This is a genomic window from Modestobacter sp. DSM 44400, from assembly GCF_900107175.1.
Lineage (GTDB): Bacteria > Actinomycetota > Actinomycetes > Mycobacteriales > Geodermatophilaceae > Modestobacter.
This window is the reverse complement of the sequence record NZ_FNOZ01000034.1, coordinates 1-44,296: the sequence shown is the minus strand read 5'-3', so window position 1 is coordinate 44,296 and position 44,296 is coordinate 1. Positions and strand designations below refer to the sequence as shown.

Annotated in this window: 50 protein-coding genes, 4 tRNA genes, 2 pseudogenes and 1 riboswitch; of the genes and pseudogenes, 26 read left to right on the top strand and 30 right to left on the bottom strand. The window is 73.4% G+C overall.

Translation table 11 applies throughout. The annotated features are described in order from the left end of the window. Positions 1 to 187 (bottom strand): annotated as a pseudogene (locus BLW04_RS18075) (IS256 family transposase); the annotation flags it as partial. A gap of 58 nt (positions 188 to 245) precedes the next feature. Between BLW04_RS18075 and BLW04_RS26065 the strand changes: the two are divergent. Then, complete coding sequence (locus BLW04_RS26065) at positions 246 to 515, top strand: excisionase family DNA-binding protein (protein WP_217631099.1); 270 nt, start codon at positions 246 to 248, stop codon at positions 513 to 515. Positions 516 to 712: 197 nt separating this feature from the next. Here BLW04_RS26065 and BLW04_RS18065 read toward each other — a convergent pair. From BLW04_RS18065 to BLW04_RS26060, 6 genes are all read right to left on the bottom strand, one after another. Next, positions 713 to 785, bottom strand: a tRNA-Lys gene (locus tag BLW04_RS18065). Between the two features lie 171 nt (positions 786 to 956). Continuing rightward, entirely contained in the window at positions 957 to 1,265 is a 309-nt protein-coding gene (locus tag BLW04_RS18060) for a hypothetical protein (RefSeq protein ID WP_091544460.1), read from the bottom strand. 8 nt (positions 1,266 to 1,273) lie between these two features. Next, positions 1,274 to 1,399: a hypothetical protein gene (locus BLW04_RS29225; RefSeq protein WP_256375493.1), complete on the bottom strand. Its 126-nt coding sequence runs from the start codon at positions 1,397 to 1,399 to the stop codon at positions 1,274 to 1,276. Between the two features lie 111 nt (positions 1,400 to 1,510). Then, a complete protein-coding gene (locus BLW04_RS26890; RefSeq protein ID WP_175484127.1) occupies positions 1,511 to 1,669 on the bottom strand; it encodes a hypothetical protein in 159 nt (52 codons plus the stop codon). Between the two features lie 161 nt (positions 1,670 to 1,830). After that, on the bottom strand, positions 1,831 to 2,712 hold the full coding sequence (locus BLW04_RS18050) for a Rieske (2Fe-2S) protein (protein WP_091544455.1): 882 nt from the start codon (positions 2,710 to 2,712) through the stop codon (positions 1,831 to 1,833). 60 nt (positions 2,713 to 2,772) lie between these two features. After that, a complete protein-coding gene (locus BLW04_RS26060) occupies positions 2,773 to 2,982 on the bottom strand; it encodes a hypothetical protein (RefSeq protein WP_139306898.1) in 210 nt (69 codons plus the stop codon). A gap of 260 nt (positions 2,983 to 3,242) precedes the next feature. On the opposite strand from BLW04_RS26060, the gene BLW04_RS18045 reads away from it, so the two are divergent. Beyond that, a complete protein-coding gene (locus BLW04_RS18045; RefSeq protein WP_254781761.1) occupies positions 3,243 to 3,722 on the top strand; it encodes a GtrA family protein in 480 nt (159 codons plus the stop codon). A 31-nt stretch (positions 3,723 to 3,753) separates the two neighbouring features. Next, positions 3,754 to 4,092: a hypothetical protein gene (locus BLW04_RS18040; protein ID WP_091544447.1), complete on the top strand. Its 339-nt coding sequence runs from the start codon at positions 3,754 to 3,756 to the stop codon at positions 4,090 to 4,092. Positions 4,093 to 4,106: 14 nt separating this feature from the next. On the opposite strand, the gene BLW04_RS26885 is transcribed toward BLW04_RS18040, so the two are convergent. Beyond that, positions 4,107 to 4,259 carry an AMIN-like domain-containing (lipo)protein gene (locus BLW04_RS26885; RefSeq protein WP_175484126.1) on the bottom strand — a complete coding sequence of 51 codons (153 nt, stop codon included), beginning with the start codon at positions 4,257 to 4,259 and terminating at the stop codon, positions 4,107 to 4,109. A gap of 604 nt (positions 4,260 to 4,863) precedes the next feature. On the opposite strand from BLW04_RS26885, the gene BLW04_RS18030 reads away from it, so the two are divergent. From BLW04_RS18030 to BLW04_RS18000, 7 genes are all read left to right on the top strand, one after another. Further along, positions 4,864 to 4,936: transfer RNA gene (locus BLW04_RS18030), tRNA-Glu, on the top strand. A 38-nt stretch (positions 4,937 to 4,974) separates the two neighbouring features. Beyond that, positions 4,975 to 5,051 (top strand) — tRNA-Asp (locus tag BLW04_RS18025). A 27-nt stretch (positions 5,052 to 5,078) separates the two neighbouring features. After that, positions 5,079 to 5,152, top strand: a tRNA-Phe gene (locus tag BLW04_RS18020). A gap of 236 nt (positions 5,153 to 5,388) precedes the next feature. Next, complete coding sequence (locus tag BLW04_RS29730) at positions 5,389 to 5,613, top strand: helix-turn-helix transcriptional regulator (RefSeq protein ID WP_091544440.1); 225 nt, start codon at positions 5,389 to 5,391, stop codon at positions 5,611 to 5,613. Positions 5,614 to 6,149: 536 nt separating this feature from the next. Further along, positions 6,150 to 6,854 (top strand): (2Fe-2S)-binding protein, encoded by a 705-nt coding sequence (locus tag BLW04_RS18010; RefSeq protein WP_139306897.1) that lies wholly within the window; start codon positions 6,150 to 6,152, stop codon positions 6,852 to 6,854. A 55-nt stretch (positions 6,855 to 6,909) separates the two neighbouring features. Then, positions 6,910 to 7,026: riboswitch (cobalamin riboswitch) on the top strand. Positions 7,027 to 7,059: 33 nt separating this feature from the next. Continuing rightward, entirely contained in the window at positions 7,060 to 7,263 is a 204-nt protein-coding gene (locus tag BLW04_RS18005) for a CbtB-domain containing protein (RefSeq protein WP_091544433.1), read from the top strand. Beyond that, positions 7,254 to 8,030 (top strand): CbtA family protein, encoded by a 777-nt coding sequence (locus BLW04_RS18000; protein ID WP_091544430.1) that lies wholly within the window; start codon positions 7,254 to 7,256, stop codon positions 8,028 to 8,030. The genes BLW04_RS18005 and BLW04_RS18000 overlap by 10 nt, the downstream gene beginning before the upstream one ends. Positions 8,031 to 8,176: 146 nt before the next feature. Here the strand turns inward: BLW04_RS18000 and BLW04_RS17995 are convergent, their stop codons facing one another. The 5 genes from BLW04_RS17995 to BLW04_RS17975 are packed head-to-tail and all read right to left on the bottom strand — an operon-like array spanning position 8,177 to position 14,318. Further along, positions 8,177 to 9,508 (bottom strand): bifunctional glycosyltransferase family 2/GtrA family protein, encoded by a 1,332-nt coding sequence (locus tag BLW04_RS17995; protein WP_254781759.1) that lies wholly within the window; start codon positions 9,506 to 9,508, stop codon positions 8,177 to 8,179. Beyond that, positions 9,478 to 11,544 carry a mannosyltransferase YkcB-related protein gene (locus BLW04_RS17990; protein ID WP_091544426.1) on the bottom strand — a complete coding sequence of 689 codons (2,067 nt, stop codon included), beginning with the start codon at positions 11,542 to 11,544 and terminating at the stop codon, positions 9,478 to 9,480. The genes BLW04_RS17995 and BLW04_RS17990 overlap by 31 nt, the downstream gene beginning before the upstream one ends. Next, positions 11,525 to 12,463, bottom strand: a complete 939-nt coding sequence (locus BLW04_RS17985; protein ID WP_091544423.1) for a DMT family transporter — start codon at positions 12,461 to 12,463, stop codon at positions 11,525 to 11,527. The genes BLW04_RS17990 and BLW04_RS17985 overlap by 20 nt, the downstream gene beginning before the upstream one ends. After that, positions 12,460 to 13,185: a polysaccharide deacetylase family protein gene (locus BLW04_RS17980; protein WP_091544420.1), complete on the bottom strand. Its 726-nt coding sequence runs from the start codon at positions 13,183 to 13,185 to the stop codon at positions 12,460 to 12,462. Before BLW04_RS17980 ends, BLW04_RS17985 begins: the two co-directional genes overlap by 4 nt. Then, positions 13,182 to 14,318, bottom strand: coding sequence for an MGDG synthase family glycosyltransferase (locus BLW04_RS17975; protein ID WP_091544417.1), 1,137 nt, complete (start codon positions 14,316 to 14,318; stop codon positions 13,182 to 13,184). Before BLW04_RS17975 ends, BLW04_RS17980 begins: the two co-directional genes overlap by 4 nt. A gap of 120 nt (positions 14,319 to 14,438) precedes the next feature. On the opposite strand from BLW04_RS17975, the gene BLW04_RS17970 reads away from it, so the two are divergent. Both BLW04_RS17970 and BLW04_RS17965 read left to right on the top strand, forming a co-directional pair. Beyond that, positions 14,439 to 15,131 carry a response regulator transcription factor gene (locus tag BLW04_RS17970; protein WP_091544415.1) on the top strand — a complete coding sequence of 231 codons (693 nt, stop codon included), beginning with the start codon at positions 14,439 to 14,441 and terminating at the stop codon, positions 15,129 to 15,131. Positions 15,132 to 15,158: 27 nt separating this feature from the next. Beyond that, positions 15,159 to 16,451, top strand: coding sequence for a sensor histidine kinase (locus tag BLW04_RS17965; protein ID WP_091544410.1), 1,293 nt, complete (start codon positions 15,159 to 15,161; stop codon positions 16,449 to 16,451). Here the strand turns inward: BLW04_RS17965 and BLW04_RS17960 are convergent. After that, entirely contained in the window at positions 16,414 to 17,433 is a 1,020-nt protein-coding gene (locus BLW04_RS17960; protein ID WP_254781757.1) for an NAD-dependent epimerase/dehydratase family protein, read from the bottom strand. The two genes, BLW04_RS17965 and BLW04_RS17960, sit on opposite strands and share 38 nt — an antisense overlap. A gap of 130 nt (positions 17,434 to 17,563) precedes the next feature. Here BLW04_RS17960 and BLW04_RS17955 point away from each other — a divergent pair, with 130 nt between their 5' ends. After that, the gene (locus BLW04_RS17955; RefSeq protein WP_254781755.1) at positions 17,564 to 18,265 is read left to right on the top strand and encodes a response regulator transcription factor; all 702 of its coding nucleotides are present in this window, start codon (positions 17,564 to 17,566) and stop codon (positions 18,263 to 18,265) included. Here BLW04_RS17955 and BLW04_RS17950 read toward each other — a convergent pair. After that, positions 18,238 to 19,587, bottom strand: a complete 1,350-nt coding sequence (locus BLW04_RS17950; RefSeq protein WP_091544405.1) for a sensor histidine kinase — start codon at positions 19,585 to 19,587, stop codon at positions 18,238 to 18,240. The two genes, BLW04_RS17955 and BLW04_RS17950, sit on opposite strands and share 28 nt — an antisense overlap. A gap of 445 nt (positions 19,588 to 20,032) precedes the next feature. Between BLW04_RS17950 and BLW04_RS17945 the strand changes: the two genes are divergently transcribed. The 5 genes from BLW04_RS17945 (at position 20,033) to BLW04_RS17930 (ending at position 23,547) form a co-directional block, all read left to right on the top strand. Beyond that, positions 20,033 to 20,377 (top strand): PepSY domain-containing protein, encoded by a 345-nt coding sequence (locus tag BLW04_RS17945; protein ID WP_175484125.1) that lies wholly within the window; start codon positions 20,033 to 20,035, stop codon positions 20,375 to 20,377. A 383-nt stretch (positions 20,378 to 20,760) separates the two neighbouring features. Further along, the gene (locus BLW04_RS17940; RefSeq protein ID WP_091544398.1) at positions 20,761 to 21,072 is read left to right on the top strand and encodes an alkaline phosphatase family protein; all 312 of its coding nucleotides are present in this window, start codon (positions 20,761 to 20,763) and stop codon (positions 21,070 to 21,072) included. A gap of 120 nt (positions 21,073 to 21,192) precedes the next feature. Further along, the gene (locus BLW04_RS17935) at positions 21,193 to 21,936 is read left to right on the top strand and encodes a response regulator transcription factor (RefSeq protein ID WP_091544395.1); all 744 of its coding nucleotides are present in this window, start codon (positions 21,193 to 21,195) and stop codon (positions 21,934 to 21,936) included. Positions 21,937 to 21,946: 10 nt separating this feature from the next. Next, positions 21,947 to 22,324 (top strand): hypothetical protein, encoded by a 378-nt coding sequence (locus BLW04_RS27640; RefSeq protein ID WP_139306896.1) that lies wholly within the window; start codon positions 21,947 to 21,949, stop codon positions 22,322 to 22,324. After that, positions 22,291 to 23,547 (top strand): sensor histidine kinase, encoded by a 1,257-nt coding sequence (locus BLW04_RS17930; protein ID WP_217631098.1) that lies wholly within the window; start codon positions 22,291 to 22,293, stop codon positions 23,545 to 23,547. Before BLW04_RS27640 ends, BLW04_RS17930 begins: the two co-directional genes overlap by 34 nt. On the opposite strand, the gene BLW04_RS17925 is transcribed toward BLW04_RS17930, so the two are convergent. Continuing rightward, positions 23,511 to 24,545: a glycosyltransferase gene (locus tag BLW04_RS17925; protein WP_371327800.1), complete on the bottom strand. Its 1,035-nt coding sequence runs from the start codon at positions 24,543 to 24,545 to the stop codon at positions 23,511 to 23,513. The genes BLW04_RS17930 and BLW04_RS17925 overlap by 37 nt on opposite strands. A 445-nt stretch (positions 24,546 to 24,990) precedes the next feature. Between BLW04_RS17925 and BLW04_RS17920 the strand changes: the two genes are divergently transcribed. Next, entirely contained in the window at positions 24,991 to 26,751 is a 1,761-nt protein-coding gene (locus BLW04_RS17920) for a ScyD/ScyE family protein (RefSeq protein ID WP_094030670.1), read from the top strand. A gap of 7 nt (positions 26,752 to 26,758) precedes the next feature. Here BLW04_RS17920 and pcaC read toward each other — a convergent pair whose 3' ends face one another. Genes pcaC through pcaH form a run of 5 tightly spaced genes read right to left on the bottom strand, consistent with a single transcriptional unit; the run spans position 26,759 to position 30,707 of the window. Further along, positions 26,759 to 27,172: a 4-carboxymuconolactone decarboxylase gene (pcaC, locus tag BLW04_RS17915; protein ID WP_091544385.1), complete on the bottom strand. Its 414-nt coding sequence runs from the start codon at positions 27,170 to 27,172 to the stop codon at positions 26,759 to 26,761. Beyond that, complete coding sequence (gene pcaD / locus BLW04_RS17910) at positions 27,169 to 27,945, bottom strand: 3-oxoadipate enol-lactonase (protein WP_091544382.1); 777 nt, start codon at positions 27,943 to 27,945, stop codon at positions 27,169 to 27,171. Before pcaD ends, pcaC begins: the two co-directional genes overlap by 4 nt. Next, positions 27,942 to 29,303: a lyase family protein gene (locus BLW04_RS17905; RefSeq protein ID WP_254781753.1), complete on the bottom strand. Its 1,362-nt coding sequence runs from the start codon at positions 29,301 to 29,303 to the stop codon at positions 27,942 to 27,944. The genes pcaD and BLW04_RS17905 overlap by 4 nt, the downstream gene beginning before the upstream one ends. 37 nt (positions 29,304 to 29,340) lie before the next feature. Continuing rightward, positions 29,341 to 29,943, bottom strand: a complete 603-nt coding sequence (pcaG, locus tag BLW04_RS17900) for a protocatechuate 3,4-dioxygenase subunit alpha (protein WP_091544380.1) — start codon at positions 29,941 to 29,943, stop codon at positions 29,341 to 29,343. Further along, a complete protein-coding gene (gene pcaH / locus BLW04_RS17895) occupies positions 29,940 to 30,707 on the bottom strand; it encodes a protocatechuate 3,4-dioxygenase subunit beta (RefSeq protein WP_091544377.1) in 768 nt (255 codons plus the stop codon). The genes pcaG and pcaH overlap by 4 nt, the downstream gene beginning before the upstream one ends. A 105-nt stretch (positions 30,708 to 30,812) precedes the next feature. Between pcaH and BLW04_RS17890 the strand changes: the two genes are divergently transcribed. The 4 genes from BLW04_RS17890 to BLW04_RS17875 all read left to right on the top strand — a co-directional run bounded on the left by BLW04_RS17890 (position 30,813) and on the right by BLW04_RS17875 (position 33,817). Further along, a complete protein-coding gene (locus tag BLW04_RS17890) occupies positions 30,813 to 31,556 on the top strand; it encodes an IclR family transcriptional regulator (RefSeq protein WP_254781752.1) in 744 nt (247 codons plus the stop codon). Between the two features lie 50 nt (positions 31,557 to 31,606). Then, positions 31,607 to 32,779 carry a 4-hydroxybenzoate 3-monooxygenase gene (locus tag BLW04_RS17885; RefSeq protein ID WP_091544370.1) on the top strand — a complete coding sequence of 391 codons (1,173 nt, stop codon included), beginning with the start codon at positions 31,607 to 31,609 and terminating at the stop codon, positions 32,777 to 32,779. 276 nt (positions 32,780 to 33,055) lie between these two features. Beyond that, the gene (locus BLW04_RS17880) at positions 33,056 to 33,268 is read left to right on the top strand and encodes a hypothetical protein (protein WP_091544366.1); all 213 of its coding nucleotides are present in this window, start codon (positions 33,056 to 33,058) and stop codon (positions 33,266 to 33,268) included. 210 nt (positions 33,269 to 33,478) lie between these two features. Continuing rightward, complete coding sequence (locus tag BLW04_RS17875; RefSeq protein WP_091544363.1) at positions 33,479 to 33,817, top strand: hypothetical protein; 339 nt, start codon at positions 33,479 to 33,481, stop codon at positions 33,815 to 33,817. An 8-nt stretch (positions 33,818 to 33,825) separates the two neighbouring features. Here BLW04_RS17875 and BLW04_RS17870 read toward each other — a convergent pair whose 3' ends face one another. Both BLW04_RS17870 and BLW04_RS17865 read right to left on the bottom strand, forming a co-directional pair. Beyond that, positions 33,826 to 35,460: a GMC family oxidoreductase gene (locus BLW04_RS17870; protein ID WP_091544360.1), complete on the bottom strand. Its 1,635-nt coding sequence runs from the start codon at positions 35,458 to 35,460 to the stop codon at positions 33,826 to 33,828. A gap of 42 nt (positions 35,461 to 35,502) precedes the next feature. Then, positions 35,503 to 36,372 (bottom strand): MBL fold metallo-hydrolase, encoded by an 870-nt coding sequence (locus BLW04_RS17865; protein ID WP_091544356.1) that lies wholly within the window; start codon positions 36,370 to 36,372, stop codon positions 35,503 to 35,505. 59 nt (positions 36,373 to 36,431) lie between these two features. Here BLW04_RS17865 and BLW04_RS17860 point away from each other — a divergent pair, with 59 nt between their 5' ends. Then, positions 36,432 to 36,956 (top strand): hypothetical protein, encoded by a 525-nt coding sequence (locus tag BLW04_RS17860; RefSeq protein WP_091544353.1) that lies wholly within the window; start codon positions 36,432 to 36,434, stop codon positions 36,954 to 36,956. Positions 36,957 to 37,037: 81 nt separating this feature from the next. Here BLW04_RS17860 and BLW04_RS17855 read toward each other — a convergent pair whose 3' ends face one another. From BLW04_RS17855 to BLW04_RS17840, 4 genes are all read right to left on the bottom strand, one after another. Next, a complete protein-coding gene (locus BLW04_RS17855) occupies positions 37,038 to 38,354 on the bottom strand; it encodes a M23 family metallopeptidase (RefSeq protein ID WP_091544349.1) in 1,317 nt (438 codons plus the stop codon). Positions 38,355 to 38,475: 121 nt separating this feature from the next. Then, the gene (locus tag BLW04_RS17850; protein WP_091544345.1) at positions 38,476 to 39,285 is read right to left on the bottom strand and encodes an ATP-binding cassette domain-containing protein; all 810 of its coding nucleotides are present in this window, start codon (positions 39,283 to 39,285) and stop codon (positions 38,476 to 38,478) included. Continuing rightward, positions 39,282 to 40,166 (bottom strand): ABC transporter permease, encoded by an 885-nt coding sequence (locus BLW04_RS17845; RefSeq protein WP_256375494.1) that lies wholly within the window; start codon positions 40,164 to 40,166, stop codon positions 39,282 to 39,284. Before BLW04_RS17845 ends, BLW04_RS17850 begins: the two co-directional genes overlap by 4 nt. A 185-nt stretch (positions 40,167 to 40,351) precedes the next feature. Continuing rightward, complete coding sequence (locus tag BLW04_RS17840) at positions 40,352 to 41,317, bottom strand: sugar ABC transporter substrate-binding protein (RefSeq protein ID WP_091544341.1); 966 nt, start codon at positions 41,315 to 41,317, stop codon at positions 40,352 to 40,354. A gap of 238 nt (positions 41,318 to 41,555) precedes the next feature. Here BLW04_RS17840 and BLW04_RS17835 point away from each other — a divergent pair, with 238 nt between their 5' ends. Continuing rightward, the gene (locus BLW04_RS17835) at positions 41,556 to 42,641 is read left to right on the top strand and encodes a Glu/Leu/Phe/Val family dehydrogenase (RefSeq protein WP_175484128.1); all 1,086 of its coding nucleotides are present in this window, start codon (positions 41,556 to 41,558) and stop codon (positions 42,639 to 42,641) included. 65 nt (positions 42,642 to 42,706) lie between these two features. On the opposite strand, the gene BLW04_RS17830 is transcribed toward BLW04_RS17835, so the two are convergent. Next, positions 42,707 to 42,919: a hypothetical protein gene (locus BLW04_RS17830; RefSeq protein WP_091544335.1), complete on the bottom strand. Its 213-nt coding sequence runs from the start codon at positions 42,917 to 42,919 to the stop codon at positions 42,707 to 42,709. Positions 42,920 to 43,203: 284 nt separating this feature from the next. Continuing rightward, on the bottom strand, positions 43,204 to 43,797 hold the full coding sequence (locus BLW04_RS17825; RefSeq protein ID WP_256375471.1) for an IS5 family transposase: 594 nt from the start codon (positions 43,795 to 43,797) through the stop codon (positions 43,204 to 43,206). Between BLW04_RS17825 and BLW04_RS29220 the strand changes: the two genes are divergently transcribed. Then, positions 43,775 to 43,930 (top strand): VOC family protein, encoded by a 156-nt coding sequence (locus tag BLW04_RS29220; protein ID WP_256375470.1) that lies wholly within the window; start codon positions 43,775 to 43,777, stop codon positions 43,928 to 43,930. The two genes, BLW04_RS17825 and BLW04_RS29220, sit on opposite strands and share 23 nt — an antisense overlap. Positions 43,931 to 44,044: 114 nt before the next feature. Here BLW04_RS29220 and BLW04_RS17815 read toward each other — a convergent pair. Continuing rightward, positions 44,045 to 44,296 (bottom strand): annotated as a pseudogene (locus BLW04_RS17815) (ISAzo13 family transposase); the annotation flags it as partial.

The following is a 44,296-nucleotide window of genomic DNA, read 5'->3' as shown; positions in this document are numbered from 1 at the left end:
CCACCGCGGTCACGTCGGACTCCATCAGCGCCGCCATGACCTGCAGGCCGGTGCCCACGGCCAACGCCAGCAGGCCTTCGCGCATCGACCCGGCGATGTCGGCCATCGCCACACTCACCCGCTCGGGCACGACGAGCCCGTCGCCGACGGGCGTGTCGATCTTGTCGTTCTGGTACTTCTTGGTCACGGCGGTCCCCTGTCTGAAGCGGTGTCTTGGCGGACGCCCAACACCTACCTCACGGCCGGTGCAGGCGGGGGACCGCCACCTCAACTTCCACGAGACCCGGGACAACCTCGGCCCCCGACCGTCGCTCAACGCCGGCGACCAACTGCACGACGTTGACAGCGCCGCCGACTACCTCCGCTGCGGCCGGCGCCTCATCTACCGGCTCGTCGCCGAACGGCGGGTCAAGTTCACCTACGCCGGCCGCTCCCTGCGCTTCTGGCAGACCGACCTCGACGCCTACCTCGAGGCCCGCGCCGTCGACCCCATCCATCCGCCGCTTCCCCGCTGACCATCGAGCTGGTCCGTCGGAGGGCTGCGGCCGGCTACCTCGATGGCTCCGGCCGAGCGATCGCCTCGCGCGACGTGCGAGCGATGGAGCGCTGAGGCGCGGGACGCAAAGATGGGGGTAAAGCGCGGCGACGTCCCGCTTTCGCGGCGAGTACGCTCGCAGCGAGGGGAGAATCCGCTGGTCAGCGGCTTGCTCGGTGGGCCCCGTGGGGATCGAACCCACAACCCGCGGATTAAAAGTCCGCTGCTCTGCCAGTTGAGCTAGAGGCCCGGCGCGAGTAAGTCTCCCAGACGCAGCCCCCAGCTCAGAGGACGTGGAAGATCACGAGCAGGAGCACGGTGAGGGCGGCGGACAGCAGCAGGCTGTCAAGGCAGCCCAGGCGGTTGGAGAAGAGCAAGAACACCACCCCCTGGTGCCCGCGGCGACGGCGACCGAACCGCCTCAGCCACAGACCCGCTTGACCAGCCCCAGCAACACCGCCCGCTGCGCCTCGTTCGCCGGCAGATCGACGGCGACCGGGTCGCGGTCGCTTACCGCGACACTCAGCGGGAAGACGAACGGCTTCTTGGTCCCGGCCAGCACGTGCGATTCACAGTTGGCCAGGGCGAACGTCACCGGGAGCGCCAGCTCGTCGTCGCCCGGTCGCAGGGTGACCGGCAGGTCGCGGCCTACGGCCGGCGTGAGCAGCACGCTGCGCTCCAGGGCGACCACCTCGACGGGCTGATCGCCGGCCGTCCGGGTGAGCCGCACCGTGCCGGTCAGCGCCCGCGCCCGTCCGGGGCCTCGGCCGGCTCCGTCAGGCCGATGTCGACCATCTCCAGCACACCGGCCACCGCGCACTCCTCGGTGTGCACCTGGGCGAGGCTGCCGTCGGTCAGTGGCACCCGCAGCTCCTCGGGAGCGCCGCCGTCCCGGCTGACCGTCAGCCGGCGCCGCCGCAGGGTCGGCCTCCGCCGCGCAGTCGACCGCGCCGAACGGCGTGGGCAGGTCGATCGTCAGCCCGGCGCGAACGTGGTGTGCACGACGGTGGGGGGGAGGGCAACCAAGCCCGGAGAGTCGATCGCCACCGCTGTGACCGTGAAGGGCGCCGTCCCGGTGTCGGTCAGCCGCACCTGGACCTGGCGGCCGACCGCCTCGTCCGTGCGGAGAGGCACGGCCTCGCCCCGATGCCCGCGACGGCCGGCACCGTCCGGCCGGCCCCTGCGAACGCCGTGGATACCGGGGACGACGAGCTGCCGCCGCACCCGGCCAGCAGCAACGGCGACGAGCCCCGTCCCGCCCGCCGCCCTCCACATGGCCGCGCGACGTGGGGCGCTCAGCCCTCGATGTGGCGCCCCGCCAGCCGCGCCTGCACCCGGCCGGCGACGTACCGCACCTCGAGCTTCTCCTGCGCGCTGGCCGCCGGGCCACGCCGCGGTTGACCCTCCTCCAGCTCGAAGGCTGAGCCGTGCCACGGGCAGACCAGGCAGTCCGAGCCGCGCACCTGCTCGACCGTGCCCTCGGCCAACGGGCCACCCAGGTGCGAGCAGGAGCTCACGAACACGTCGACCCTGGCCCCCCGGCGGACGACGGCCAGCGGCACCGGAGCGCCCTGACCCTCGCCGGTGCGCAGCGTCGGCGCGTTGTCCGGCAGGTCGTCCAGCGGGCCCAGGTCGATCCAGTCGTGGGTGAGCGACCGGGCGGCGGTGGCCGAGTGGGAGGCTCCGGAGGACTGCGAGTAGGACATGTGGCCGCCGATGGCCGCCGAGCCACTCGCCAGGCCCAGCCCGCTGTAGGCCAGAACCCGCCCCAGCGTTCCGGAGCCCTTGGCCCGGGCGACCAGGGAGCCGACGTACAGGCCCAGCGCCGCGGTGTTGGCCACGGCGTGCACCGCGCCCAGCCGCCTGACACCGACGTCCTGCTCCGACCAGTCGGCCGCCCCGCTCATCGCCGTGGGGACCGCCGCGGCCACGCCAGTGCCGATCAGCAACGCCGCGGCGGGGCGGGTCGCCGGGATCGCGTCCAGGATCCCGGCCGAGAGCCACGACCCCACGGGCACCTGGGCCAGCACCGGGTGCAGCGGATGGCCCAGCCAGGTGCCGTGCAGCAGGTCCTTGACCGGCTGCGGCAGGGCGTTGACCGCCTTGCGGGCCGGCTCGATGGCCTTGTCGAAGGTCGGCTTGTCGGCGATCCGGTCCAGCACACCCAGCAGGCTCATGCGGTTGCCCCTACCCACCTTCCGGCCTCCGGAACCCGCCGCCCGACCGCGATGACGAAGTCATCCCACCCATTCCCAGTCGGCGCTCTCGGCGACCAAGCCGACCGCCGCGGCACCCACCGCGTCGGCGTCCAGCGAACCAGGCCCAGGACGCCGCCCCACACCGCGTCGGAGACCACGTCGCTCGCCGCGCCGCAGGCGGGCGGGCGGGTGCGCGCGCACCAGGGCGCCACTGCTGCGGGGGTCGTAGAGCTCAGACAGGAGGTCCATGGACCGACCCTGAACCGTTCGGCTGCGACGCTGCGAACCACTCGCTGTGAGGTCGCCGTGAGGTCCAGACCGTGCGTCCAGCATGGGGCGCGTGAGCGACGTCACCGGGGAAGTGCCGTGGCGCTGGGGAATGAACCCGGGACGTCGCGGTTGCCTGGTGCACCGACCCACTTTCTGTGCGCCATCCGACTGGAGGAAACCCGGTGACCTGCCCGTCCCTGCTCCATCGCGGCCCTCTGGCCGGCGCGACGGGTGGGCACGTGTCCGACCTGACGGTCACCGGCATCCATCGGGTCGCCGATGCGGCGGTGCGCGCCCGGGGCCACCTGCGGGGCGACGACACGCTCGGCCAGTTCGCCCGGTACGTGGTCGTCGGAGCCCTCTCCACCCTGCTCTACGGGCTGGTGTTCGTCGCCGCCGACGTGGCCGGTGACCAGGTGGCGAACCTGGCCGGCGCCATCGCCTCGACCCTGCTGGCCAACGAGCTGCACCGCCGGCTCACCTTCCATGCCGGTGGCCAGGTGTCCTGGTTCACCGCCCAGTGGGAGGGCGGCGGGCTGGCCGTCATCGGCCTGGTCGCCACCTCTCTGGCGCTGGCCGGCTTCCAGACCTTGGTCGGCGACGTGAGACCACTGGTGCAGATCGCACTGGTCACCGGCGTCACCGGGGCCATCGGTCTGGTGCGGTTCGTGGCGTTGCGCGCCTGGGTGTTCTCCACCGGCTCCGCCCGGCGCGAGTGATCGGCGGGCCTCCCGCCCCTAGGCTTCGGCCATGTCGAGCCTGCTGACCCGTCGTCCCGCCCGGCTGGCCGCCGGTGCTGTGGCCGCCGTCCTGCTGACGCTCCCGTTGGCCGCCTGCAGCTTCTCCTCGGACAACGTCTCCTGCTCAGGTACGACGTGCACCGCCACGCTGAGCGGGGACGGCGCCGAGGCCAAGATCCTGGGCACCCCACTGGCCTTCGTCGGCACCCAGGATGGCCGCGCAACGCTGTCGGTGGGCGACGCCAGCGTCTCTTGCGCGCAGGGCGAGAGCGTCTCCGCCGGCCCGCTGTCGCTCACCTGCACCACGGTCACCGAGGGCTCCGTGAAGCTCACCGCCAGCGCGGCCTGAGCCCTCCGGAGCGCTCAGGAGGTAGCGACCTCCACCACGACCCGCGTCGGGCCGTCGAGTGCGTACACCCGGAACGGGGTCTGCGCCGGGACGCCGCTGTAGGCCAGCGACTGTCCCTCGAAGGTGCCGTCGTGGAAGGCGCCGGTAACCGCGGCGGTGTCGCCCACCGGGACGCGGCCACGGGTCGCCTGGCCCCCCGGACTCGTAGGGATAGCTGCTGCCCCTCAGGACGACCCGCAGGTAGACCGGGCCGGCCAGGTCGACCGGGTCCCCGGTGCCCTCCGCGGTCGCGCTGTCGACGTACTCGACGTCCCAGCCGGACATGCCCTGGCCGGCAAGCTCGAGGACCACCCGGTCGAAGCCGTCGTGCGCGCCGACCCGGACGTCGGGCACCGTCAGCCCCGCGGCGTCCACCTGCTCCGCGGTGTCGGGCCGGACGTCGGCCGGTAACGGCGGCGACCCGCCACCGGCACCGCTCGGGGCCGCCGCGCTGCGAGGCAGCCGGCTCCTCGGTCGTCCCCGACGCGGTGGCGGAGCTGGCCGCCTCCCCGGGGGCCGTCCCGTTCCCGCAGCCGGTCAGCACGGACAGCGCGGGAGCGGGACGGCCCGGTCATCAGGAGACGGCGGCAATCGATCGTCGGCGGCGCATGCCCCAGAGGCACAGCCGGCGGGGCGCCCACCGACACGACACGTCGGGGGTCGCCCGGGAGGGGTGGTGCCCAGCGCACCCGATGGGACATGTATGGTTCTCCCTGCCTCCGGCGACCACGAGCCCCCATCGTCTAGCGGTCCAGGACGCTGCCCTTTCAAGGCGGTAGCACGGGTTCGAACCCCGTTGGGGGCACGCACGACCGTGCTGCACGCGGCACGGCACCACAGCAAGGCCCTGTAGCGCAGTTGGTTAGCGCGCCGCCCTGTCACGGCGGAGGTCGCGGGTTCGAGTCCCGTCAGGGTCGCCACCCGGTGCTGTTCCACGGCGCCGGTGGGGGCAGGTAGCTCAGTCGGTACGAGCGCTCGCCTGAAAAGCGAGAGGTCGGCGGTTCGACCCCGCCCCTGCCCACCCAGAGAGGTTCATGCTTCTCACACGGATCGGATAGCGGCTCCGATGGCGGCTCTGCCCTGCGGAAACAGTCGCAGCGAGCGTCATGCGGCGCGCCGGTTCCGGCTTCGCATACCTGCCGTGTCTCGACGCGGTCGAGTCTCGGAAGATCGACACCCAAACTCGCTGGTTCCGTCAGACCCTCGGGCGACGATCGGGTGTAACGACCCTGTCCGGAGAGCGTGAATCGACGCCCGATGCCGACCGCGAGGAGCAACTCGCGCGCTTCGGCGCCCGCGTGCGCAAGCTGCGGGAGAAGGCCCGGGCTTACGCAGGCCGACCTGGCTGAGCGAGCGGGAGTGGACCGAATCGCAATCAGCCACATAGAGCGCGGCCAGCGAGACGTCGGCGTCGTCAGAGCGGCGGCTATCGCTCAAGCCCAAGGACGTCCAGATGAAGGACGTGCTGCGGCTGCTCCCTGACGTGGTGAGGCTGCTGCTGCCCCGGAGACGCCGAGTCCCGAGCCGGTCAAGGTCACGAACAGCAAAGCGATGGTCGTGAACTGGGCGACATCCCCGATCTGCGAAACGGTCCGGGCGATCCACAGCCGTCGGTACGCGGGGCGGATGAGGAGCCCGCGCAGCCCGGGGCGGATCCTGGTCGCCTACGCATCATCGCCGTGCTGTGGTCCGGATCGATTCAGAGGTCGGCCCGGACCACAGTCGGCTCAGGCGCTGAGGGGTGCAGCGCTGCGGTGTCGGCGGGCGAGCCACGCCACGGCGGGGTGACCCGTGATCAGCCCCCCGCGGACGCGCTCGCTCCGGACCAGGTGGCCCGGCTCATCACCTGGATCGCCGCCGCCCCGCCGACGTCGTGCTCGACGAGGTCACGGTGAACCCAATGCTCGAACAGGGCTGGCCGCAGGAGCACGCGTCCACACCCGTGGACGCGTGGCGAACCACCGTCTTCTGCGGCACCGACCCGGTGCCGTGGGCTCCCACCCGCCATGCTCAGGGACGTGCACGATGACGAGGTGCCCTCCGCGCTGCGGGTCGGCGCCGCCCTGGGCCCGTTTTTCAGGTTGCATCCGGCGCCGGGCGCGGACTGGGTCAGCTGGGCCGGCCTGCTGGCCGATCCAGCCGTGTTCACCGCCCGAGCCGCGGAGGTCCAGACGGCGCTGAGCGCTGGTGTCGTTCCTGAGAAGCGGGTTGTCGCCTCGCTGGTGCACCTGGGCCTGGTCGGCCGGTTGCTGGCCCCCGCGATCGGCGCGGCCGTCGCCGGTGGAGTCCTCCCGGTCGTTTCAGCCGGCGGCGTCCACCTCCGGCTGGCCGGGTCCAACCCGCTGCCTTTGGCGCTGACCGGGGTCTCGGCTGTCGATGTCGGCTCCCCGGCTGCAGTGGCCGAGGAGCTGTCGCAGCACTGGCTCACGCCCCTGGTCCGCCCCTGGACGGCACTCGTCGCGGCAATGACCGGGCTGTCGGAGAAGGTGCTGGTCGGCAACGTCGTCTCCGCGGTCGCCGGTGCCCTGACCATCGCTGTCACCGCGAGGCCGGATCTGACCCACCGGTCGACCGCCGTCCTGGACGCACTGCTGGCCACCGGCCCCCTCGCCGGCACCGGCGAACGGCGGTGCGACGGCTCGTTCGCCCGCCGCTCCTGCTGCCTGTTCTACCGGCTGCCCGGCGCCGGCACGTGCGCCGACTGCGTCCTCACCCGCTCCTGACCGCGCGCCGGAAGACCGGGCCGACGTGGGGGTTGGCCTGCGGGCGGTAACCCCGTAGCGTCCCGTCCGCTGCAGTGCAGGGAAGCCGGTGAGATTCCGGCGCGGTCCTCGCCACTGTCACCGGGGAGCAGTCCCCGATAGCCAGACACCGGCTGCAGCACCACCGCACCACCTCCACGAGGCATGGAAGAAGGGACCCACAGTCATGACCTCATCCCCGTACGCCCACCCCCGCATCGCCGTCCCGCGCGTCGCCGTTCCGGCCTGGGCGTGGGCCCTCGCCCTGCTCGCGATCTTCGCGCTCTATCTGGTCGCCCAGGACAACGGGGCGGTGCTCGCGCAGGCCGGTGGCGTCGCCCACGAGTTTTTCCACGACGCCCGGCACGCGCTGGGCGTGCCATGCCACTGAGGCATGCCACCGCCGAACTCCGCGCCGCAACCGATCCAGCACCGCCGTTCTCTGCGCTGCTGGCTCGGCTGGCGCTCGCTGGTGTCGCCGCCGGCGTGCTGTCCGGAACCTGGCAGCTCCTCGTCACCGAACGTGCCATCAGCCCGGCGCTGGCACTGGAGAAGGCCCGCGCCGCGGAGACCGGCGAGCACTCCGTCGAGACGTTCAGCCGCCCCACCCAGCTCATCGGTGGGTTCCTGGGCACCGTCGTGGCGGCGGTCGCGTTCTCCCTCGTGGTCGCCACGGTGTACGCGGCGGTGCGGCACCGGGTGCCCGGTCGCACGGACGGCGTTCGCCTGATCACTCTGACGACGATCGGCTTCGCCATCTTCGCCCTGCTGCCCGCGGTGAAGATCCCGGGGAACCCGCCGGCAGTCGGGGACCCCACCACGGTGGGGAGCCGGACGGCGATCTACGGGGCGGTGCTGGCCAGCGGCATCGTGGCCACGGTCCTCGTCGCTCTGCTGGTCAGCGCGTTGCACCGGCGGGGCACGAGCACCGCTGCCGTCGCCGCGGCGGGCACGGCGGCCGGCGTCGCGTTGGTGGCGCTGATCGTGCTCCTGCTGCCGGACAGCCCGGACGCCATCCCCGCCGACGTCCCCGCGGCCGTGGTGTGGGACTTCCGACTGGCCTCACTCGGCCAACTGGCGGTCCTCTGGGCCTCCCTCGGCCTGGCCGGCGGCTGGCTCCTTGATCGGTTGAGGCGCATTCCCGCCCGCACACGCTGACGAATACAAGAAGGCGCGATTCCTATTCGGAACCGGGCCTTCTTGTCCCGTCGTTCGGCGGAGCCACCTCGCCTCACCTGCCATCCACACCCGCACTCGAGTCTGCCCCTTCGGTGCCACTGCGAGATCTCCGGCGCGGTGAGCGCTCAGCGCTGAGAGAGTGCTGAGGGGAGATCTCCCCGAACGTTGACCCGTCCTCGCGGCAGGCTGTCCCCGCCGAGGGACGGCGCGGTCCCGGAGCGGAAGACCCAGGCGCGGAGCAGGACGAAGCGCAGCAGCGTGGCCAGCGCGTTCGCGGCGATCAGGGCGGCCAGCTCGGTGCTCCGGCCGGGGTTGGGGGCGAGGGCGTGCACGCCGGCGAGCGCGCCGCTGGTCAGCGCCAGGCCGAGGCCGAAGACCACCAGCCCCTGCACCTGCGCGCGGGCCGCACCGGCGCCGCCGCGGATGCCGAAGGTGACCCGCCGGTTGGCCGCGGTGTTCGCGACCGCGGTGAACCCCAGCGCCACCAGGTTGGCAGCCTGGGCGTGCAGCGCGCCGCGCAGCAGCACGAAGAGCACCAGGTAGGCCAGCGTGGACAGCACCCCGATGACGGCGAAGCGGACCAGCTGGCCGACCAGTCCGGCCGGGACGCCGGGGACCGGGTCGAGCAGCGGGCCGGGCAGCGGAGAGCGGCCCAGCTGGGCGCGGAGCTCGGCGACGGGCAGCCGGCCGGCGGCCAGCGCCCGCAGCATCCGGACGATGCCGGCCACGTCAGCCTTCGCCGTGGCCACGATGTCCACCCGGCTGTCCGGGTCGTCGACCCAGTCCACGGGCACCTCGTGGATGCGCAGACCGCAGCGCTCGGCGAGCACCAGCAGCTCGGTGTCGAAGAACCAGCCGGTGTCCTCCACCAGCGGCAGCAGCTGGGCGGCGACGTCGGCCCGGATGGCCTTGAACCCGCACTGGGCGTCCGACAGCCGGGTGGCCAGCGCGCCGCGCAGCAGCAGGTTGTAGCCCCGGGAGATCACCTCCCGCTTCGCTCCCCGCACCACCCGGGACGACGGGGCCAGCCGGGTGCCGATGGCCAGGTCGGAGTGGCCGCTGATCAGCGGTGCGACCAGCGGCAGCAGCGCGGCGAGGTCGGTGGACAGGTCGACGTCCATGTAGACCAGCACCGGTGCCTCCGACGCCAACCAGGCCGTGCGCAGCGCCCGGCCCCGGCCGGCCTCGGGGAGTTCGACCAGGCGGACGCCGGGCAGCTCGGCGGCCACCCGGCGCGCGACGGCCACGGTGGAGTCGGTGCTGGCGTTCTCCGCCACGGTGATCCGGAACGGATAGGGCAGCTGCTCGGACAGGTGCGCGTGCAGCCGGCGCAGGCACGGCTCGAGGTCGGTCTCCTCGTCGTGCACCGGGATGACCACGTCCACAACCGGCAGGGGAAGTTCCGCGCCGCCGACCCGGTCGGCGATCATGACGTCGGTGGATGCGTCGATGAGCACGGTGCACGTCCCTTCATGACTGTTGTGTACGTCTCCCCCGTTGAGGGGGTGCTGAGCGAGCGAGGTGCGGGAACGGCGTCGGCACGGGCCGCCGAGGCGCCGTCGAGGGGAGCCGGCGGCGATCCGCCGGACGCGCCCGCGCCAGCGAGGCCGCTCAGGTCGAAGAGGAACCACCTCCCCATCCGCTGCACCGGAACGCGCTGGGACGCCCACCGCCCGATCTGGTCGGCCGGCGTGCTCCCCGCCCGAGCCGGCCCGTCCAGCACCAGGTAGTGCACCCGGCGGTCGGCCACCGCGACGACGAACTCGTCCAGCGTCGGGTGCGGGTCCCGGCCGTTGAAGCCGCCCAGTGACCACACCGGCGCCCCGCTGGCCAGCTGGAGGTCAGCCGCTCGTCGTCCGGCCACCGCAGCAACCCAGTCGTAACCGGCCGACCCGGACCGAACGGTGTCGACGACGGTCAGTGGCAGTCGGGTGTTCGTGGCGCTGTCCTGGCTGAACTCGGCAGGGGTGTACGCCTGGGTCACCCCGGGACCAGAGGCGACGTTGGCCCCTCGGTGCACCGACGAGGCAGTGGCCACCGACCAGGTCGCCGGCCCGACCAGGAGCGCGGCCACGGCGGCGACCGAGACCAGCCGCCGGGTCCACCGGGCCCCGGCCCGCGAGATGCCCAGCACCGCGACCGCCGCGGCGATGAGTGCCAGCGGCGCGGTGCTCAACGGCCACGCCGGCCGGCTCACCAGCAACCCGGTCGACCAGGCAGCGCTGACGACCACCCCGACCGCCAGCACCCATCTCGCCCACGCCGCTCCACCCGGCGACCAGGCGCGCTGCCACAGCAGTGCGCCGCCCAACGCGACGGAGCCGGCGATGGCTGGGGCGAGCTGCACGGCGTAGTAGCTGTGCGAGATCCCGCGCAGGGAACTGAGGACGACGCCGGCCCCGAGCAGCCAGCCGCCCCACAAGAGCAGCCCCGCCCGGACAGGGTCCCGCCGGTCCCGGCCCCGGGTGAGCACCCAGCCGGAGACGAGGGCGGCGAGCGCCGCGGGCAGCAGCCAGCCCGCCTCGGGCGTCCACGACCCGAACAGCCGGAACCAGTTCGCCGGCCGGGCGACGTCCGCTGCCCCGCCACCACCCTCCTGGCCCGTCACCCGGCCCAGACCGTTGTAACCGAGGGCCAACTCCACCACGCTGTTGTGCTGGCTGCCACCGATCCAGGGACGGTCCGCTGCCGGGGTCAGCTGCACCAGGAGAACCCACCACCCAGCCGCCGCGACCATCGCCGCCGCCGCTCCCAGCACCCGCGCCAGGCGCCGCCCGATCGTGCCCGCACCCGCGACCAGGGCCACCGCCACGAACGCGGGCAGCACCAGCCACGCCTGCAGGAGCTTGGTCAGGAAGGCCAGGCCCAGCAGTGCGCCCGCCAGCGCCAACCAGACTCCGCCGCCCCGGGACGCCGCCACCGAACGGACGAGTGCGTAGGCCGCGCCCACCGACAGCGTCACCATCAGAGCGTCGGGGTTGTCGTACCGCGCCATCAGCGTGACCACCGGCGTTACGGCCAGCGCAGCCGCCGCAAACAGACCGACGGCCGCCGCCCGCGCCTCGTGGGACGGCCCGCGCTCGTCCGCGCGCGGGGACCCGGAGACGATGCCCAGTGCCTGCCGCCGGACCGTGCCGTAGAGCAGGGCCACCGAGGCGACGCCGAACGCCGCCTGCGGCAGGAGCAGCGACTGTGTCGTCAGCCCGAACAGGCGCACCGACAGCGCGGGGAGCCAGAGGAAGGCCGGTGGCTTGTCCACGGTGATGCCACCGCTGGGGTCCAGCCCCCCGAACAGCATGGCGCGCCAGTTCAGCGCACCGGCCTGGGCAGCTGCCGAGTAATAGGCGTTCGCCCAGCCCGAGGCGGACAGGCCGAGCGAGTAGAGCAGGCCGGCGACGACGAGGAGCCCGGCGAGCGCCCCCCGCCGGCCGCGGACGGTCTCCAGGAGGGACCGGCGCGCCCGAGGGCGGCGATCAGCTCGCAACGCGTTCACGGGCACGACCTCCTCGGGACGACGACGTGTCGGACGGGCAGGGGGGCAGGCCGGCGGTCGCTGGTCGACCCGTCTCCCGCCTCGCCGCACGTCGGGACAGCAGGACGACGCCCAGACCGAGCTCGAGGACGCCGACGAGTTGAGCCGCGTGGGCCGCGGCGCCGGGAGCCAGGCGCTCTCCGAACACCGGCCCGGACCCGAGGATCGCGACCAGTGGTTCCAGGACGGTCATCAGCGGCAGGGACTGGATGAGCGATCCGGACCGATAGCTCCACTGCGCCAGCACGACCGAGACGCCCCCGACTCCGAGCAGCGCCGCCAGTGGCCAGCCCACCGGCCACAGTGGTCGGGCGACCACCTCCTTGAGGACCAGTCCGGTGACCCCGAAGCCGACGCCGGCGGCCGAGGCGAGCCAGCGGGTCCGGTGCCGCGCGCCCGGTCCCGCGCTCCACACGGCAGCAGCTGTCGCGACCAGGAACGCGCCGAGCACGCAGGCCAGCAGCGGGAACGGGCGGGCCACGTCCACTCCGCCGGAAGGCCGGGCCGCGAGGAGGAAGGTGGTCAGCCCGGCGGCCACCACGGCGGCGGCCGTCCACTCGGAAAGGTCGGGCAGCTGCCGGTCGGTGTGCCGTCGGTCGACCAGCGCACCGAGGACGAGCGCGAGGACGAGTCCGCTGGACATCAGCGGCTGCACCAGGACCACCCGTCCGGCGGAGAGCGCCAGTGCGTGCAGCGTCAGGCCCACGACGGCAGCTGCCTGCCCCGCCAGCCAGGCCGGCTGCCGGATCAGCCGGCCCATCAGCCCGACGGCCGGGACCGGACCACCGCCCATGGGAGCGGCTGCCGCCGCCCGGTGTTGGACGACGGTGGCGGTGGCGAACGCCAGCGCCGAGGCCAGTGCGAGCAGGACCGCGGTCATCCGGACCGGGCCAGGTGAGAGCGCAGCGGACGGACCGCGAGCCCCCGGCGCTCCAGCTCGGTCGCCAGCGCGGGGAGCACCTCGACAGCCGATCGCCAGGCGCCCGGCCGGCTGGTGCAGTCGGAGTCGTGCAGCAGCACGGTGCCGCCGTCGTCGAGTGACCGGAGCAGGTGCCCGAGCACGTGATCGGCCGGCCGTCCCTCCCAGTCGCGGCCCCACGCCGTCCAGAGGACCGGGGTCACGTCCAGCTGCGCGGCGGCACGCAGCGATCCGGCGCTCAGCACCCCGTAGGGCGGACGGAACCACCTCGGGCGGCTGCCGGTCACGGCGGCGATCTGCCCGCAGGCCCGCCCGAGATCGCGCCGCGCCCAGCTGCTCGACCGGGTCAGGTGGTTGTGGTGCTCGTAGCCGTGCACGCCCACCTCGTGACCTGCGGCGACGATCGAGCGGGCCACCTCCGGGTAGCGGTCGACCTGGCTGCCGAGCAGGAAGAACGTCGCCGTCCACCCCAGCCGGGCCAGCGCGTCGAGCACCGCCGGCGTACCCGCTGGGTCAGGCCCGTCGTCGAAGGTCAGCGCCACTCCACCCGGCTGCCCCTGACCGGACAGGCGGGGCATCGCCCGCCGCAGCGGACCGCGGGCGGTCAGCGCGGGACCGCCGTGCACCAGAGCGACACCGAGCAGTGGGACGGCCACCCCGGCGGCCCATCGACGGGGGTTCACGCCACCCCGACCGCGGACGGGAGCAGCGCGGCCAGCACGACGCTCGTCGGGTCGCCGAGTGCCGGCGGGGTCCGGTCCCGGCCCAGCGCCGCGCGCAGGCAGTGGGCCAGCTCGGCGGGCGTCCGCGCCCACGGGGCCAGGGCCGCCTCGTGCAGCACCCGGGCGTTCGCGCGGCCGTGGCCGGGGATGGGCCGGTATGTCACGGTCGGCAGTCCCGCCACCCACGCCTCCGTGCAGGACAGTCCGCCGGCGTTGTGGACCAGCACGTCAGCCACCTGCATCAACCGATGGACGTCGGTCCGCCACCCCAGCGCGACGGTGCCGGGCTCGGCGGCGACCCGTCGGCGCAAGGCAGCGTTGCGCCCGCACAGCACCAGCGGCGTGAGCCCGGCCGCCGCTACGTCGCGCACCGTCGGGAGCAGGTCGCCGAGGCCCAGTGAGCCGGCGACGATGAGGACCACCGGCGGGCCGGCGGTCAGGCCGAGCTCGCGGCGGACGTCGACGAGGACGTCGAGCGGCAGTGGGGCGCCGAACCGGCTGGGCACCAGCGGCCCCGCGAGGGTGAACGGGCGCCCGTAGTCGAGGGCGCCTTGAGCGGCCGTGGCAGCCGTCACCGTGAGGTGCGCGTCGACGCCGGGGTGCAGCCAGCTGGCGTGTACGGCCGGATCGGTGAGGTAGGTCATCGCCGGGGCGCCCAGTCGACCGTCGAGGCGCAGCGCACCGAGTGTCTGGGAGGCGAGCGGATAGGTCGACACCACCACGTCGGGTCGGACGTCGGTGACCCAGCTGGACATGGCCGGAGCGGCGGCGGCACAGAGCGCCTGCTCGACCCGCCACAGCAGGCCGCGGCGTTCCAGCCGCCGGAAGAGGTACTCGAAGGCGTACGGGACGTGCGTGACGCTGCCGGTGTACCCGTCGCGGAGGAAGCGGGCGACCAGGTGCGGGACCGCGTCGAGGAAGTCGCGGACGACCACCTCCGCACCCTCGACAGCGAGGCGGGCGGCCAGCTCGTTCGCGGCGCCGTCGTGCCCGGCGCCGACGCTGCCGCTGATCACCAGCACCCGAGGGCGGACGCCGGGCCGCGCCGGGTCGGCCGGGGGTGCGAGCGGCGGTGTCGTGAGCTGGGCGGTCATGCGGGCTCCTTGATCGGCTGTGCCACCGATCCTGAGCCGGGCCCTGCCATTGCCGGGCCATGCCCAGGTGAGCGGACGGCAAAGAGAGCCGGCCGGGATCCGGCGATCTACCGTGACGTCGTGGCCGAGCTGTTGGTCGTCGAGGACGACGAGACGATCGGCACCGCCCTCACCACGGGGTTGCGCGCTCACGGCCACGCCATCTCCTGGCAGCGCACCGCCCACGGAGCGATGGCCGCGGTCAACGGGCGCGGCTTCGACCTCGTGCTCCTGGACCTGGGCCTCCCCGACCTGGACGGGGTGGAGCTGTGCCGCCGAATCCGCGCCGCCCTGCCCGGCACCGTGATCGTGATGCTCACGGCCCGGGCGGAGGAGATGGACGTCGTCGTGGGGCTGGAGGCCGGCGCCGACGACTACCTCACCAAGCCCTTCCGGTTCGGTGAGCTGCTCGCCCGGGTGCGGGCGCACCTCCGTCGCAGCGCGACCCTGCCCCCGGCCGACGCCGTCCTGACCATCGGCGACCTGGTCGTCGACGTCGCTGCCCGGCGGGTGACCCTGGGCGGCGCCGAGGTGCAGCTGCGGACCAAGGAGTTCGACCTCCTCGCCCGGCTGGCCATCGACGCCGGGACCGCGGTCAGCCGCGAGACGCTGATGGCCGACGTCTGGGACGCCCACTGGTTCGGCTCCACGAAGACCCTCGACGTCCACGTCGCGGCCGTACGACGCCGGCTCGCCGCGATGGGCGATCCGGCGCCTCCGCCGATCACCACCCTGCGTGGGCACGGCTACCGGCTCGAGTCTCCGGCCGGCTGAGCACGGTCCGGCGGGCACACTGCGACCGTGCGCAGACGGATCGTGGTGCTCAGCGTGTTCGCCGCGGTGCTGGCGACCAGCCTGTTCGGGATCCCGCTCGCCTACGGCGTTGCCCAGTACTTCCTCGGTGACGAGCGTGCAGAGGCCGAACGGGCCGCCGACACCGTCGCCATCGCGGTGGCCGCCGACGTGCTCCGGGGACGGCCGCCCACGGACCTGCCCGGCACCGACGGCGACATCACGGTCGGCCTCTACGCGACCGACGGTGCCCGGCTGGCGGGCGTCGGCCCGGCGCGGGCGGACGCCGTGGTCCGTCACGCGGGCAACGGGCGGGTGGCCAGCGCGGACGATACGTCGGGACAACTGGTGGTGGCCGTGCCGGTGACCGACGGGGCCGAGGTCACCGGGATCGTCCGCGCGGCCAGCGACTACTCGTCGGTGCGGACCAGGATCGCCACCGCGTGGGCCCTCATGCTCGGCCTGGGGGCCCTCGCGGTGTCAGTGACCTGGCTGCTCGCCCGGCGGCAGGCCCGGCGGCTGGCGCTGCCGCTGGAGTCGCTGGCCGCGACCGCGCACCGTCTGGGCGACGGCGACTTCAGCGTGCGAACGGGTACCAGCGGCATCCCGGAGATCGACGAGGCCGGCCGGGCCCTGGACACGACCGCGCACCGGCTGGGTGCCCTCGTCGACCGGGAGCGGTCCTTCTCAGCGGACGCGTCCCACCAGTTGCGCACGCCGCTGACCGGCCTGCGCCTGGGGCTGGAGACCGCTCTGGAGCAACCGGCCGTCGGCCAGCGCGCGGCGATGCTGGCCGCCATCGAGTCCGCTGACCAGCTCGAACGGACCATCGAGGACCTGCTCTCCCTCGCCCGGGACGCCGGTCCGCGGGGCGCCCTGCTCCCGGTCGCCGACGTGGTGGCGGAGGTGGCCACTGCCTGGCGGCCCGTGCTGGCCGGTCAGGGGCGGTCCCTGGACGTCACCGTCGAGGAGGAGCTGCCCACCGGTCGGGCGTCCGCTGCGGCGGTGCGGCAGGTGATCGGCGTGCTGCTCGACAACGCGGTGGACCACGGCGCGGGCACGGTCACGCTGGCGGTCCGCGATGCCGGCGGGGTGCTGGCGATCGACGTCGCCGACGAGGGAGCCGGACCGCCCGACCCCGACCTGTTGTTCCACCGGCGCGCGGAAGGCGCCCGAGGACACGGGATCGGCCTGTCGCTGGCGCGCAGTCTGGCCGAGGCGGACGGCGGACGACTGCTGCTCTCCCGGCTCCGGCCGCCGGTCTTCACCCTGCTCGTGCCAGCCGGCGCCGAGGAGTCGTGACCGGGGCGGACGACGTCATCGCCGCCCACGCCGAGGCGATCGACTCGTCGAGATCCCGCTCGGCGTGCCAGCCGAGCTCTCGGGCGATGAGGGAGGTGTCCGCCACCGCGCAGGACGCATCCCCGACCCGGGGCGGCCCGTCGACCCACGGCACGGGGCCGCCGGTGACGGCCTCGGTCCGGGCGAGCACGTCGAGGACGGAGGCCCCCCGACCCGTACCGACGTTGTAGACCGCGGCCCCTCGCCCGCCGGATGACAACCGGGACACCGCGGCCACGTGCGCGGAGGCGACGTCCGCGGCATGGACGAAGTCCCGGACGGCACTGCCGTCGGGAGTGGGGTGTGTGCGGCCGTTGACGACGAGGTGCACTCCGTCTCGCCGGGCGGCCAACACGCGAGGCAGCAGACCGCCCGGTCTGCTGTCGGCCAGCTCCCGGGCGCCGGCGCCGACCACGTTGAAGTAGCGCAGCGCGACGGTCGCAATCCCGGCCGCGCCGCCGGCCTCGCTCATCAGGTGCTCCCCCACCAGCTTGGTGGTGCCGTAGGGGTTCTGCGGGCGAGGCCGGTGGTTCTCGGGAAACGCCGCCGGCGCGGGGTCCCTCGGGCGGCCGCCGTAGACCGCGGCCGACGAACTGGCCACCAGGTTGGGCACCCGGTGATCGGTCATCGCCCCGAGCAGCGTCGCGACGTCGGTGACGTTGGCCCGGTAGTAGGCCAGGGGTGAGTCGACGGACTCCGGCGCCGACGTCAGCGCAGCGAGGTGGACGACCCCGGCTGCTCCGTCGAGGACACCGTCGAGGACCGCACGGTTCCCGACCCGGCCGCGCACGAGGCGGACCTCCGGTGGAAGTCGGTCAGCCCGCCCGGTGGACAGGTCGTCGAGCACGACCAGTTCGACGCCGGCCGCGTGCAGTGCCGCCACCACGTGGCCACCGACGTAACCGGCTCCACCTGTCACCACCCACATGCCCGTTCCTGCCACGACGCCTCCTGGAGAAGTCCCACGACCCTCCCGATGGTCGCGGGGCGCCGGCGAGCAGGCGGCCAGCCGAAGGTGAGGCGACGGTGAACTCCGGCCTGGCTGAGGACGTTCTCAACCGCGCGGTGTGACGATGCCCCCTGTGGACGACGACACGATGAAGGTCCTGGTGGTCGACGACGAGGTCCGACTCGCCCAGTCGGTGGCCCGGGGACTGCGCGCCGACGGCTTCACCGTGGACCTCACGCACGACGGCATCAGCGGCCGGGACGCAGCCATGTCCGGCGCCTACGACGCGATCGTCCTGGACATCATGCTCCCCGGTCTCCAGGGCTACCGGGTGCTCCAGCAGCTGCGCGAGGCCTCCGTGCGGACACCGGTCCTGATGCTCACCGCGAAGGACGGCGAGTACGACGAGGCGGATGCCTTCGACCTCGGCGCCGACGACTACCTGACCAAGCCCTTCTCCTTCGTCGTCCTCATCGCCCGGCTCCGTTCTCTGGTGCGCCGGGCCGCGTCGACCCGCCCCAGCGTCCTGCGGGCCGGCGACCTGGAACTCGACCCGTCCCGGCACCGGGTCACCCGGGCAGGGACCGAGCTGACCCTGACCCCGCGCGAGTTCGAGCTGCTGGCCTACCTGATGCGCAACGCCGACGTGGTGCTCAGCAAGACGCACCTCCTGCACGCGGTGTGGGACGAGGCGTTCGACGGGGACGTCAACAACGTCGAGATCTACGTGTCCTACCTGCGCAAGAAGATCGACCTCCCCTTCGGCCGCTCGAGCATCCGGACCGTCCGGGGAGCCGGCTATGCGTTCTCGCCCGACGGCGGCTGAGCCGGTAGCCAGACGCGGAGCCGGGCGCCCGGGAGCATGGTCCCGTCGAGCACCCGCACCCAGCCTCCATGGGCCGTGACGAGCTCACGCACGATGGCCAGGCCCAGGCCGCTGCCGCCGTCCTCACGGGCACGGGCTTCATCGAGCCGGACGAATCGATCGAACACCCGCTCCCGGTCGGCGGGAGGAATGCCCGGCCCGTCGTCACTGACCTCCAGCCATGCTGCCCCCTCGACCTCGACCTCGCCGTCCCTCCCGCACGCCAGGTGCACCCGCCCGTCGGCGGCGGGGGCGGCGTTGTCCACGAGGTTGCGCACCACCCGCGCGAGCGCTGACCTGTCCCCGATGACGCGCGCTGCGCCGATGGTCGCGGTGACGGTGACCCCCCGGTCGCGCAACTGGGCACATTCGGCCTCGGTCAGGTCGTCGAGGTCGACCTCGACCCGGTGCAGGCGGACCTGGGACTCGTCGGCCCGCGCGAGCACCAGGAGGTCGTCGACCAGGCGCTCGAGTCGTCCGGTCTCGCTGAGCACGTCGCTGAGGGTGGTCTCCCCGACACCTGCGCGCTGGGCCACCTCGATCTCGGTGCGGATGGCGGCCACCGGGCTGCGCATCTCGTGACCGGCGTCGGAGACGAAGGCGCGTTGGGCCTGCGCCGAGGACTCCAGCCGCGCCAGCATCGCGTTCATCGTGTTCGCCAGGGACGCGATCTCGTCACGCGCGACGGGGACCGGTACCCGTGCGGACAGGTCGGCCGCCTGGATGCGTGCCGTCCGTGCGCGGATCGCCTCGACGGGCTGCAGCGCCCTCCCCACCGACAGCCACGTGGCAGCACCCACCACCAGGAGCAGTACCGGGATGCCGACCGCCGCCAGGCGCTTGACCAGCGCTTCGGTGTTTTCGGCCACCGCCAGGGACTGCAACGCGATGATCCGGTCCGCGCCCGTCGACGGGGTGAGACCCAGCGCGACCAGCCGGTAGCTGTCGCCGTTCTCACCGAGGAGCCGTCCATCGACGGTGGTCGAGGTCGTGGACCCGGCACGCGGCTGCACGTCGGACAGCGGTGCGAGGCCGGCAAGCCCAGGGCTGGCGGCGATCACCCGGTCACCAGCCACCATCTGCACCTGCACTCCGTCGTCGGAACCGCCGAGCTGCAGCGCCCCCACCCCACCGGCCAGGTCGGCGGCGACCCCCTCGGCGCGGGTCTGGACCGCCGTGGTCACCGGCTCCCGGACCGTGCGGCCCACCAGGGAGACGAGTACTGCGCTGGCGAGGAGCAGCGCCACCAGGACGACCAGCACGGCAGCGGCCGTTGCCCGCATCCGTACCCCGACCCGGGAGCGTCGAGGACCGACCGTCGACTGTTGCTGTCTCCGCACACGGGGAACCGGAGCAGTCACCGGCGCAGCGTAGAGCGATCATCGGGTCCTAGCCGGGCGCCGCTGAGAGGGCTCTCAGCACCTCAGCATCGTCACAGCCCCCTCGACGCAGAGTGAGGACACCGAGCAGCCACCCCGGCGCTTGGATCGAAGGAGGAAGACATGAACCTGCGTCTCACCAAGAGCAAGCTGGCCGCCACCGGGGTCCTCGTCGCGGTGGTCGTCGGGGGCGGCGCGTCGATCGCCGCCGCTGCCGGCAGCACCCCCAGCCCGTCCAGCAGCGTCACGGTCGCGGACAGCCAGGAGTCCGACGGCGAGCACGCCGACGGGGCCGACGGCGGTCCGGGCAGCGAGCAGGACGCCCAGGACCCGTCCTTCACCGGGATCGGTGGCGGCCCCGGCCGAGACCGAGCAGGCCGACGGCCAGGAGACCTCCGCCATCGACAGTGCCGAGAAGGCTGCCCTCGAGGCGCTGGCCACCGTCTCCCAGCCGCAGGCCGAGCAGGCCGCCCTGGCCGCCGTGCCGGGCAACGTGGCCGAGACCGACCTCGACGCCGAGAACGGCTTCGTCGTCTACAGCGTCGAGGTCAACGGGGCCAACGGCACCGTCACCGTCACCGAGGTCACCGTCGACGCCGGCAACGGCCAGGTGCTGGCCCAGCAGGTCCAGGACGCCAGCGACTCGGCCGACTCGCCCGACCAGCCCGAGTCCGCCGGAGACGCTCAGGACTGAGCTGCGACTCCCCCCGGCGGGGCACCCCCCGCCGGGGGCCCGGGGCCCACGACCCCGGGTGCGCCACGATGGTCGGACAACCGAGGGGCGGGAGCCAGCCCAACTACCTGGCGCTCTTCTCCGGCTCCACGCAGGGCGTCACCGACGACAGCTGCCCCCAGGAATTCTCCGGTGAGAACCGGGCAGCCAGCTCATCGCCAGCGGGCGGTCGTTCGTCGGGTACAGCGAGGCCTGCCGAGGGTCGGGTACACCGGCTGCCGCACCGGCGACTACGCGCGCAAGCACGACCCTTGGGTGGACTTTCCCGACCTGCCTGCCTCGGTGAACCAGCCCTTCAGCGCGATGCCGACCGACTATGCGGAGCTGCCGACGGTCTCCTTCGTATGCCGGACCTGTGCCACGACATGCACGACTGCGGCGTCGCCGCGGGCGATGACTGGGCAAGGGAGCACCTCACCCCGTTCGTCGCCTGGGCACAGGACCACGACAGCATGCTGATCGTCACCTTCGACGGCGGCACCGACGCCACCCACATCGCGACCATCGTCGCCGGAGCGCCCGTCCGCCGGACCGTCAGCGACCAGCGCATCGACCACTACAGCCTGCTCCGGACCCTCGAGGACATGTACGGGTTTGCGCCGCTGGGACACGCCGCCGACGCGCAGCCGCTGATGGGCATCTGGGACCTGCCGTGACCGTGCGGACGCCGCCCAGCGGCGGGTCCTGAGCGACCTCCTCGAGCGGCCTGGGCAAACTCCAGCGAGTTCCTCGGCGGCACACAGGGAACACGCAGGATCAGGGCTCACAGTCGATCCATGACGACGACCGCCTCTTCCGCCACCAGCTCCCGGGCCCAGCTGACCCGGCCGGACGGCAGCGCCCTGCGGGTGCTCGTCGTCGACGACGAGCCCTCCATCTGCGAGCTGCTGTCCATGGCGCTGCGCTACGAGGGCTGGGACGTGCGCACCGCGCAGGACGGGACCGAGGCCGTCCGCGTCGGCCGTGACTTCCGTCCCGACGCCGTCGTCCTGGACGTCATGCTGCCGGACATGGATGGGTTGGCGGTGCTGCGCCGGCTGCGCGCGGACGCCCCGCTCGTGCCGGTCGTCTTCCTCACCGCCAAGGACGCCCTGGAGGACCGCATCGCCGGGCTCACCGCCGGTGGCGACGACTACGTGACCAAGCCGTTCAGCCTGGAGGAGGTCGCCGCGCGGCTGCGCGGGCTGCTGCGCCGCACCAGCCGGGTCGTCGCCGACGACGGACTGCTGGTCGTCGGCGACCTGACCCTGGACGAGGAGAGCCACGAGGTCACCCGGTCCGGCGACGACATCCGGCTGACCGCCACCGAGTTCGAGCTGCTCCGCTACCTGATGCGCAACCCCAAGCGTGTCCTGTCCAAGGCCCAGATCCTCGACCGGGTGTGGCAGTACGACTTCGGCGGCCAGGGCAACATCGTCGAGCTCTACATCTCCTACCTGCGCCGCAAGATCGACGCCGGGCGCGCCCCGATGATCCACACCCTCCGTGGCGCCGGGTACGTGATCAAGCCCGCCGCATGACCGCTCTCCGGTGAGCCGGCTCCGCAGCGCCCGCTCCTGCCGGTCCTCGCTGCGCACCAAGCTGCCGGTGGCCTTCGTCGTCCCGCTGGTCGTCGTGCTGGCGCTGGTCGGCGTGGTCTCGGTGACCTCGCTGGAGCAGGAGCTGGTCAGCCAGGTCGACACGCGGCTGGAGGCGGTGACCTACCGCTCGGAGAACTACTCCCCTCACCCCGCTACGGCGCCCCGCAGGCGCCGCCGGTCAACGGGCGGGGGGACGACGACGACCAGCGCCTGCCCGGCTTCCTCGGCGCGCGTGGCCAGGGCGAGGGCACCCTCGGCGCCACCATCGTCGACGGGGTCTCCACCGAGGCCGGTGTGCTCGGCTCGCGGGGCGAGAGCGTGCAGCTGACCAGCGCCCAGCAGGCGGTCCTGGCCGACCTGCGACCCTCCGGCGAGCCCGTCAGCCGCGATCTCGGCGGCGACCTCGGTGAGTATCGGCTCGTCGCCTCCACGACCCGGGACGGCGACGTCCAGGTCAACGGGCTGCCGCTGGGCAGCTCCTCGGACGCGGTGCGCCGGCTGCTCACCGTCGAGCTGGTCGTCGGCCTGCTCGGGCTGCTCGCCGCGGCGCTGGCCGCCGTCCTGGTCGCCCGGCGCACGCTGCGGCCGCTGGATCGGGTGGCCACCACCGCGACCCGGGTCTCGGAGCTGCCGCTGTCCAGCGGAGAGGTGCAGCTCGCCGAGCGGGTGTCCCCGGAGGACACCGACCCGCGCACCGAGGTCGGCCAGGTGGGGGCGGCGCTGAACCGGCTGCTCGACCACGTCGAGGGGTCGCTCGCCGCCCGCCAGGCCTCCGAGACCCAGGTCCGCCAGTTCGTCGCCGACGCCAGCCATGAGCTGCGCACGCCGCTGGCCTCGATCCGCGGCTACGCCGAGCTGATCCGGCGCCAGGGCGGCGAGGAGGTGCCCGGCAACGTCGGCCACGCGCTGCGCCGGGTGGAGTCCGAGGCGCTGCGGATGTCGGACCTGGTCGAGGAACTGCTGCTGCTGGCCCGGCTGGACGCCGGCCGGGAGCTGACCTGCGAGGAGGTCGATCTGACCGCGCTCGTCGTCGACGCGGTCAGTGACGCGCACGCCGCCGGGCCCGGGCACCGCTGGCAGCTCGACCTGCCGGGCGCCGCCGTCCTCGTCCCCGGCGACCAGGCCCGGCTGCATCAAGTGTTGGCCAACCTGCTGGCCAACGCCCGCGCGCACACCTCGGAGGGAACGACGGCGACTACCCGGCTGCGGGCCGAGAGCGGGCAGGCGGTGCTGCAGGTCGTCGACGACGGCCCCGGCATCCCCCCGGCGATGCTCGACCACGTCTTCGAGCGCTTCGCCCGGGGCGACTCCTCCCGGTCCCGGCACGCGGGCAGCACCGGCCTGGGGCTGGCCATCGTGCACGCCATGTCGCCGCGCACGGCGGCACGGTGGCAGTCTCCAGCGAGCCGGGCCGGACGGTCTTCACCGTCCGGCTGCCGGACGCCACGCTGGCCGAGCCACCGGACGATGACATCGCGGTCAGCACGGAGGTCGTTCCCCACGCCGTCTGAGTTTCACGCGGGAACGCGGTCGGCTGCCACCTGCTCGTAGACCTGGGCGTGCACGGCCCGGACGGCGTCGCGCTGCTCGGCCCGCCAGACGGCGTCGACCCGGCCCGGCGAAGGGCGGGTGAGCGCGGCCACCACCGGCGTGCTCAGCGAGGTGGGGTCCAGGCCGGTGGCGGCGTCGCTGCCGTAGACCACCACGTCGGACCACTGCCCGGCCTGGTGACCGCCGCTGGGGATGACGACCCGGGTGCCGGCGTCGCGACACAGCTCAACCCAGCTGGAGTGGCTCAGCGCCAGGTCGGGCAGCACGGACACGTGCACCTCCTGGAGGTGGCGCACCCACTCGGCGGGCGTCCGGGGGGTGCTGCGGTGCAGCTCGAGGTCACCGGCATCGGCGAGCGCGAGCAGCTCCGGGAAGCCGGCCGCCGGGTCGACGCCGGGGTGCACGTCGACCCGCAGCCGGCCGCCGCCGGAGAGCGCGCCGGACAGCGCCCCGCGGACCAGGCCGGCGGCCTCGGGCGCCTGCGATTCCAGGCTGCCCAGGTGCAGCCCGACCAGCCGGGTTTCCCGGCCGATCCCCGGAGTGGGTGCGGCGAGCGAGGGGTGGGCCACCACGATCGCGGTGCGGCCGAAGCGGTCGGCGATCTCGTCCGCGGCGCCCGGGGTGAGGGTGAGGACCACTTCCGCGGTGGCCAGCAGGGCGCGCAGCTGGAACCGGGAACGGGACCGCGAGCCGTCCCGGCCGGCCCGCAGCTGGTGCACGGTCACCACGAGCGGCACCCCGCTGCGCCGCACCGCCGCCGTCCAGGCCTCGAGCTGGCGGGCAGACATGCCCTCGTAGCCGGCGTGCACATGCAGCACGTCGACGTCGGCGGCCGAGGCGAGCAGGTGGTCGGGGTCCAGCCACGGGCTCGGCATCGTCGGCGGTCCGACGCGGACGGCGTCGGCGGGCAGCACGGCGTCCACGTAGGGGGCGGAGAAGGGGACGCTGGCCACCCGGAGACTCGATCGCCGGGGTCCAGCGGGCACAGCAGCGGTCACAGCTCCTCCTCGCTGACCCTCGTCGGCCCCATGACCCGGCGTGCTGCGCCCATACGTGACCTCGCCAACTCGGTCACGTGGTGGGTTCGCCTCCTGCGGTCGAGCACTGCGACGGCAGGGGCGGTGCTCCTCGACGGTGGTGCGGCGGCTCAGGGAGCCGACCGCAAAACGGTCTACCCCCTGTAGCCGCCGGTGAACCGACAGGCACCGATGACCTGACCCGGACGAGGGGTTCCCGATCGGGTACACGACGGCGCGGCCGAGATCGGTTGTGACCTGCAACACATCTCGCGCTTGGCCGGTGCACAGGGTCACGCCCGGCCGTCGTCCCTGCTGGTCCCGCTGAGCGACCCTGTGCCGCTGTTGGCCCAATCCCTAGCGTCCCCCGCGATCGCCGCACGACCGATCGGGCGGCGGCACAGCATCGCTGCGAGGGGAGAAGAGCATGTGCAGGTTCACTGCTCATGCCGGCGTGGGCATCCTGGTCCTGGGAACGCTCAGCGTCGGGTTCGCGGGGTCGGCGTCAGCCGGCGAGGACCACCACGGCGGATCCAGCCAGGATTCTGTCGTGGTCGTCACCGGGCTGGACAATCCCCGGCAGCTCAGCTGGGGCCCGCACGACACCTTGCTCGTTGCCGAGGCCGGTTCCGGCGGCGAGACCTGCATCACCCCGCCGGCAGGGGAAGAGGCGCCCCCCGAGGCGTCCGGACCCCAGTGTGTCGGGCTGACCGGCGGGATCAGCAGCATCCACGACCCGGATGACGTGGTCGACGAGCCGGCCGAGCGGGTGGTGGACGGGCTGCTCTCCGTCGCGGGACCGGACGGCAGCTTCGCGGTCGGCTCCAACGGCGCGGACGCGACCGACGTGCCCGGCGAGTACATCGTCGCCGAGACCTTCGTCCCCGGCGGCATCCCACCGGCTGGCGCCGCAATCGAGGGTGCCGATCAGCTGGGTCACCTGCTCGTCGTCCAGACCGACGGCGGTCAGCAGTTCGTGCTGCCCTACGCCGACATCGCGGCGGCCGAGGCCGAGCAGAACCCGGACGGCGCCCAGGTCGACAGCAACCCCTACGCGGTCCTGTTCGTCGACCCGACGCCCGACGGCGAGCCGGGCACCGACGGGTACGCTCTCGTTGCCGACGCCGCAGCGAACACGGTGTGGCAGGTGACCCCGGACTTCTCCGCTGTCCCGGCCGACTGCATCGACGACGCGTGCATCCCGCCCTACGAGATCACCGTCTTCGCCACCTACCCGACCCCTCCGGACGACGAGATCACCCCGGAGTTCGTCCCCACATCGCTGGCCACCGACCACGACGGCAACGTCTACGTGGGCGGCCTGGGCAGCGAGCAGCCGGGCGCTGCGGCCGTCGTGGAGTACTCCGCCGACGGCGAGGAGACCACCGGCTGGGGCGGTTTCACCGGCATCACCGGGCTGGCCGTGGACGCGGCAGGCGAGCACCTCTACGTCTCCCAGATCTTCGGCTCGGTACCCGACGAGACGGCCACCGCGCCTCCCGGCAACGTCGTGGACGTCGACCTGACGGCCGGCAGGTACCGGTCGGTCGACGTGCCCTTCCCGGGCGGGGTCGCCGTGGACCACAAGGGCCGGGTCTTCGTCGCGGCGTTCAGCGTGTCGCCCGCCGAAGGCGTCCCGGCGGCAGACGGGTCACCGGCGCTGCCCGGCGGCCAGCTCTGGCGCATCTCGTTCGATGGCGTGCCGGACGTCGGGCTGCCGGTCTTCTTCCCGCAGGACACCGGCGGGAAGTTCGTGCCGGCCCGCCAGGTTCCGACGTTGCTGGATGACCACTGCGGCCAGCCGCTGCTGCTGGTCCCGGGGGACCTGGCCGGCGAGTGGAAGGTGACCCGGGACGAGTTCAGCGACCGGATCGACTTCCGCGGCGCCGCGACGGTCGACATCCTCGGTCAGCAGGGCCAGCTGCTCGTCGACGAGCTGGACATCTCCGGCATGGGCTACCAGATCTCGAGGGTCGACGGCAGCGTCAAGTTCTCCTTCGACGGGCCCAACGTCAACTACGCCTTCGACCCGGAGGAAGCTGCGGCGTACGAAGCAGCCGGTCTGTCGTCGGTTTTCTACTGGACCAGCGGCACATTTACCGAGGTCATCACCACCCAGGGCGACATCGTGGTGGTGACCACACCGGCCGACCTGGTGGACATCTGCACCTTGCTGCCAGCGGTCTGACCGGCGCTCACACCGCGGACCCGGCCGGTCCCCTAAGCTCTTCGAGGATCGGCCGGGCCACCGCCAGGGCATGGTTGGCCGCCGGCACGCCGGCGTAGACGGCGGTGTGCAGGCACACCTCGGCGATCTCCTCGTCGGTCAGGCCGTTGTGCACCGCGGCCTTCACGTGCAGGGCGAACTCGCCCCAGTGCCGCAGCGCCGCGGTGATCGCCAGCGTCAGCATGCTGCGCTCGCGGCGGCCCAGGCCGGGCCGCTGCCACAGGTCGCCCCAGGCCACCCGGGTGATGAAGTCCTGGAAGTCGGCGGTGAACGGGGTGACCGCTGCGGCGGCCCGGTCCACGTGGGCGTCGCCCAGCACCTCGCGGCGCACCCGCATGCCGGCGGCGCGGCGCTGCTCGTCGGTCTCCAGCGGCTCGCTCATGACAGCCCTTCCGTGGCGTGCGCGATCAGCGCGTCGGTGACCTGCTGCTCCTGTTCGATGTTGGCCAGGTGTGCGGCCGGCGAGAGGCTGAGCAGCCGGGCGCCGGGGATGCCGTCGGCGATGACCTGCTGGTGCTCCGGCGGCAGCGCGAGGTCCTCGGCGCCGGAGACCACCAGCGTGGGCGCGGTGATCCGGCCCAGGTCGGCGCGCTGGTCCATTCCGACCAGAACGGCGCAGCAGCTGGCGTAGCCCTCGTCGGAGTGGGCGGCGAACGTCGCGCGCAGCCGGGCGACCACGTCCGGGTGTGCGGCGGCGTAGGCCGGGGTCAGCCACCGGCTGATCACGGCGTCGGCGATCGCGCCGGTGCCCTCGGCCCGGACGGTGGTGGCCCGGTCCTGCCAGCTCTGCTCGTTGCCCGGGTGCGCCGAGCTGCAGAGGACGGCGAGGGACGCCACCCGCTGCGGGTCGCGCACGGCCAGCCGCAACGCGGTCATGCCGCCGATCGACAGGCCGGCCACGTGCGCCTGCGCGACACCGAGACGGTCCAGCAGCGCGATAACGTCGTCGGCGAGGTCGTCGAGGGTGGAGTCGCCGTCCGGCGCCGGGGAGCGGCCGTGCCCGCGGGTGTCGTAGCGCACCACTCGGAAGTGCTCGGCCAGCGCCGGCAGCTGCGGGTCCCACATGCCCAGATCGGCGCCCAGGGAGTTGGACAGCAGCAGGACCGGCGCGTCGTCCGGCCCCTCGACGACGGCGTGCACCTCGACGGCATTCACGGGGCTCCTCCTATTGAGCTGGGATCGGACTGGACGGCGACCAGGTGGGTGGCCAGCGCGGCGTCGACCTGCGCGCCCGCCTCGCCGACGTCGGGCGCCGCGCCGGCCAGCAGTGCGGCGACGTCGAGACCGGGGTGGCCGGCGGCGACCTCGGGCAGCATGTCGGCCAGCCGCCGGCCGGTGGCCGCGGCCGTTCGGACAGCGTCGGCCGCGGCCTCGTGGGCCGAGCCGGGCCCCAGGGCCGGGACCAGCGCCTCGGCGAGCGCACCGGCCAGCTGCGGATCGTCGGCCGCGGCCACCGTCGCAGCCATCCGGGCGGTGTCCCAGCGCAGCACCGACAGGCTCTCGACCAGCCAGGACACCGCAGAACCGACGGTGGACAGCAGCTCGGTCAGCGTGGGCCACTCGGTCTGCCAGCTGCCTGCACCCCGCTCGTACTCCTGCTCCATGGCCGCCAGCAGGGTGGCGACCAGCCCGGGTGCCCGCCGGGCGCAGGCCCGGGCGGAGATCGCGGCGACCGGGTTGTTCTTGTGTGGCATCGCCGAGGAACCGCCGCGGCCGGGCGCGACCTCGGCGACCTCGGCGACCTCGGTCTGGGCCAGCAGCACGACGTCCACGGCGATGGTGGCGACCACGCCGGCGATCGCGCCCAGCAGCCCGGCCAGGTCGGCGACGGGCAACCGGACCGTGAACCAGGGGACGTCGGTCGTGGCCAGGCCGAGCTCGGCGGCCAGCTCGCGGCGCAGGTCGACCCCGGACCCGCGGCTGGCGGCCAGCGTGCCCACCGCGCCGCCGTACTGGACCGGCAGCGCCGCCACGACCGCGGCCAGCCGGCTCCGGGCGCCGTCCAGACCACTCAGCCAGGTGGCGGCCTTGAACCCGACGGTCACCGGCAACGCCTGCTGCAACAGGGTGCGGCCCATCAGCACGTCGTCCCGGTGCTCGGCCGCGAGCCGGGCGCAGGCGTCGGCCGCCGCAGCCAGGTCGGCGTCCACCAGCGTCAGGGCCCGACGAGCCAGCAGCATGGCCGCGGTGTCCATGATGTCCTGGCTGGTCCCGCCTACGTGTACGGCGCGGGCGGCATGCGGGCCGACCGCGTCCTGCAGGGCGCGCACCAGTGCCGGGACGGGGTTCCCGGCGTCCGCGGCCCCCCGGTACACCGTCGGCAGGTCCAGCGCCGTCGGCGCCGCGCAGGCCCGGGCCACCTCCTCGGCGGCGGTCTCGGCGACCAGCCCGGTGCGCGCCGCGGCGCGGGCGAGCGCGGCTTCGACCTCCAACAACGAGCGTAGCCAGGCGTCGCCGCCGACCGACCCGGCGGCCGCGCCACGGGCGAAGGTGCCCTCCATGATTCCGTTCACGCGCCCATCCTGGGGCCTGAGCCCGAAAAAGCCCCGCTCACACCGCGAAGAACACCGTCTCGGCGTCCCCCTGCAGCCGGATGTCCAGCCGGTAGCCGTCCGCGGTGGGCTGCGCGAGGAGGGTCTGCCGGGACGCGTCGTCGGGCAGGCCGCGCAGCACGGCGTCCTCGGCGTTGGCCGCGGCCTCGTCGGCGAAGTAGATCCGGGTGACCACCCGGTCGAGCAGCCCGCGGGCGAACACCGAGACGTCGACGTGGGGCGCCTGCAGCCCACCCTCGCCGCCGTCGACCCGGCCCGGCTTGAGGGTGAGGATGCCGTACTCCCCCGGCGGGTCCACCGTCTGGCAGCGGCCCAGCCCCCGGAGACCCGGGAATCGGCGCTCGCCCTTCGGGGCATCCGAGTGGTCGAAGCGCCCGTCCGGGTCGGCCTGCCAGGTCTCGACCATCGCGTCGGGAACGAGGCCGCCGGCGCCGTCGAACACCCGGCCCCGCAGCCAGATGGCACCCTCGGTGCCCTCCGCGACGGCGTAGGGGCCGTCGGCCCAGGTCAGCCCGATGGACAGGTAGGGCCCCACGGTCGCGCTGGGGGTCAGACCCAGCCGGAAGGGCTCGGTCAGGAAACCGGTACCGCGCCGGCTCATGCCACGTCTCCGTCGTCCTCGGTCTCGAAGGGGGTCTGGTCGCTGCCGCGCAGCACGATGTCCCACTGGAAGGCCAGCGCCCAGTCCGGCTGGGTGCGTTCCAGGTCGAAGGTGCTGATCGCGCGATGCCGGGCCGAGGGCGGGATGGCGTTGAAGATCGGATCCTGGCCGAAGAGCGGATCGCCCGGGAAGTACATCTGGGTGACCAGGCGCTGGGGAAAGGCCTGCCCGAACAGGCTGAAGTGGATGTGCGCCGGCCGCCAGGCGTTGTGGTGGTTGCCCCACGGGTAGGCGCCAGGCTTGATGGTGGTGAGCTCGTAGCGGCCCAGGCCGTCGGTCATCACCCGGCCCAGCCCGTCGAAGTGCGGGTCCAGCGGCGCCGGCCAGTTGTCGACCACGTGCCGGTAGCGGCCGGCGGCGTTCGCCTGCCAGACCTCCACCAGTGTGTTCGGCACCGGACGGCCGTCGCTGTCGAGGACCCGGCCGAAGACGATGATCCGCTGGCCCTGCGCCTCGCCGCCCAGCCGCAGCGTGAGGTCCGCGTGGCCGGCGGTGACCCGGTCCTCGCCCAGGACCGGGCCGGTCACCTCGGTGAGCCGCTGGGGCAGGTCGACGGGCGTGCGCAGCGGCGCACGGAGGGCCGTGCTCCGGTATCCGGCGTAGCCCACCGGCGTGCGCGAATCTTCCGGCTCGCGCAGATAGCGCGGCAGGATCAGCGCGCTGTCCGACGGCGGTCGCGGTTCCCGCGATGTGGTCCCGGTCATGGTCGCCGACGGTAGGCCCCGGGGCTACGCTCCCCAAGCTCCGACTTCCGCTGAACAGAAGGCAGGTGTCGCGTGGCAGGCGGCGCATCCACGGCCGGACGCTCGGTGACCTCCCGGGCCCTCGGCGTGCTCGACGCGTTCGACGCCGGCCATCCCCGGCTGACCCTGTCCGAGGTGGCCGACCGCTCGGGCACTCCGCTGACCACCGCGCACCGGCTGCTGGCCGAGCTTGCCGCCTGGGGAGCGCTCGTCCGCCGTCCCGACGGGCGCTACGAGATCGGCCGCAAGCTGTGGGACCTCGGGTTGCTCGCCCCGGTCGACCTCGAGCTGCGCCAGGTCGCCTCGCCGTTCCTGCTCGACGTGCACACCGCCACCCGGGACACCGTGCACCTGGCGGTGCGCGAAGGGCCGCGGGCGCTCTACGTCGAACGCATCTCCGGCCGGGAGTCGGTGCCGGTGGTCAGCCAGGTGGGCAGCCGGCTGCCGCTGCACGCCACCGGGGTGGGCAAGGTGCTGCTCGCCGCGGCCCCGGACGAGGTGGTCGAGCAAGTGCTCCGGTCGCTGACCAGGGAGACCCGGCACACCGTCGTCGACCCGCGGCTGCTCACCCGAGAACTGGCCGAGGTCCGGCGCCGGGGAGCGGCCCGCACGTCGGAGGAGATGTCGCTCGGCGCGGCCTCGGTGGCGGTTCCGGTAACCGTGGAGCGGCCGGGTGGTGCGGTCGTCGCCGCGGCGCTGGGCATCGTCGTCCCGGTGCACCGGCGTGATGCCAGCCGCCTGGTGCCCGTCCTGCAGGTGGCCGCGCGCGGGATCGGCCGCGCGCTGGCGGCCACGGCTCCGTTCCGCTGAGCGGAAGCCCATGCTCGCTGCCGGGCGGCAGCGCCGGTCACACTCCACCCGTGCGTTCTCAGGTGGGGATCATCGGCGCCGGCCCGGCGGGGTTGCTGCTCTCGCGGCTGCTCCAGCTGCACGGCGTCGACACCGTCGTCCTGGAGAGCCGCTCGCGCGACTACGTCGAGGCGCGCGTCCGCGCCGGAATCCTCGAGCAGCACACCGTGCAGACGCTGCGTGACGTCGGCGTGGGCGAGCGCCTGGACCGCGAGGGGCTCCCGCACGACGGCATCTACCTGCAGCACCCCGGCACCCGGCACCACCTGAACTTCGAGGAGCTCTGCGGGCGCAAGGTCTGGGTCTACGGACAGACCGAGGTGGTCAAGGACCTCATCACGGCCCAGCTGGACGACGGCCCGCCGCTGCTGTTCGGCGTCTCCCACGTCACCCCCGAGGACGTGGACGGCGGCGCCCCGCGGATCCGGTTCACCGACGCCGACGGGGTCGCCCAGGTGCTGGAGTGCGACGTGGTCGCCGGCACCGATGGCTTCCACGGCGTCTCCCGGCCACTGGTCACCGCTGGCACGTCGGGGCGGCTGTGGGAGCGCACCTACCCCTTCGCCTGGCTGGGCATCCTGGCCGACGTCGCGCCGTCGGCCGACGAGCTGGTCTACGCCTGGCATCCCGAGGGCTTCGCGCTGCTCTCGATGCGCTCCCCGTCGGTGTCCCGGCTCTACGTCCAGGTCGACCCGGCCGAGAAGATCGAGGACTGGTCCGACGACCGGATCTGGGACGCGCTGTCCACCCGCCTGGCCGTCGACGGCTGGTCGCTGCGGACCGGGCCGGTGACGGAGAAGTCGATCCTGCCGATGCGCTCCTTCGTCAGCGCCCCGATGCGCCGCGGCCGGCTGTTCCTGGCCGGCGACGCGGCGCACATCGTCCCGCCCACCGGCGCCAAGGGCCTGAACCTGGCCGTCGCCGACGTCACGCTGCTGGCCCAGGCCCTGGTCCGGCTGCTGACCGAGAAGCAGACCGACCTGGTCGACACCTACTCCGACAAGGCACTGGCCCGGGTCTGGCGGTGCACCCACTTCTCCTGGTGGATGACCTCGATGCTGCACCGGCACGGCGACGACTTCGACGCCGAGCTGCAACTGTCGCAGCTGCGCCGGGTGTGCTCGTCGGAGGCGGCCGCCCGCGAGCTGGCGGAGAACTACACCGGCCTCGCCGTCGACCTCTGACCCCTCCCGGGCTGTCGGTACCGAAGGCCCGGGACTCCACGGCGGCCAGCGGCCGATGGCGCATGGCCGAGGTGGTCGGCCCGACGGGGTGACGGGAGCGGCGGCGGCTGGCAGGCTCGCGAGCCGGATCGTCACCTTCCATCCTGGGCCAGCCGCGGGCGCGCCGGGAATGCGCCCGTCAACTGGCAGACTTTCCGTACTTGGGGTCAGACGTTGGGTATTTCTGCCCAGCGTGGAGCCTGACACGGATCGGTCCGGCCCACTAACTTCCAAGGCATGTTGTCGACGCTCCTGGTCATCGCTGGCGTGTTCGTGGGTCTGCTCGTGCTCCTGGCCCTGATCGTGCACCTGAGCGCCCGGCCGACGGACGCGCGCGGCAAGACCACCGCGACCCGCACGCCGTCCTGGGTCGTCGACGCCGGCCAGCCGCACCCCGACGCCTGGTCGCCGTTGTCGAACACCAGCACCCACATCCGCGCGACCCGCTGACCGGGACGCCGTCAAGGCGCCGACGCTGACTGTGGACGACGGGGCCGGCTGGGGACAACGCGGCGCCTCCGCCACCGGCGGACGGTGACGATCCCCGGCATGACCGCTCTCCACCGCCCCGACGTCCCGGTCACGACCCCCGCCGCGCTGCGTTCCCGCTGAGCCGAGCTACTCGAACCCCCGTTCTTCGGCGCCCGCAGCCTCTGGCTGATGTGGCTGGGCGCCGACGGCACGTCCCTGCCGCTGCTCGTGCCGATCGACGACCTCCCGCGCCCGTTCGATCGCGGCACCGCCGACGGGCTGGTCGGGATGGCGGGGGCGGTGCGCGACGAGCACACCGCGGGGATCGGCCACGTGGCGATGGCGCTGTGCCGGCCCGGGCACGCCACCTGCACCGCGGCCGACCGGGGGTGGGCCGACGGGCTGGCCGCCGCCGCGGCCGGGTTGGTCGACTGGAGCCTGCACCTGGCGGCCGGCGGCGCGGTCGTGCCGCTCGCGGCCCCACCGTGGCCGTCGTCCGGGCCAGGCGCCGAGCAGCATCCGGGGTGAGCAGCCGCTCAGCCGCCGGTCATGAGCTCGGCGGCCCGCTCGCCGATCATCACCGCGGTCGCCGCCGGCCCCCGCGAGGTCACCCGGGGCATGACCGAGGTGTCCACGACCCGCAGCCCCTCGACGCCGCGCACCCGCAGGTGCTGGTCGACCACCGCGCCCGGGTCCCCGTCGGGCCCCATCCGCGCGCTGCCGGCCAGGTGGATCGCGGTCGCCAGGTGCCGGCGGTTCCAGCGGTCCAGCTGACGGTCGTCGGACAGCACGTCGTCGGGCAGCCCGGTCCGCTCGGCGACCAGCGGCGCGAACGCGGAGGTCCGCAACAGCTCCGCGGCCAGGCGCACGACCTCACGCATCCGGCGGCGGTCGGTGGCCTCGGTCAGGTACCGGTACTCCAGCCGCGGCTGAACGTACGGGTCGGTACTGGTCAGGCTGAGCCGGCCCCGACTGTCCTCCTGCTGCAGCGCCACCCCGAGGGAGAGATCATCGCGGCGGCGGCTCTGGTCCAGCAGCCGGTGCAGCGAGGCGCCGCGGACGGCGCGCAGCGTGGCCGCAGGCCGGCGCAGCACCTCCCCCACCCCGGACAGCGCCGACCCGGTCGATCGGCTGAGCAGCACCTTGCTGAACGGCTTGAGCCACGGCATGACCTCCAGGTCCCCGTGCGCCCGGGAACCCTCCGCCGTGGTGTTCAGCGCGGTCGACAGCGGCAGCAGGCTGCGGGCCATCGGCAGCCGGCGGCTCGGCTGCCAGGTCACGTAGAGGTCCGGGTGGTCGCTGAAGTCCGCCCCCACGCCCGGGGCGTCGACCAGCACCGGCACCCCGGCGGCCCGCAGCTGCCCGGCCGGCCCGATCCCGGAGAGCATCAGCAGGTGCGGCGACCCGATGGCGCCGGCGGCCAGCACCACCTCGTCGGCCCGCACCTTCCCGGCGGCGGTCTGCACGCCGATGGCACGGCCGTGCTCGACCAGCACCCGGGTCACCCGGGTGTCACCCCGCACCGTCAGGCCCGGCGAGCCCCGGCGCGGCGACAGGTAGGCCATCGCGGTGTTCATCCGAACCCCGTCCACGACGTTGAGCGGCACCGGGCCGCAGCCGGGCTCGCTGCCGGCGTTCTTGTCCGGCTCGGCCGGGAAGCCGAGCTCGGCGCAGGCGGCGGTGAACGCGTCGGTCACGGGGTGGGCGGCGTGCACCCGGGTGACCGGCAGTGGCCCGGTCGACCCGTGGCCCGGCCGGTCGCCGTAGTCGGCGTCGGCCTCGGCCCGGCAGAAGGCCGGCAGCACGGCGTCGGCCGACCACAGGTCGTTGCCGTCGGCCGCCCAGCCGTCGAAGTCGGCGCGGGTCCCGCGGATGAAGTAGGTGCCGTTGAGGGCGCTGGAGCCGCCGACCACCCGGCCGCGCACCACGGGGTACCGGACGTCCTCGGCCAGCTCGGCGTCGTATGCCCAGTTCGCGGGGTGCCCGGGCGTGGCCGCTCCCATCGTGGCCGCGTCGCGGAGGGTGGCTGGGAAGTCCGCGGGCTGGGCGTGGTCGGCGCCGGCCTCGAGCAGGAGCACCCGGCGGCCGGCGTCCACCAGCCGGGCGGCGAGTGCGCAGCCGGCAGATCCCGCGCCGACGACGACCACGTCCCAGTGCTCGGCGGCGCCCACACCGGGACGCTAGGCGGGCAGCCGGGGAAGTCGCCGTCCGGGTCAGGCGAGCGTCACCGCTCCGCCCGGACCGGCGGCCACCCGGCCCTCGGCCGTCAGCTTGGCGAGGGTCGCCCGGGTCGACTGTGCCGCGGCGGGCCACAGCTGCTGCGGGACGGCGGCGTAGACGGTCGCCACCAGTTCCTCCACGGTCTGCGGACCGGCCGCGAGCGCGTCGACCAGCTGGGCCTCCCGGTACGCCCGGTGGGCGAGGTAGAACTCCAGCACCGCCGCCGGGTCCTCGGTCAGCTCGGGCCCGTGCCCGCAGTACAGCGCCGAGGGGCCCAGGTCGTGCACCCGGCGCAGCGACTCCAGGTAGGCCACCACGTCGCCCTCGGGATGGCTGACCACCGAGGTCCCCCGGCCCAGCACGTGGTCGCCGACCAGCACGGCACCCGACTCCAGCCGGAAGGCGAGGTGATCGGCGGTGTGCCCGGGGGTGGCCACGACACCGACGGTGGTCCCGGCCAGCGCCAGCTGCTCCCCCGGCTCCAGCACCCGGCCGCCCGGCCCGGCGACGGCCGCGGAGCCGGCGGCGACCGGGGCGCCGAAGTGGCTGCTCCACGGCGCGGCGGCCTCGGCGTGGTCGCCGTGGTGGTGGGTGACCAGCACGGCGACCACCCGGGCGTCCCGCTCGACCAGCACCGCCTCCACGGCGGCCAGGTGACCGGCGTCGGCCGGACCCGGGTCGACGACGACCGCCTGCCCGCTGCCGGCCGCGCCGACGACGTAGGTGTTCGTGCCGTCCAGGGTCATGCCCGAGGCGTTCGGCGCCAGTACCCGGGTGACCAGCGGCTCCATCTCGGCGGTGCGCGGCAGCGCACCGAGGGCGGCGACGACCCAGCCGGCGCGGGGGTCGACGGGTGCGGTCATCCCCGGGACGCTAGCCCCAGCCGACGGCCCGCTGCTGGCGCGGCGGTTAGCGTGTGTGCATGCGAGCACCCACCACCGCCGTGCGGGCGGCCCTGTCCGCGGCCGCCGCTGCTGTCCTGCTGACCGCCTGCGGTGGGTCCGGAGGTGGGTCCGCCGCCGCGGGCAGTTCCTCGGACAGCAGCACCGGCACGACGTCGTCACCGGCCGCGGGGACCAGCGCACCCGACGGCGACATCGCGGCCTGGTGCAACTCGGCCGTGGCCCTGTCCACCGACCTCTCGGCGACCCTCAAGGCCGCAAGCAGCGCACCGACGCAGGTCGCCCCGATCCTGCAGAAGGCGGCCGACCAGTACGGGGAGGTCAAGGCCCCCGCCGCCATCGCCCAGGACTGGGGGGTGGTGGTGGGGGCGGTCCAGACGCTGGCGACCGCCGCCCAGACGATCGACTTCACCTCCCCGGACGCCGGGAAGCAGCTGGCTGCCTCGATCGGCGCGCAGCGGGGCGCCCTCGACACCGCCACGACCAACGTGCAGACCTACGCGAATGCCAACTGCCCCGGCGCGAGCGCGGCGCCCACCAGCTGACCCGCGAACGGCAGCGGCCCGGCACTCCTCCGGAGAGGGTGCCGGGCCGCACTGCGTCCGAGGACGGGGTCGTCGAGCAGGTCAGCCACAGCCGTTGATCGACACGCCTCGCGCGCGCATCCACGGCACCGGGTCGACCTGCCCGCTGTACATCGTCCCGCGGGGGTGTACCTCGAAGTGCAGGTGCGGCCCGGTCGACTGCCCGCGGTTGCCGACCTCGGCGATCTGCGCACCGGCGCGCACCCGCTCCCCGGCCCGCACGTAGTACTCGTTGACGTGTCCGTAGACGGTCACCGCACCGTCGTCGCCGCGGATGTAGACCGCCAGGCCGAAGCCGGTGGCCGGCCCCGCGCGCTGCACCGTGCCGGCGGTGGCGGCGTAGATCGGAGTGCCGATCGGTGCGGCGATGTCCACGCCGAAGTGGGTGACGCCCCATCGGGAGCCGAAGCAGCTGCTGGTGGACCCGCTGGCCGGACGGATGTACCCGGCCGAGGACGTCGCCGCGGTGCCGCCGCCCCCGCGCCGGGCGGCCTGCGCGGCGGCGGCCGCTTCTGCGGCCGCCTTCCGCTGAGCCGCGGCCGCGGCCTCTTCGGCCGCCCGCTTCTGCGCGAGCCACTGCTCGTAGGCGTTGCGTGCGCCCTGCAGCTCGAGCAGGTGCACCTGGGCGTCCTGCAGCTGCCGGTCCAGGTCCGCCTTCTGCGCGCTGACCTGCTGGTAGGCGGCCTGCTGAGCAGCCACCTGGGCTTCGGCAGCCTCCTTGGCCGCCTGCGCGCGCCCCTCGGCCGCGGACTTCTCGTCGCGGGCGGTGCGGGCGACGTCGTCAGCGTCGGCCTGCCGCGCCTGGGCACCCTCCAACTGCCCGAGGACGTCGACCTGGTGGTCGGCGACGTACTCCAGCAGGGCGGCCTTCTGCACCAGCTCGCCCGGGCCCTCGACGTCCAGCAGCGCCATCTCGCTGGTCAGGGTGCTGCCGTTCATGTAGCTGTCGCGGGAGAAGTCGGCGATCCGCAATTGTGAGGCGGCGACCGCCTCCACCGCCACCTGCAGCTCGGCCGCCGCGCGGACCGCCGCCTCCTCGGCCAACTGCCGTTCCTCTTCGGCCGCGAGGTACGCAGTGCCGGCCGCCTCGGCCTGTACCTGGACCTGCTCCAGCCGGGACTCCGCGTCGGCGACCAGCGCGGCGATGCGTCCGACCTCGGCCGCCGCTGCCTGCTGCTGGGTCGCGGCGTCGACGAGCTCGCCATCGGTGGGGTTCTCCGGGTCGGCGGCAGCCGGTGACACCCCGGCCGCCAGCACCGCGCCGGCCACCACAGCGGCGAGCACGCCGGCGACCGCTCGGGAGGTTCGGCGCCGGCCGGGCGGCCGGCTCGGGGACGTGCGCAGCAGACGCTGCGACATGGTCGCTCCCTGGGGGAGAGGGATGGACGGGTGAACGCACCGAGAGTCGCACCATTACCAGGAGTCACAAAGGCAACACGCGGCGCAGTGTTCATGTCTCGGAATAACACCGGTCGGTCGCTCAGCTGCCCGTCGGGCGCTCCAGCTCTTCCGCCAGCTGCGCCAGTTCCTGGCCGCCGGCCATCAGCGCGGTGAGCTCGTCCCGGCCGACCTGTTCCTTCGTGAACTCGCCGAGGCTGCGGCCGCGGTTGAGGATCAGGAAGCGGTCACCGACCGGGTGTGCGTGGTGCGGGTTGTGGGTGATGAACACGACCCCGAGTCCACGGTCCCGCGCCTGGGCGATGTAGCGCAGCACCACCCCGGCCTGCTTGACCCCCAGCGCGGAGGTCGGCTCGTCCAGGATCAGCACCCGGGCACCGAAGTGGACGGCGCGGGCGATGGCGACCGACTGCCGCTCCCCGCCGGACAGCGTGCCCACCGGCTGGTCGGGGTCGCGGATGTCGATGCCCATGGCGGCCAGCTCGCGGCGGGTGACCTCCTTGGCCGTCGCCCTGTCGAACCGCCGGAGCGGACCCCAGCCGGTCGTCGGCTCCGACCCGAGGAAGAAGTTCCGCCAGATGGCCATCAGCGGGATCATCGCCAGGTCCTGGTAGACGGTGGCGATGCCGGCGTCCAGCGCCTCTCGGGGCGCGGAGAAGCTGACCGGCGCACCGTCGAGCAGCAGGTGGCCGCGGGTCGGGCGGTGCACCCCGGCCAGCACCTTGATCAGGGTGGACTTGCCCGCGCCGTTGTCGCCGAGCACGCAGGTCACCTCACCGGCGCGCACGGTGGCCGAGATGTCGTCCAGTGCGATGACCGACCCGTGGTCCTTGCCGATGCCGCGCAGCTCGAGCAGCGGCGGCGTTCCGGCCGGCGGCGCAGGGGGGCTCATCGGCGGGCCGCCTCGGCGTAACGGCGGACCAGCCGGTTGGCCAGCACGGCGAGCAGCAGCATGGCGCCCAGGAAGAAGTAGAACCAGTCGGCGTCCCAGCGCAGGTAGACGATCCCCTGCTGGGTCATGCCGAACACCAGCGCGCCCAGCGAGGCGCCGACCGCCGAGCCGAAGCCGCCGGTGAGCAGGCAGCCGCCGATCACCGCTGCGACGATGTAGATCAGCTCGTTGCCGGTGCCGGTGTTGGCCTGCACCGAGGTCAGCCGGACGGCGAGGATGGTCCCGACGAACCAGGCCGCCGCCGCCGTGTTCATGAACAGGGTGATGGTGGTCCGCCGGGCCGGGACGCCGACGTTGCGGCTGGCCACCTCGTCCCCGCCGGTGGCGAACACCCAGTTGCCGAAGCGGGTGCGCAGCAGTACCCAGGTGCCCACGGCGGTGACCAGCAGCCACCACAGGATGGCGATCCGGAAGGCCTGCCCGCCGATCGTCACCGTGGAGGCGAAGACGGCCTTCGCCGAGTCGTACCCCGGCGCATCCGAGATGCCACCGGCCACGACCGTGCCGGTGAACGCCTTGGTCAGGCCCAGGTTCAGCCCCTGGAGCATGAGGAAGGTGCCCAGCGTGATGATGAAGCTGGGCAGCCCGGTGCGAGTGACCAGCCAGCCGTTGGCGAAACCGATGGTCAGGGCGACTACCAGCGCGACGGTGATCGCCAGCCAGATGTTCTGTTCCAGCTGTCCGGCCACGATGCCCACGGTCAGCGCCGTCGTCCCGGTCATCACCCCGGCCGACAGGTCGAAGTGACCGCCGATCATCAGCAGTGCGACTGCCACCGCCATGATCCCGAGCGTCGAGGCCGGGTCCAGCCAGTTGGCGATGCCGCCGGGTGAGCGGAACGTCTCCGACGACGCGGCGAAGAACGCCAGGATGACGATGGCGCCGATCAGCGAGCCGAGCTCTGGCTTGACCAGCAGCCGGCGCCACAGCCCGGTCGCGGCCAGCCGCTCGTCGGCCCGCTTCCGCGGGGTGTCCGGCGGGCTGGCCGGCTGCTGGTGGACCGTGCTCAGCGGGTACCGGCCGAGGCCAGGTCGGCGATGGCGTCGACGTTGTCGGCGTCGACGATGCCTGGGCCGGTCAGCACCGGCTGCCCACCGCCGACGGTGTTCAGGTTCTCCGCGTAGAGCTTCAGCATCACGATCGGCAGGTAGCCCTGCTCGTACTGCTGCTGGTCCACCGCGAAGGCGATCGACCCGTCTCCGATGGCGGCGATGACGTCGCTGTTGAGGTCGAAGGTGGCGACCTCGGCGTCGGAACCGGCGGTGGAGACGGCCGAGGCAGCGATCGAGGCGACCGCACTGTTCAGCGTGAGGACGCCGTCGATCGAGGGATCGCTCTGCAGCTGCGAGGTGATCGTCGACTGCGCGGCCTGCAGGTCGTTGATGTCGACCTGCACGAGGGTCACGTCGGTGCCCAGGCCCTGGGAGGCGCTGTCGCAACGCTGCTGGAGGCCGATGTTGCCCGCCTCGTGGACGACGCAGAGGACGTTCGTCGCCCCGTCGGCGGCCAGCCGCTGCCCGGCGCCCTGGCCGGCGATGGTCTCGTCCTGGCCGACGTGGCCGGTCGCGCCGAACTCCGCCGACTGCTCGGCCCCGGAGTTGATGGTCACCACTGGAATGCCGGCGGCGACCGCGGCCTCGACGGAGTCCTGCAGCGCGTCGGGGTTGGCCATCGACACCACGATCCCGTCGACCTTCGCGTTCACCGCGGCGTCGATCAGCTGCGACTGCCGCTGCGGGTCGCCGTCGCTCTGGTAGTCGACGCTGACCCCGAGGTCCTCGCCGGCCGCCTCGGCGCCGTTCTGCACCACGTCCCAGAACGCGTCGCCGGCCGACCCGTGGGTGACCACCGCAAAGCTCAGGTCGCTGCCGCCTCCGCTCGCCCCGCCGCCGTCGTCGCTGCCGCCCGAGCAGGCGGAGAGGAGCAGGGGTGCCGCCAGCGCGAGCGCGAGCAGCCGCTTGGGTCCAGCCATCGTGTGCGTGTCCTCCTGGATCAACGGGTCAGAGCCGCCCCCTGGTGCCCCCCGGCCGGCCGGCGCGGGCCGCTGCCGGAAGTGTGCGGCACCGGCTCCCGCCGGGCATGTGCGTCGACCCCCGATCATGCCCCGCTCCTCCTCTCGCGGCGGCACGGACCTGCCGCGGGCACCCGCCGATCGCCCGTCCGAGGGACGTCCCGGGGCGTCCGCGCCTAGGCTGCGCGGCGTGGACGTGATGGGCTCTGGGCACGAACAGGTCGTCTTCTGCTCCGACGATGCCTCCGGGCTGCGGGCGGTGATCGCGGTGTACTCGACCGCCCTCGGCCCCGCCCTGGGGGGCACCCGCTTCTTCCCCTACGCCTCGGAGGACGATGCGGTCACCGACGCGCTCGCCCTGTCCAAGGCGATGGCCTACAAGAACAGCCTCGCCGGTCTGGATCTCGGCGGCGGCAAGGCCGTCATCATCGGCGACCCGCGCACCGACAAGACCGAGGCACTGCTGCGTGCCTACGGCCGGTTCGTCGAGGCGCTCGGCGGCCGGTACCTCACCGCCTGCGACGTGGGCACCTACAACGCCGACCTGGACGTGGTGGCTCGCGAGACCCGCTTCGCCCACGGTCGCTCCGAGGCCTTCGGCGGGTGTGGCGACTCCTCGGTGCTCACCGCCTTCGGGGTCTTCCAAGGCATGCGCGCCGCCGCCCAGCACCGCTGGGGTGTCCCCACCCTGGCCGGGCGCACCGTCGCCGTGGCCGGCGTCGGCAAGGTGGGCAGCTGGCTGGTCGACCGGCTGGTGGCCGACGGCGCCGACGTCGTGATCACCGACGTCGACCCGGCCGCGGTCACCCGGGCGCAGGCCCGCCACCCCCAGGTCGCGGCGGTCGCGGACACCGCGGCCCTGGTGCGGACCCCACACGACGTCTACGCGCCCTGCGCGCTCGGCGGCGCCCTGGACGACGACACCGTGGCGACACTCCCGGCGCAGATCGTCTGCGGCGGGGCCAACAACCAGCTCGCCCACGAGGGCATCGCGGCGATGCTGACCGAGCGCGGGATCCTCTACGCCCCCGACTACCTGGTCAACGCCGGCGGCGTGATCCAGGTCGAGGACGAGCGGCACGGGTTGTCGGGGGTACTGCCACTAAGCAATCCGCCAGGGTTCAGCTTTGAGCGAGCGAAGATCAGGGTGGAGGGCCTCTATGACACCGCCCTGCAGGTGTTCCGCGCAGCCGACGATGCCGGAGTATCCCCGGCGACGATGGCCGACCGGATGGCCGAGGAGCGCATGGCCGCCGTGGGAAGGCTGGCGACGATCCGCATCTAGGTCCAGACCTCTCGAACGGCACTGAGCCCCGCCGGTCACCATGACGGCGGGGCTCAGTGTTGTCCTCAGTCCGCGCTGCGGTTGAGCGCCCGGCGCAACTGCTCGACGGCTTCCTCGACGCTGCCGGCCAAAGGCTCTCCGGGCGGCGCCTGCGTCAGCGGGATCTCGGGGTACTCCGTGCCGCTAAGGTACGCCACGAAGCCCTCATCGACGCTGCGGACCCATGCCATCAGCGACCCGAACTGTGTGTTGTCGATGCGCACCCTGTAGGTCTCCACGCGGCGAGGCTGCCACGGGCACGGCGTCACCGTCACGTGACGCCGTGCGCTCGCGCATCGTACGGTTGGCCATGCCCAGCCCCGCCGTGTGCCCGAGATGCAATCAGGTCGTCGAGAGGGAGCACAACGGCAAGGAAGGCTTCAACGAATACACCGATCCGTGGGAGTTCGTCACACACGACCGAGATGACGAGCGGGGTGGCAGGATCACTCGACAGTGGTGCCCCGGGTCCGGAAAGAACATCACGATCGCGAGGATCTCCTACTAGGGCCTGTCTCCCCGATCATGTGGTGAGCCAGATGATCATGCTCGCGAAGACGATCCCGCCTCGGTAGTTCACTGCTTTCTTGTCGTAGCGGGTGGCGATGCCGCGCCACTGCTTGAGCCGGTTGAAGGCCCGCTCGACGACGTTGCGGCCCTTGTAGGCGTCTTTGTCGAATGCGTACGGGCGGCCTCCGGTGCTGCCACGGCGGACCCGATTGGCGAGCTGATCGGCGCGCTCGGGGATCGTGACGACGATCCCGCGCTCGGCCAGCAGGGCCCGGTTGGCCTTGGATGAGTAGCCCTTGTCGCCGAGCATCTGATCTGGGGTGGTGCGCGGTCGACCCGGTCCTGGGCGCGCTACCCGGATCTCGGCCAAGGCGGCGCCCAGCATGGTGGTGTCGTTGACGTTTCCGCCGGTCAGGCCGATAGACAGCGCCCTGCCGCGGCCGTCGCAGATCAGATGCAGCTTGCTGGTCCAGCCGCCCCGCGAGCGTCCCAACCCGTGGTCGACCGGCTCGGGTGAGCCTCGGCCGACCCAGCCGACATGGGCGTCGACGGCCGGTTTCTTGTCATTCGACTCAGCCCCCTGTGTGGCCCGGCAGGTCCGGGACAGCGATCTTCCGGTTATCAGTCTGGGCGCGTATCGCGTTCAGGTCGGGCAGGGACCGGACGTGAGCTGGGTGGTTCTCGCCGATCCAGAGGGCAACGAGTTCTGCGTACTCACGCGGTCGGTCCAGGAGGTGTAGAAGGCCAATCGAGGGCCGCTGGCCAATCCCGTAAGCGGATCGCCGGGTGGGTCGAGCCGGTGGAGCCGGTGAAGGCCAAGCGGAAGCGGCCTTAGAGCTTGGAAGGGAATTACATCAGTGTAATTCGTCGTCGATGGTTCGCGGTGTGATCGTGTAGTTCCACTCTGGGTGGAACGGATCGCCGTCGAGCCGGACGTCGGCGAGTTCGGCATCGGTGACCTTGATCTTGTCGGGATAGGAGCCCTCGTCCAGGCGGGCGTAGACCTTCAGCCCGGTGCGGGTGGTGGTCGAGGCGATCAGGTCGATGATCACCTGGCGGCTCTCCAGCGGTTTGCCGCGCCAGTTGATGGTGATAAAGCTGAACAG

Excerpts from the sequence above, each read along its gene's own strand:
- BLW04_RS17880 (WP_091544366.1), top strand. The coding sequence starts at position 33,056 with ATGTTGTCGACGCTCCTGGTCATCGCTGGCGTGTTCGTGGGTCTGCTC.
- BLW04_RS26060 (WP_139306898.1), bottom strand. The coding sequence starts at position 2,982 with ATGGACCTCCTGTCTGAGCTCTACGACCCCCGCAGCAGTGGCGCCCTG.
- BLW04_RS29730 (WP_091544440.1), top strand. The coding sequence starts at position 5,389 with ATGCCGACCGCGAGGAGCAACTCGCGCGCTTCGGCGCCCGCGTGCGCA.
- pcaH (WP_091544377.1), bottom strand. The coding sequence starts at position 30,707 with ATGACCGGGACCACATCGCGGGAACCGCGACCGCCGTCGGACAGCGCG.
- BLW04_RS17860 (WP_091544353.1), top strand. The coding sequence starts at position 36,432 with ATGCGAGCACCCACCACCGCCGTGCGGGCGGCCCTGTCCGCGGCCGCC.
- BLW04_RS17975 (WP_091544417.1), bottom strand. The coding sequence starts at position 14,318 with ATGACCGCCCAGCTCACGACACCGCCGCTCGCACCCCCGGCCGACCCG.
- BLW04_RS17855 (WP_091544349.1), bottom strand. The coding sequence starts at position 38,354 with ATGTCGCAGCGTCTGCTGCGCACGTCCCCGAGCCGGCCGCCCGGCCGG.
- BLW04_RS17875 (WP_091544363.1), top strand. The coding sequence starts at position 33,479 with ATGTGGCTGGGCGCCGACGGCACGTCCCTGCCGCTGCTCGTGCCGATC.
- BLW04_RS17935 (WP_091544395.1), top strand. The coding sequence starts at position 21,193 with ATGACGACGACCGCCTCTTCCGCCACCAGCTCCCGGGCCCAGCTGACC.
- BLW04_RS17940 (WP_091544398.1), top strand. The coding sequence starts at position 20,761 with ATGCCGGACCTGTGCCACGACATGCACGACTGCGGCGTCGCCGCGGGC.
- BLW04_RS17840 (WP_091544341.1), bottom strand. The coding sequence starts at position 41,317 with ATGGCTGGACCCAAGCGGCTGCTCGCGCTCGCGCTGGCGGCACCCCTG.
- BLW04_RS17950 (WP_091544405.1), bottom strand. The coding sequence starts at position 19,587 with ATGCGGGCAACGGCCGCTGCCGTGCTGGTCGTCCTGGTGGCGCTGCTC.
- BLW04_RS17955 (WP_254781755.1), top strand. The coding sequence starts at position 17,564 with ATGCCCCCTGTGGACGACGACACGATGAAGGTCCTGGTGGTCGACGAC.
- BLW04_RS17835 (WP_175484128.1), top strand. The coding sequence starts at position 41,556 with ATGGGCTCTGGGCACGAACAGGTCGTCTTCTGCTCCGACGATGCCTCC.
- pcaC (WP_091544385.1), bottom strand. The coding sequence starts at position 27,172 with ATGAGCGAGCCGCTGGAGACCGACGAGCAGCGCCGCGCCGCCGGCATG.
- BLW04_RS17920 (WP_094030670.1), top strand. The coding sequence starts at position 24,991 with ATGTGCAGGTTCACTGCTCATGCCGGCGTGGGCATCCTGGTCCTGGGA.
- BLW04_RS17865 (WP_091544356.1), bottom strand. The coding sequence starts at position 36,372 with ATGACCGCACCCGTCGACCCCCGCGCCGGCTGGGTCGTCGCCGCCCTC.
- BLW04_RS18005 (WP_091544433.1), top strand. The coding sequence starts at position 7,060 with ATGACCTCATCCCCGTACGCCCACCCCCGCATCGCCGTCCCGCGCGTC.
- BLW04_RS18000 (WP_091544430.1), top strand. The coding sequence starts at position 7,254 with ATGCCACTGAGGCATGCCACCGCCGAACTCCGCGCCGCAACCGATCCA.
- BLW04_RS18040 (WP_091544447.1), top strand. The coding sequence starts at position 3,754 with ATGTCGAGCCTGCTGACCCGTCGTCCCGCCCGGCTGGCCGCCGGTGCT.
- BLW04_RS17985 (WP_091544423.1), bottom strand. The coding sequence starts at position 12,463 with ATGACCGCGGTCCTGCTCGCACTGGCCTCGGCGCTGGCGTTCGCCACC.
- BLW04_RS18050 (WP_091544455.1), bottom strand. The coding sequence starts at position 2,712 with ATGAGCCTGCTGGGTGTGCTGGACCGGATCGCCGACAAGCCGACCTTC.
- pcaG (WP_091544380.1), bottom strand. The coding sequence starts at position 29,943 with ATGAGCCGGCGCGGTACCGGTTTCCTGACCGAGCCCTTCCGGCTGGGT.
- BLW04_RS17850 (WP_091544345.1), bottom strand. The coding sequence starts at position 39,285 with ATGAGCCCCCCTGCGCCGCCGGCCGGAACGCCGCCGCTGCTCGAGCTG.